Raw genomic sequence first — 57,671 nt, forward strand, 5'->3', positions numbered from 1 at the left:
AACAATAGCCAAGGATAAAACATTTTCTCCCATGTTAATTAAATCATGAATGGTTTGATCTAATATCTCACCATCATTAATTCCCGGACACAAAACAATTTGGGTATGAATTTGAATATCATTTTTAACTAAGTACTCAAGCTGCTCTATGATATTCGCCGCTCGCTTATTATTAAGCATCCGAGCTCTTAATTGTCCATTTGTTGTATGAACAGAAATAAATAATGGAGAAAGATGCAATTGTTTAATTCTTTTTAAATCCATTTCGCGAATATTAGTTAACGTAACAAAATTTCCATATAGAAAAGACATTCTATAGTCATCGTCTTTAATCGACAAACTGTCTCGCATATTAGGAGCAATTTGATCAACAAAGCAAAACCAACATTTATTTCCACAGCGTCGAATATTATCAAAAACAGCACTTTCGAATTCTACGCCCAATTCTTCATCATATTCTTTATCAAATTCAATAAGTTCTTGCTCACCATTTGCTTTTTCAATCAAAAGCTCTATTTCTTCTTCCGCAAATGCAAAACTTAAATCTATAATATCCATTAACTCCTGTCCATTTACACTAAGAATCCTATCCCCAATTTCCAAACCCAATTCTTCAGCTAAACTCTCTTTATGTATTCCGGCAATAACACCGTAATGACTCATTTTTCCACCCCATACCTACTTCATAAAACTATGCTAGGAGTAAAATAACACTCCTAGCATAGAAAATTTATATTCTGCTATTTTTCCTTATCTTTATTATATTTCTTTCCCCAAAAGTTTGCAAATTCTTTTCTGCGAAAATTACTCAGTTTACCTTTAGCTTCTCTCATACTACCAGTACTTAAAAATAAGAACACCGCCGTACCTATAACAAAAAATAAAATAATCCAACCAATAGATTTAACTGAACCCGATATTCCTGCTGCTGGTGTTCCAACGCCACTTTTCCCTTCAATATTACTATTATTAGCTGAAGTTACACCAATTACACTTGGAACAACTGCAGCAAACATAGCAATCCCACGTTCAGCTGCTTCACGATTATTGGTATGAGAGCCAACTTCAAGCAACATAGATTTAGGATGTAAATCTTGATTGTAGTCTCCACCTTTAGCAAAAAAGATTCCTTTAACTAATCCAGGATATTGTTCATCAGAGGCTGCCTTCATTTGAAGTGCATATTCTTCAATTTGCTTCCCTGTTGGTCCATATTTTCCTACAACCAATTGTATTTTTGTTATATCCTCGCCATTGATATTCGCCTGATATGCTTCCGGTGGTGTAGCATCACGATGAATGTCAAAAATCGCTGCCGGACTTTGCTTTAATAATTGAACGACTGTGCGCCTGGATCTTTCATATGCCATATCATCATGCGGTACATGATTTGTATCCACATGTATAGGCTCTAATCCTTCCTTAGCTAAAGCATCTGAAAATACATTTCCTACCTTGATAATCCCTCCATTCCCACTATCTGAACTTTCTGTCCCATCACTAGGAACATAAGCTTCATCATTATGCGTATGGTAAATCGCAATTTTTTTATTATCTTGCGCATAAACACGCTGCAATTCTAGTAAATCAGCAAAATTTGAAACAAAAAAATGACTTAATTGTGCAACATCTTTCTTTTCCAATAATTTCACATATGCAATTTGCCCTTGAATAGATGTAATTTGATATCTATTATTATCTTCGGTAATAAATTCATCACCAATACGAACTTTCCATCCAGTTGTATAAACGATTTTCCCACTATCGTCCACCATGTTATAATACATATTTTCCGCTTTTACATCTACTGTAACTAAAAGAAGCAAAACCGTTAAAAGCATAATATTTTTATATTTAATCATTTTCATTATTCCTTCTCCCTTGCTCTTTTAACTTTGAAGAAGTTTTTCGTTTTTGGTCAATAGATACAACGTCAGCCTTTTCTTTTTGCTCTAATTCAGTTAGTTCATCACTAAACTCATACATCGGTTGGATTTTATGAATCCGGTTATTAGCCCTGTGTCCACCTTGTAATTTTTCTCTTGTTTCTCCCACTAGCTCAGCAGTCATTACAGCAATTAAACCTGCAATAATTGTGACATCAAAAGCTCCTGCTCCACCTAATGCGCTTGTACCAACAATATTATTTCTTAATAACGTAATTAAGTGTACAACATCACTTAAAATCACACCTAAAACCCCACCAATAAAAGCACTTCGTCTCGATCTTCCGATTAAATACGCAATTAAACCAGCACCAACTCCATAAATAATTTTAGGGTCCATAAACATGGTTTCTGGTTCAAACGGAAAATATTTAGATCCTAAAAAAATAAATAAAGCAACCATAATTGATGCACCAATTGCACGAATCTTTTCAATCCCACGATCAGAAGTAAAAATTAACCATACCGACAATAAAAATGGCAATACTGCCCCACCTACATTTACAGAAACTTGAATTCTCCCTCCTTGAAAAAGTGGAAATTCTAAAAAACTCCCCATGATCATCAGAATGATAAAAATAACCGCTTGTCGATCATTTAATCGCATTCTATCTAAAAGCCGTTGCGCAACACCAAAATAAATTAAAACTCCAATAACTAGTAAAGCAATCATACCTATTGGAAAATTCATATTCTTATCACCTCTTAATTTAAGAATGGATTAAGAATATATTGCCCATTTTCGTCCACAAAATTCAAAAACATGACTTAGAAAGCCATGTTTTTGAATTAAATAATAATTTTTTATTAATCAGAAAAATTCTTGAAAAGATGTCCAAATTTATCTCCTAATGTATCATTTACAGCCTCTTGATGTTGAATATATTTTTTAAACTCTTCCCGCTCAGCATCTTGTTTCACTTGTAATAAACTTAATCCTATCCGCTTATTTTTTCTATCAATTTGGATTACTTTTACCTTCAAATCATCTCCAATATTAACGACTTCTTCTGCTTTATGTATACGTTTCTCAGTCAATTCATTTAAACGAACTAAACCTTCCAAAGCTCCATTAAATTTGACAAAAGCTCCAAAATCCATTAATTTAGTAACCTTTCCTTGAACAATCATACCTTCTTTAATTAAATCAACTTTATCAAGCCAAGGATCTCTAACTATATCTTTTAAACTTAAAGATATCCTTTTTGCTTCTTTGTCTATTTTTGTAACCATTACTTTTACGATATCACCAATACTCATAATTTCCGCTGGATCTTTTACCCGATGCCAAGCCATATCCGAAATATGAAGCAATCCATCAAATCCACCAATATCAATAAAAGCACCATATTTTACAAAGCGTTTTACAGAACCCTCAAGAATCTGATTTATAGCTAAAGAATCGAAAAGCTCATTTTCCTTTTTTGCTTTCTCAATTTCTAATAAAGAACGTCTAGATAAAATAACTTTTTGTTTATCTTTATCAACTTCAATTATAATAAAGCTGTATGCATTTCCTACATATTGAGTCAAATCTTCAATATAATGCAAATCAATTTGCGATGCTGGGACAAATCCTCTAAGCCCAAAAACAGATAAAACTAATCCCGCTTTCACTGCTTCTAAAACTTTCAACTCTAACACGGTTTTATTTAACATAGCATCTTTTATTTTATCCCATGCAACAACCTTATCTGCTCTAATCTTTGATAAAAGCAATCCATTTTTTCCATCAACCTCTACTACAAATACATCAATTTTATCACCTATTTTTATGATATCTTCAATATTTTCCGGTTGTGGAAATGCTAATTCATTGATTGGTATAATCCCTTCTGATTTATAGCCAATATCAACAAATACTTCATTATTGTATATACTAATTATTTTGCCTTGTACAATATCACCTTGTTGTATTTCCTTTAAATCGTCACCTAAAAAGTTTTCCATTTGATTCATTTTATGATAAACCTCCTCTATCAACCAATCTGGTGTTGATGCTCCAGCTGTTATTCCTATTGTATTTATGCCTTTATTAAACCAATTATCATTTATTTCATTTACTGTTTCTATATGATACGTATGTTTGTTTTTTTTCAAACAAAGTTCTGCTAATCTTGTAGTGTTCGCACTATTTTTTCCTCCAATAACAATCATCATATCGACTTGATTAGCTAACTCCACTGCAGCCTCTTGCCTCTTTTCAGTAGCATTACAAATTGTGCGCTCAACTTTTACATTTTCTACTCTTTCAATTAAAGAATCCACTATTTTCTGAAATTCTTCGCCTGAAAAAGTAGTTTGTGCCACAACCCCAACCTTATTAAAGAAAACTATATCATTTAACTCGGCTTCATGTTCAATAATAATAGCTCGATTTTTAGACCACTCAAAAATACTTTTCACTTCCGGATGTGATTTTTCACCAACAATAATCACCTGATAGCCTGCTTCCGACAACTCATATGCCGCCATCTGTGCCTTTTTTACATGTGGACAAGTTGCATCTACTAAAGTTAGCCCCTTCTCCTCAGCTTGTTCATAAACCTTTGGTCCTACACCATGCGAGCGAACAATAACAGTTCCTTGTCTTATATCATCAAGGGAGTGAACCATTCCTACTCCTTCATTCGCTAATTTTTCAACCATTTGAGGATTATGGATAATTGGTCCTAACGTATACGCTTTTCCTTCTAAACTAACACTATCTTGCGCTATTTTTACTGCTCTTTTTACGCCATAGCAAAAGCCATGATGTTTCGCTAATATTACTTTCATTATTAAATATCTATAATTATGAATTTAACATTTAATTAAATTCATAATTTCCTCCATAATTTCTTCTGAAAATTTTTGTAGTTGCACCTTATCAGCTTGCTCACCTTCAAAGGTAATTGCTTTCCCATATTTAACCTCAAAAGGCCCAAAAATTTTATTTGTCCCAATTACAGCAGTTGGAATAACCGGAACCCCAGCTTTAATTGCGATTAATGCAACCCCGGGCTCAGCTTTACCGATATTCCCATTTTTACTACGCGTGCCTTCTGGGAATAATCCTAAACATTCTCCATCTTTCAATAGTTGAATAGAGTTCCTAATCGCAGAACGATCTGCTGCACCTCGTTTAACAGGAAAAGCATATAATTTTTTTATTATAGTTCCCAATAAAGGAATTTTAAACAATTCTTCTTTTGCCATAAAATGTACATATCTAGGTACATAGGTTGCAGCTAAAGGAGGATCCCATAAACTCAAATGGTTTGCCGCAATAATAACTCCTCCATGAGTTGGAATATTTTCTATCCCAGATATTTTACAGCGAAAAATTACATTAAATATAAACTTAAATAAACTTTTTAAAAACTTATACATAATTATGCCCTTTCACATAATTTTATTATAGAATCTACAGCTTCATGAATGCTCATATTCGTCGTATCAATTAAAACTGCATCTTTTGCCTGAATAAGTGGAGATATTTCCCGTTCACTATCAGCTTTATCTCGCGCAGCTATTTCTAGCTGCAGCTCCTTTAATCCAATCTCATATCCCTTATTCTTCAACTCTTTCCAACGCCTCATTGCACGTTCTTCAATCGAAGCGGTTAAAAAAACTTTTATTTCAGCATTTGGTAATACATGCGTACAAATATCTCTACCATCCATGACTACGCCACCATTAAGCGCCATATTCTGTTGTAAATTTACCATTTTAGCTCTAACTTCACCTATTTGTGCCACTTTTGATACCAATCCAGTGACCTCCGGCGTGCGTATTTGTTCTGTAATATCAAATTCATCCATAAACACTAAAACTTTATCGTTCCCATATTTTAATTGTAGCTGAATATTTTTTAACACGTCTAAGATTGCAGTCTTAGACGCTCCTTTATCTTCTTTTAAAACTTTCCAAGCTACAGCTCGATACATAGAACCAGTATCGATATATGTATAATTCATCTTTTTTGCAACTAATCGTGCTACGGTACTCTTTCCTGCCCCTGCCGGCCCATCCATTGCGATTACTAATTTCTTCTTATTCATTTTTATCTCCTCATTACTTTTTTAGCTCATTTAAAACAGTATAAAAATTAGGATAAGATATATCCACACAATGCGGAGACTGAATTGTAACACCATGTGCAGCCATGCCTGCGATTGCCAATGCCATTGCAATACGATGATCATGATAAGAGTAGCACTCTGCTTCTTTTAAAGCTGCCTTTCCATGAATAATTAATCCGTCGTCAGTAGCCTGGATCTTTGCTCCCATTTTCGTGAATTCTGCCTCAATTGCTGCTAATCGATCCGTTTCCTTCACTCTCAACTCTCCAGCACCAGAAATAATTGTATCACCTTCAGCAAACATTGCCGCAACAGTAAGAATTGGAATTTCGTCAATTAGCCTTGGCATAATTTCTGCACCAAAAGTGACACCTTTTAATTCTGCTGATCTTACGATAAAATCTGCAACTGGTTCTTTTCCACTCCACTTTTCGTTTACTATCTCAATATTAGCTCCCATATCTTTTAAAACATCTAAAATACCTGTTCTTGTAGGATTAATTCCAATGTTACGAATGATCAATTTACTATTAGGTATAATTGAAGCTGCTACCAGCCAAAAAGCCGCTGAACTTATATCCCCTGGAACGACAATTTCCTCTGGAGACACAAATTTATCTACTTTTTTAATTCCTATAGACGTACCAAACTTTCTTAATTTAACTCCAAACGTTTCAAACATTCTTTCTGTATGATCTCGTGAAGTATAAGGTTCAGTAACAATCGTTTCTCCCTCAGCATACATACCAGCTAATAAAATAGCCGATTTCACTTGTGCACTTGCCATGGGCATAGCATAGTTAATTGCTTGAAGCTTATCCACAGGAATAATTGCAAGTGGCAAGTATTTAGAATCTTCGCGAGAAACAAGCTTTGCTTTCATTTCACTTAAAGGATTAATTACCCTACGCATAGGGCGTTTTCTTAACGATTGATCCCCAGTAAATGTTGAAAAGAAAGGTTGTGCGGCTAAAATTCCCATCATTAAACGTAATGTAGTCCCTGAATTTCCGGCATCTAAAACATCTGATGGCTCTGTTAATCCATGAATACCTTTCCCATAAATGACAATTTCATTTTCATTAATAAAATCAACCTTAACCCCTAACGCTTGTATACATTTCACTGTAGATAAGCAATCTTGGGAGTTCAAAAAATTTTTAATTCTTACCGGTTTATCTCCAAGTGCAGAAAACATAACACTGCGATGAGAAATAGACTTATCTCCTGGAATGAAAAAATCTCCTTTTAATCCTTGTCCCGCTATAATTTTCATTATATCTTTCATCAATTAGCCCTCTCCAGTTCTATAAAAATATATAAAATAATTTAAACATTCCACTGAAATCATCTAGCTAATTTTAAGCTTATAGTACTAGAACGTCTCTATAAATTCTTTAAACATTAGTCTTTCTAATTATCAGATAAAATTACAAATATCTGTTTCTTATTCTACCCAAACTCCTTTTCTTCCTGCTAAAACTATATTTAGTTCATCATTTAATTCTAATTCCCTCCAATTTATCTACAATCGATAAACACATAACAAAGAAATCATTACACATTAGACTTTGTACGCCTATTAGAAAAATCATCAAACATAATGTAGCACGAAATAAAAATTTTTCAATATACTTATCCATTTTTTCATCTCCGATAATTTCATAATGAAAAAGGATAGAATAACTAATTATTCTATCCTACCTTTTATTTATTATAAACAAATTTTAACAGATTAATCTAATCGGCTGCATAAAATCCCGCAACGTAGCCCGTTGAAAATGCGGCCTGTAGATTATAGCCTCCAGTTAAGCCATCAATATCAATTACTTCTCCAGCAAAATATAACCCTTGGATTATTTTAGATTCCATCGTTCGAGGATTTATTTCTTTGATATTTATCCCGCCAGCCGTTACAATCGCCTCACTTACCGGCCGAGTTCCTTTGATTGTTAAGGTCAATCCCATAATCGTTTCAATTAAACGTTGACGTTCTTCTTTTGTCACCTGATTTATCGGTTTTTCAGGATCAAGATAAGCTAAATCCATAATGACAGGAATTAATTTTGCCGGAAGCAATTCTCCTAAAGAATTCTTTATCTGCTTACGAATAAACTTATCAAAGTCTCGCTGAATCCGTTTATTTAATACTTCTTCCGTTAATGCTGGTTTTAAATTAATAACCAGCTCAATAAAATTATCTTTATTCAAATTTTCCGCAACTAACCTACTTAAAGATAAAATAATCGGACCAGATACCCCATAATGAGTGAATAACATCTCCCCAAAATCTTCTCCAGCTTTAATCCCATTCACTAATATGGTCGCCCTTATATTTTTTAACGACAAACCCTGCGCATCTTTTACCCACTCATCTTCAGTTTCTAATGGAACCAAAGAAGGATGAATTTTTATAATACTATGTCCTAATTCTTTTACTAAGGTGTACCCATCTCCAGTCGACCCTGTTCCAGGATACGAAGCTCCACCTGTAGCTAAAATAACTGCATCGACAGGATATATTCCCCCACTTATACTTTTAACCCCAGTTATTTTTCCATCCGCGCTTTGAATTTTACTCACAGCCTGATCAGTAATAATTTCAACACCTAAGCGATTTGCCTCATGCACTAGAGCATTTACAACATCTGCCGCTTTATCACTAACGGGAAACACCCTGCCGCCCCGTTCTACTTTTGTTGGGACATCCAATTGATGAAAAAAATCTACAACATCTTCATTGCTATACTGGCTAAATGCGCTATACAAAAAACTTCCATTTCCAATCATATTTTTTATATACTCTTGCTTACTTGCTGTGTTCGTAATATTGCAACGCCCTTTTCCAGTAATCAATAATTTCTTACCTACTCGCTTCATCTTCTCTAAAACTGTAACGTTTGCCCCAGATCGTGCTGCATAAATCGCGGCAATTAAACCAGCTGCACCGCCACCAATTACAATTACTTTTTTCATTTTTACTACTCCTGTTATCCATTGATAAAATTCTTTAATCGATCAATTTCCTGTTGTGATAAAGTTCTGTATTGGCCGCGTCGTAGCCCTTTTAAGTCCAAATTAGCAAACTCTATTCGTTTCAAGCTTTTCACTGGATGCTTAATTGCTTCACACATTCGCCTTATCTGCCTATTTTTTCCCTCATGAATAATAACTTCAATTTCAGCTGTATTTGTTAAAGCATCCCCATTCAGCAACCGAATTCTTGCTGGTGCAGTGATTCCATCTTCTAAACGAATACCGACTCTTAACAAATCCAACTTCTCTTCCGTTGGTATACCAAAAACTTTTGCAATATACGTTTTATAGATTTTATATTTAGGATGAATCAATTGATTTGTTAGTTCACCATCATTCGTTAATAATAAAACGCCTTCTGTATTATAGTCTAATCGTCCAACAGGATAAACGCGTTGGTCTACCTCAGTTAACAAATCAACGACTGTTTTTCTTCCCCGTTCATCTTTTGCCGTTGTTACAACACCTTTAGGCTTATTTAATAAAATATAAATAGGTTCTTCTAGCGCAATTGGTTTTCCATCTACAAGAACCTTATCTTTCTTTATATCAACTTTAGTACCTAGCTCCATAATAATTTTTCCATTAACGCTAACTCTACCCGCTAAAATCAATTTTTCAGCTTCACGTCTTGATGCAACCCCTGCTTGACTCATTACTTTTTGTAAACGTTCCAAAATTCCTACCCCTTTTAAAGCTTATTTAATTTTGCATAATTTGATTAAAATCAACTTGCATTTTACATAATTTCATCATTTGATTATCATGATTCATCTGCTGGCAACTGCCGCAAATACCTTCGCCACAGCACATTGTAGCATTATTGGTTACCGCCATTGGTATATTATACCCATAATCATTTAATCCATTTATTAAGCCTCGATGCTGACTGTCTGGGCCAGCACTAATCACTAAATCAATTTTCCGATCATTAAGCAACTCTTTTAATAGTACAAACCCAGTTTTTCTTAAACTATCTACATCATATACTAAAACACCTTGCTTGCGCAATTTTTCACCAACAAATATTTTTCCCACTTTACCAGGGGCAAGAATGGCTGTAATCATATTGTTATTTTCAACAAGCTTATGTATTACAGAAGATGCAGGTGCCTGACCAATTCCCCCAGCTACCAATAATATATTACTCTCTTTTATATTGTCAATCCATGGTTTTCCAAGCATTCCATTATAGTAAGGCCCTCTTACAAGAATATTCCCATCGTTAATAAATAAACGAGCTGATTTTGCGCCGACAATCTCAACTGCAACTGTTATTATATTTTTCTGTACGGCCATCACCCCTACAGGAAAACAGCAACATCCCTCATCTTCCGCATTACGTAAAAATACAAAAGCTCCTACTTCGTCTAATCTTTCTGCTAATTCTTGACTTACCGTAAACTCAATGATATAAGTTTTTTCATTGAGTTTTTCTTTAATAGAAAATTGAGTTTTTTCTTCAACTCTAGATATTTTATTAGTAGCAATACATTTTTTTTGCCAAAAATTTTCATACAAAATGCATACACCTTGCCAGTCACAATCACAAAATTCTTTTCCCTGCAATTGCGAACAATACACACAATGGTTTGTATCTGCTAAAAGGCAAGGACAATAAGACGAATTGATATCAATGCATCTTTTTATTAACTCTTTTAACATAGTAGCTCCCCCTTGCCTATACTAAACATTTATAATAAATATCTTTTAGTCCAGCTTTTTCAATATTTTGCTGAATAAATTCAGAATTAATTTCATAAAGACCTTCTTCTTTCATTCGATTAAAATAAACTGACCCAGAAAAAGTATAGCGGATCCTTCTACCGCTTTCATCATTCATTTTTCTTTGTACAAATTCGATAAAATCACCAATTGCGATTGTATTGGGCAAAACTAAATATTCCATATCTAAGCTGCACCGAACTGCATTATGTCCGGCAAGTAATCCAGTTACAATAGCTTCTGTATGCCCTACAATTGTACCTGATTTTTCTCCTGCACAAAATAAATTGTCAATATCATCAACTCGTAGAGTACAATCACATGGAGCTATTGCTAAATAGCGCATCGAATTCCCAACTCCGCCAGAATAAGGATCTTCATAACGCGCTTTTTCTAGTCCATGAATTTTTCTTAAATCCATTAACGGAAAATAAGATGTCATCAATTTTGCATGGCCAGTATCCAGTAATATAATATTTTCTGCAAATGCATCTAGTGCATATTGACTACAAGCTTTCTTTAATAAGCCACCTTTTTTTCTTAGTCCTTCTGGAATTTTTAATACAACAACACCTTTGCGTTCTAGTTCTGCTTTTAATTCATCGCTCAATGAATCCTTATTAATTTTACACGAACCACTCATCGCACCTACTGAACCATCTGCTTTTTCACCGAAGAACTCTTTCACCCCCGCCTTGCCACTAAGGCTAATTCTCGGGCCAAAAGATGGACAGCGAAGAATGCACATCGCACAACCATTTCCATAACGCAAACAATTTCCCATCGGGCCAGCACTACCTGTTGCATCTATAAAAGCATCCCCCTGTAATATTTCTCCATTATCAAGAGCAACTGCTTCTATATGCCGCCCTGCCTTCTTCACATTATTTACTCTAACTTGTGTTTTTATTTCAACACCATACTCTAAAAGAATTTTTTTTATCATTGGTTCCATCGTAGTTACATCATATAAAGATGCATGCTGATGCCCTGGAAAGTCAATATTTGTATGACGAGAGTTTTCGTCCATTACTTTAAAAAACTCTCCCGCGCCCATGGCAATACTTTCTTCAGCAGCTGTATATCTTCCATTATTGCGGAAGATTCCCCCCACGAGTCCAGTTCCTAATAGTAGATCGGTTCTTTCAATTAAAATAACTTTAGCACCAGCTTTGGCCGCCGAAAGTGCGGCTGCGCATCCCGACCAGCCGCCTCCACTTATCACTACATTACTCAAGGCTTTCCCTCCCTGCCTAAAATCTTAATTCCATAGTATTCAGGCAAGTTAAAAATGCCACAGATCTAAGATGAAAAAGCTAGGTAAACAATAAAGAACCTAGGTAAACAGCAGTGAAAAAAGCTACCAAATCCGCAAATAGTCCAGTAAAAATAGAGTATCCTACTTTACTAATTCCTACTGAGCCAAAATAAACTGCTAAGATGTAAAAAGTAGTATCACTACTCGCCATAATCGTCGCAGCTATTTTACCATAAAGAGAATCAACGCCATAAAAATTCATTAAATCTACGCCTAAGCCCATTGTTCCCGTACCTGATAATGGTCGCATCATCGCTAAAGGAATTAATTCACTAGGTATTCCTAAAACTCTGAAAAGAGGGGCACCAAAGGATAAAAATTCCCCCATTGCTCCTGATGATCGAAAAACTTGGATGGAAACCATCATCGCAACTAAAAAAGGTATAATTTTTACTACTGTATGGATACCCTCAGCTGCTCCTTCAACAAAGCATTCATAAACTTTTATTTTCTTAATCAAGCCAAGTACGATTATACTAGTGATAATCATTGGAACGGACCATATCGATACTGCCTGTATGAAATCGCCAAACATAGCATCACCTCAATCGCAATATTTTTCTGCATAAAAAATCCATGCCAAGACCTGCAATTGTCGCTATACAGCTTACCATAAGTACACAACCTACAATGTCTGTCGGTGTAGCAGCCCCCATAGCCGATCTTAACGCAATGATGGTCATCGGAACTAGAGTCGTTCCGGTTGTACATAAAACTAAGAAAGTACACATCGCCGGTGTTGCTTTCTTTTTTTCTTTATTTAAGGTTTGCAATTGCTGCATGGCTTTTATTCCCAAAGGTGTTGCAGCATTTCCAAGGCCTAGCATATTTGCACTTATGGTCATAACAATCGCACCAAGCGCAGGATGGTTAGCTGGAATGCTAGGAAAAATCAATCTCAATAATGGCTTTAAATTTTTTGCCAAAAAACGAATCATCCCTGCTTGCTTTGCAATGTTCATCAGGCCTAGCCACAGACACATCATACCAAGCAAATTTAAAGATAATAAAACGGCATCTTGGGCAGCTTTTATCGCACTTTCTGTTACAAATTCAATATTTCCACAAAATCCAGCATAAATAATTCCGAACACAAGAAAAAATCCCCATATATAATTTATCATTGATCGCCACACCTCCTATTCCAAGGTATGAATAAAAACAATAAAAAAAGAACGACTTTAATAGTCGCTCTAGAAAAACTTCGTCATGAATAAATTAAATACTTTATTTAATGATCTATATACAGTTTGAAAAAACGATTTTTTATCTACGCCATTGGCAGCTATCAAATCCGTTGTTGCTACTTCTTTATTATTATACATAATTTTTAAAGTTCCTAATTTAGTTCCTTCATGGAAGCCTGCTTCTATTTTTTCTGGTAAGTCAATCACCGTGACAAAATTCTTTTTGTCTTCATCGACCATTGGAACAACAATATCATTTTTAGCAACAACATCTACATCTGATTTAACACCATAGTTTACTGAAACATTTTTTATGACAGCATTGGCATTATATAATTTTACTGCTTTTATTTTTTGGAAACCATAATCTAACAGCGCAATTGAGTCATTCCACATAAATTCACTATCTAACACAACTGCAACCAATTGAATCCCATCACGCTTAGCCGCGGATACTAAACAACGACCTGCTGCATTTGTATATCCGGTCTTAACACCATTTCCACCTTCGTAAAGCCACAACATTCTATTTTCATTAAATAACTCTCTGCCATAATCATTCGTTGCCCACGGAATAATTTTAGTCTTTGTGCTTACAATCTCTTCAAATAAAGGATTTCTATAGCCATAAGCAGCAATAAGTGCTAAATCATGCGCTGTCGAATAATGATTAGTGTCAGGTAATCCACTCGAATTCGTAAAAGCTGTGTGAACTGCTCCAATTTCATGGGCCTTTTTGGTCATCATCTTTGCATATGCATCAACTGAACCCGCAATGTGTTCCGCTACTGCTACCGTTGCATCATTTCCAGATACAAGCATCACACCGTATAAAAGATCTCTCAATGTTAATTTTTCTCCATGTTCAAGCCATAAAGAAGAGCCTTCAGTTTTGGATGCATTTTCACTCGCCTCAATAACATCATTTAAATTGCCGTTTTCCAAAGCAACAATCAGCGTCATCATTTTTGTCGTACTTGCAGGATACCTTCTGCTTTCAGCATCCTTAGCATACAATACCTTTCCTGTCGTCGCGTCCATAACAATTGCAGATTTAGCTGTCAATGCGGGTTCACTACTTGCAAAACAATTCGTTCCCCCCATATTTATTAAAAATATCATACATAATATTATCTTCCATAAATTTACCATAAACCTATTATTGAGCTCCCTTCAAATCAAACGGATAATAAAACATAATAAATATTATAAACATCTTTATAACATTCGTCAAAGGATATCCATTGTTTTATCAAATCTTTACAAAATAAAACAAGACCCCCTAAATACGAAAGTCTTGTTTTATTATTTCAATTATTTTCTTTCGATTCTAAATCATCGTAATTTGTCATATTCCCATTAAGCATTTCTTGTATTTTTTCCATTGCTTGTGGCATAAAATCCAATAATTTATCATAAACATTGTGATTGTCTACACACATAAATCGAATTCCTTGATTTACGGAACAAACTAAAAAACCGACCGGTCTTACACTAACACCTCCACCACTGCCGCCTCCAAAGCCACTTTTATTTTCATTTTGTTCTATCTCACCTTTACCACCACCAGCGACAAAACCAAAAGTTACTTTCGATATTGGAATAATCACTGTCCCATCCGGTGTAGTTACTGGATCACCTACAATTGTGTTTACATCAATCATTTCTCTAATACTGTTCATAGCAGTCTGCATGAAACCTTGTATTGACGTATCGCTCATTTTTTTGCCTCCTGCTTAAAATTTCTTATCATACATATAAAATCCCCAAAAGTAAAAGTAAATATACATTCCGCATCTACAAATAGTTGTTGTACAATAAAATTAGGTTGAATCTCAATATTAAGATATTTTGCATTATGAATAAAACAAGTATAGAACAATGAATTTAAAACGCCATAGGTAATCGATGTAATCGCAGGATCATAACAGCTATAACATATCTTTATCTTGCCTTTTTTAAAGCCGAATTTATGCTTAAAATTCCCAAAGTTTTTTTCATTTTGCGTTCTATATAAAGAACTACTAAAGATATCTTTTATTTCACTCCAGTTTTTATCCTTTGATTTATCTTCTGTTTGAGATTGAAGTTGCTGTTTTTTTAGTTTTTTCAATAAAAATTTTTCATATATTTTTTTCAGATAAGGCGAAAAGATTTTTTCGTATAAACGTATATTAAAAATAAGTATTTTAATCGTTAATAAATCTTCTGTAGAATTTTTAACATATTTTATCGATAAATTTATTTTAATAAAAAACCATGCGCAAAAAAGCAGGAAAAATATAATTAAAAGATATTTCAAAATAATCTCACCCTAATATTTTAATCATTTATACTTTCCCCAAAACAAAAAAAATTATGTATAATAAACAAAATGTTATTACACATAATCTTTTATTTCTGCCTGTATTCCTTTTTCCGGCAAGGCTGGTAAATCCTCAATACAATCTAAGCCAAAGCACTTTAGAAATTCTTCTGTTGTCCCATATAAAATTGGCCGCCCAATCACCTCTTTGCGCCCAACGTCTTCGATTAGACCACGTTCTAATAAAGTCGTCAATACACGATCGACACGCACACCTCTTAGCATTTCAATTTCCTGCTTTGTAATTGGCTGGCGAAATGCAATAATTGATAAAGTTTCTAATGCCGCTACTGACAATTTAGGTTCAACCACTTGTGCTAACGCTTCAATGATTTCTGATAGCTCTGGTTTCGTACATAATTGATATCCGCCTGCAACCTTTATAATTGTCAAGCCACGCTGACTACTTTCCATATCAGTTTTCAATTTGACGATTAAATCCTCAATATTCTCCTTATCAACATTTAAAATATCTGCAAGCCGATGGACTGATAAAGGGTCTCCATTTACAAATAATAATGCTTCAATATGCCCTTTTAATTCATCATAAAACATTATCATTTTCTCCTTTTAATTTAATATAAATTGGTGCAAATGCATATTGCTGTTCAATAAATATTCGTTTCAATTTTATTAACTCTAATAGTGCTAAAAAAGTAGTAACCATCTCTGCCTTATTAGATATACAGCTAAAAGTATCTGTAAATAAAACCGTTTTTTTATTTTTCTGTAACAAAAAAATTATATCTTCCATTTTTTCTTCAATTGTAAATGGGTCGCGCTCAACAATCGCGGCTTCTTCCACCGCAGAAGATAAAACTGCTTTAAAAGCATTAACCAAACTAGACAGCGGTAATCCCTCAAGTGGTAAATAGCGAGTCGTTAAAGATTCTGGTTGCTTAAAAAAATACTTTGCTTGTTTAACTGCCAATTGATCCAAGACTTCACTTACTTCTTTAAATCGTTTATATTCTAGTAATCGTTCTACAAGCTCCTGCCGTGGATCAATCTCCTCTTCCGCTACATCATTTTCTGACTTTGGCGGTTTTGGCAAAAGAACTCGCGACTTTATCTGCAGTAAAGTTGCCGCCATAACTAAAAATCCACTGGCTATCTCGATATTAAACTCTTGAAACTGCTCTAAATATCCCATATACTGCTCTGTTATCTCAGCAATCGGAATATCGTAAATGTTAATTTTATTTTTTTCAATTAGATGCATAAGGAGGTCCAATGGACCTTCAAATGCATCTAATTTTATTTTATACGCTTCCATAGATTACAAATGCATAGCCTCTCGAACTTCTTCCATCGTTTTAGCTGCAACTTTTCTTGCCCGCTCAGCACCATATGCTAAAATTTCTTTTACTCTTGCAGGGTTTGCTTCATATTCGGCACGACGTGTATGCATATCTGTCATTACGTCTACCATTTTTTCCGCTAACCGCTTTTTACATTCTACACAGCCAATTTCAGCCTGTTTACAACATTTACAAATTTCATTGACATTCTCTTTATTAAAGATTTTGTGAAATTTATAAGCTACACAAACATCAGGATTCCCAACATCTGTCTTTTTGATACGGTTTGGATCAGTAACAATCAAGCGAACTCGTTCTCTTAGTTCCTCTGGGCTAGCAGCGAATGGAATTTCATTTCCATAGGATTTACTCATTTTCCGACCATCAATTCCAGGTAATAGCGATGATTTGCTTAACTGCGCTTGCGGTTCTGGAAATACTGGTTGATATAGATTATTAAATCGACGAACAATCTCGCGCGAAAGTTCTAAATGTGGAATTTGATCTTCCCCTACTGGAACATATTCCGCTTTATATAAGATAATATCCGCTGTCATCAATTCAGGATATCCGAGGAATCCATATGTATTAATGTCTTTACCCTGTTCACCAAGTTGTTGAAGTTTATCTTTATACGTTGGAACACGCTCTAACCAGGATAATGGAGTCATCATGGATAAAAGTAAATGTAATTCAGCGTGTTCCTTTACTTTCGATTGAACAAAAATTACATTTTTCTCTGGATCAAGCCCAGCGCTCAGCCAATCTAGCGCCATATTATGAATATTTTCGGGAATTTTACTTGTATTTTCAAAAGCAGATGTCAATGCATGCAAATCAACAATCGAAAAAAAGCATTCATATTCATTTTGTAATTTAACCCAGTTTTCTAATGCACCAAGATAATTCCCCAAATGAAATCGTCCTGATGGTTGCATCCCACTAAAAATACGTCCTTTAGTCATTAATAATTCCTCCTAAAAAATCAGCATAATAAATTGATTCATTAAAAAATTTAAAAAATATTGGACAGGACGAATAATCGCCCCAATTACACCGATATAAATTAATGCAATAAGAATAAATGATCCATATCTGCTGTAACTTTCATATTGATAAGCCAGTTTATGTGGCAGAAAGTTCATTAAAACTTTAGACCCATCAAGCGGCGGAATAGGGATCATATTAAAAATGGCAAAGATAATGTTATAGGTATAAATCATTTTCAATGTAATAATTAACCAATCTGTCAATACATTAAATTTTAATAAAATAACCATAACTATCATAGCTAAAAATGCCATAATCAAATTAGCAGCCGGACCTGCCAAAGCAACCCACATCATTCCCTGTCGCCAATTTTTAAAATTACGCGCCTCAACCTCAACGGGTTTCGCCCAACCAAATTGAACGAGCCATAACATAATCAGTCCAATCGGATCAAGATGTGGAATTGGATTTAAAGTCAACCTTCCTTGAAATCTTGGTGTAGGATCGCCTAAATGAACGGCCACTCTAGCATGTGCATATTCATGTATCGTTAAAGCAATCAACAATGCCGGAATACGAAAAATCATATCTGCATCAAACACGTATCTACCAACCTCCTAAATCATCATAAGTTATATAAAATTCGTCATAAAGATAATCAATCCCTGCAAAAGATGCAAAGATTGTACGATCCCTTCAAATCATCGCATAACTTTTTGATTATCGATTAACCAGCGCTCTTGATAAGAACATTTTGCCGCAGCGACGACTTCATTTATATACCAAACATTAATTGCTGCCCCAACACCAGAACTGATTACCGGTAATGCCTGCATTAGCTTGCGTCTTGCCATATTCATTCCTAACTGTTTAGTTAACTTCTCTACAGTCATTACCGCATACCTGCGATTTAATTGTTTTTTTGCAAATTCCCCCATCAGTCGATTTGATTCCTCTTCCAATACGATATTAATTTCATTCATCATCGTTAAAGCTACCATCTTTTCTTCTATTGTATTCGCTCCTGCAGCGGACAAAATTCCAAATACAAAATCTTGCTCCCACACTTCAATTCCTTCATATCCATAACACAAACCAATTTTATAAATCGTTCTCAGTGCTAACGTGATGACTGCAGGCACATCGATTACCAAACCCGTGAACCCAGCCCAGCCTGTCGCCGCCCCTTCGGTCGCTGCAATCCCCAATGCCCACTTTTCTATATCGTGTGCTAAAAAATCAGAAATAGCCAATCCTTTATGCCGCAAATATTTAATTTCAGCTACCGCAGCAGTATTTTTTAATTTTTCAACATCTGTCGTTTTTTTCGCAATAGAATTTGCACTATCGAGAACATACTTTATCCCTTGCAAAGGAATTATTTTTTCTAATACCCAAGACGCAGGAGCTGTTACCTTATCCAGAGCCTTTGCGATAATTCCTGGTTCTGCAGATTTCCATTGTTGAATTAAACAATACTGTGTTTCCTCATATTCTGACATTCTGGGTCTATACATCTATTACACCTCATATTAAAAGTACAAATTTGCATAATGATGATGTATTTCGCCTTTTCATTCTTATTTTCCTTTATCCGATGACGAATCTACTTTTAAACGTTTTTTTTATTAAATCCTAATTTATGCATAAACAGAAATCCTGTGAAAATCACAGGATTTCTGTTTGATAATCAATACTGTTTTTTTGCAAAATTTCTTCGATAGCCTTTCTTGTAATTGGTGCACCAATACAAATATCATCTTTTCTTTTCATTTTGCCAACATCCCCTATACCAACGACTAAAGGTATATCCAATTCATTAAGTACATCTACAGTATCTCCCTTTATGATTGGTTCACCAATCATAAGATTTCCACATTTTTTATCACCTTTTTTATCTACTGCCGTACGACTAATCGTTCCATCTTTTGCAATACATAAATCAACTTTAGCTCCTTGAATTCCTGTAGTATTAGATGCTACAGCAACCGCCCCCAGCACTTCAATATCTGGATGCTTTGCCACATACTCTAGCGCAAACTCTCCCATCCCTTTTTCTGGCTCACCTTTATCATCAAACATCACCAAAACTGGATCATGCTCAGCTTGTTTTATTAAATTTACCATTGTCTCGCCAGAAATCGGAGTCGGATTCCCTGCGGAGGCGGATATACATCTTAGATTTAAAGATTGTGCCACTGTCTCAACTGCCTCTTGTGCAACACTATCCCCATCAGTTACCAAGATAACCCGAACTCTTTTTTTCATACATTTCCCCTCAATTCAAGAATCTCGTATTGCATCATGATTCATTTGCTTGAGCATCACTTAATAACTTTTCACTTTTTACAATAATACTTTTTAAATTTTTCATACTATGACTCAATTCTTCTGACATTTCATATTGCATAGCACTTATTTTCTTTACATTTTCACTCCAATTTTCTTGCGTCTTCTTTTCCCTATCCTTTTCTGTAGAATCCTGCTGCTGCGAAATAAGTTTTTCTAAACACTCAATTTTTTGATCCATTTCCTTCATCAATGTCAATATCTCATCTTCTATCATTTGCTTTTTCATTCATTCACCTTATCCTTTTGGATTAAAAATTAGTGACATTAAAAACCCAAAAAAAATTGCTGACATCAATCCAGCAGAGGTAGCTGTCAATGCCCCTGTAAATATCCCTAAAAATCCTTGTTTATCCACCGCTTCGATTGTTCCAGCCGCTAAAGAATTCCCAAATCCGGTTAAAGGTATCGTTGCACCAGCGCCACCAATTTCTATTAAAGGTTGATACCAACCTAACCCGCCTAAAATTGTCCCTGCAACTACAAAAGAAACGAGTACATGCGCCGGTGTCAACTTCGTTAAATCCATTAACAGCTGACCAATAACGCAAATAATACCACCTATAATAAAAACCATGATATAATCCTGCATCCTTATCCCTCCTAAGCTTGTATTGCTACAGCATGAGCAATACAAGGAATAGATTCTTTCTGTTGATAAGATGTTGGACTGTGTAAACTCCCTGTTCCAACTAACAAAACTTTCTTATATTGTTTTTTTTGCAGCATTTTGTAAATATGCCCATTGAAAACTACTGCTGAACTCGCACAACCACTCGCACCTGCGTGTGCATCTTGCTCTTCTCGATAAATCATACATCCACAATCTTGATAGTTATTACTAAGATAAAAGCCATGCTCTGCACATAATTTTATGACCATTGTTTTACCAATCATCCCTAAATCACCAGTAAATATCATGTCATATTCACTTGGTTGTATACCAAAATCATTAAAATGACAAAGTAATGTATCTGCTGCCGCTGGTGCCATCGCAGCTCCTAATGAATTCGTATCTTTGATCCCCATATCTACAATTTTTCCAATGGTTGCACCAACAACTCGAGGGCCATCTCCTACAGTGGAGATTAAAGATGATCCCGCTCCAGTTACCGTCCATTGTGCAACGGGCGGTCTTTGTACGCCTAACTCTGTAGGAAAACGATACTGTCTTTCTGCAGCATCATGATGACTTGATGCTGCAGCAGCGACAAGATTTGCGAATCCCCCATCAATCATCATTGAGCTGATAAGAATACTCTCCGCCATTGTTGAACAAGCTCCATATAACCCTAAAAAAGGGCGTTGCAATGTGCGCATTGCAAAATGGGTACTCATCAATTGGTTTAATAAATCCCCTGCTAAAATACACTCTATTTCACTCACTTGTTTATTAGCTTTTTCTGCAGCCTTTGCTATTACTTGTTCCATCATATACGACTCACATTTTTCCCAACTATCAAACCCATTAATATTGTCTTCCATCAAGATATCAAAGTTTTCTCCCTGGTATCCCTCTTTCTCTTTTGGACCACCAATATTAGCGGTAGAAATAATAATAGGCGGATTTGCGAATTGGATACTTTGTTGTCCAATTTTTTTATTCATCATTATCACCTCTTAACTAGCTCACCAAAAAACTCTAAACCATCGAATCAAACCTACAATAAAGGCCATAACTAATCCATATACAATTACAGGACCAGCAATGACAAACATCTTAGCTCCAATGCCAAAAACAAATCCCTCCCGCTTAAATTCCATTGCACAAGATACAATAGAATTTGCAAATCCTGTTATAGGCACAACAGAACCTGCCCCAGCTCTTTTCCCAATTTCGTCATATATACCAATACCCGTTAAAAAAGCACCTAAAAAAACCATCACAGAAGAAGTAGCAGCAGCAGCATCCTTTTTGATTAAACCTCCATCTAAAAAATAATTTTGAACAACTTGTCCAATGCAACAAATCAATCCTCCGACACAAAATGCCCATAATATATTTTTCATCACTGGTGGTTTAGGAACAATTCCATCTACTTTATTTTGGTATTGCTTTTGCATTTCATTCTTTGATAACTTTTTCATATTAATCACTTCACTTTAAATGCCAACTTTACATTAGCGCGATATTCTACAATTTCGCCTTCATTTATGTTTGCAGTAAAATTCGTTACTTCTACACCTACAATATAATGAATCGTTTTTGCTGCTTCATGTACAGCATTGTCAACCGCTTCTGTCCAATTATTTTTGGAGCTACCAACCAATTCAATAACTTTTACTACCATTTATATCAAACCTCCAATATTAATAAACTTCATATGTATTTTCTTCTTTTAATCATTTTTTATACTCACAAAATAAAAATAGATCTCTTACGAGATCTATAAAAAGTTCTTAATTTTTTTTAATGCTTGCTTTTCAATTCTTGATATTTGAACTTGTGACAGACCAATTTGGTTGGCGATTTCCGATTGTGTTTTATCTTCATAAAAACGCATTCTTATTACATACCGCTCTTTTTCAGATAATCGGTCTATTACCTCATTTAGTGTTATTTTCTCAAGACAATCTATTTCATCATTTGTACTTGCGATTTGATCTAATAACAATAACTGATCCCCACTATTATTTGTAGTAGCTTCATATAATGAAACAATGGGCTGCATTGCGTCTAAAGCAGAAATAATTTCTTGCGTAGATAATTCCGATTTTTCTGCAATTTCTTGGATTGTCGGTTCATGCCCTAATGATCCTCTCAAAAATTCCTGAACTTTATGTACTTTATACGCAATATCTTTTATAGGTCGACTTACCTTAATTGGATTGTCATCACGTATAAATCTTCGTATTTCACCTATAATCATCGGTACTGCATAGGTAGAAAACTTTACATTAAAAGATAAATCAAATCTTTCTATAGCCTTTACCATCCCCATACACCCAATCTGAAATAAATCGTCCCATTCATAACCACGATTTGTAAACCTATGGACGATACTTCGTACTAAATTTAAATTTTCTGTCAATAAAACTTCTTTTGCTCCTATATCTCCTGATTGAGCCTGAGTAATTAAATCCATTATCTTTTCATTACTCAACATACACAGCCCACCTACTGTGCAGAAAAGCACTGAATTTTTCTAATCATCTTCACACGGGTGCCTTTACCTAACTCTGATGATACTGACAAATCATCCATAAAAGATTCCATAAAAACAAAGCCCAATCCCATTCTTTCGGGATCACTTGAATAAGACGGTTCTCGTGCCATTTCAACATCAGCAATTCCTTTTCCAAAATCCTCTATAATATATTCAATCTTATCTTCATATAAAGTCATGCAAAATTCAACGATTCCTTTTTCTTCACCATACCCATGAATAATTGCATTAGATACAGCTTCTGAAATTGCAACTTTAATTTCTTCAATATCACTTAAAGTCAACTCTGCTTGAGCGGAAAAAGTTGCTGCTGATAATCTTGCAATACTAACATTTTCACTTGAGCTATACATAGACATTTTAATTTGATTTTTAATCTCCATCATATCCTCCTCATAAGCAAGTAAATGCATCCGTTTCTGTTGGATAAGTTTTTATAATTTTAAACAGCCCAGACAATTCAAAAATCCTCATAACAACAGGTTGGATACCCACTATGCATAAACTTCCACCCATAAAATGAATTTTTTTATATCGTCCTAAAATAGCTCCAATGCCAGAACTATCGATAAACTCAACTCTTTGTAAATTCAATATAACCTCTTTAATTCCTGTATTATCCATACATTTATCTAAAGTGTTTCGAAAATCATCTGTCACGTGCATATCTAACTCTCCATCAACACGCACTACTAATACACCTTTATTTATTAACGTTGTTATTACCATATTATCCTCCTCAAACTCTTTTTCTTTTTCATAGTATTCTATCTTATTCTATAAAAGGAATAAATTACCTTCTAGATTGTAAAAAAATAACGAAAATGTTTTTACATTTCCGTTATTTTATAAATTTATCAAGTTAGCAAACAATTACTCTCATGGTAATAATAATTTTTCCACAAGATCCGTTATCGTAGAAAAGAAATTTTTTCTTTCCACGTTTTCTTGCGCCAGTAAATCTGTACTCCCTACACAAACCGTTTCATCATATAGATAAACTTCACCATATTTTTCCCCTGCAATGACCGGCGCAGTTATATTTTCCTCAACTTTAACTTCTTTTCTTAACTGATTTTTATTTTCCTTTTTTATCGTAATATTTATATCGTCTTTTGCAATTAAAATGATTTTCTTCTTTACCCCTTTACTTACGTTAGTTTCACAAATCGCTTCATTTTTTTGCATAGCTTGAATTGCTTTATAGTTAGCAAACCCCCAATCTAATAATTTCATACTTTCTTTTAAGTGTTGTCTAGGTTCAGGTGCAGCAAAAACAACCGATATCAATCGTAAACTATCACGCTTTGCCGTACCAGCAAAGCAGTATTTTGCCTCTTCAGTCCAGCCTGTCTTTAAACCATCAGCTCCTTCATACCACCATAATAATTTATTCGTATTAACTAACCAATTTTTACCATCACGTAGCCAATATTCTTTTATGCTGGATACCTCTCTATACAGATCGTGCTTAACAGCTTCCTTCACAATAAGTGCCGTATCATAAGCACTCATATAATGATTTTCTACTGGTAATCCATTCACATTTGAAAAGTGTGTATTTTTTAATCCTAATGCTAAAGCGCGTTGATTCATTGCTGAAACTGCGGATTCTTCGTCCCCATAAATATATTCCATCATTGCCATTGCAGCATCATTTGCACTGACAACAGCTGTCGCTATTAATAAATTTTTAAACGTCATTTTTTCGCCAGTTTCTAACCAAATCTGTGAACCACCCTGACGATATGCATGTTCACTTACAGAAACTAAATCATCTAAGTTTACACGTTTTTCCTCAACAGCTTCTACTGCTAATAAAATTGTCATTGTTTTTGTTACACTAGCCGGTGACAATTTTTCATTACTGTTTTTCTCAAAAAGAATATTTCCGTTCTCATCCATTAAAATTGCCGATTTTGCTTGTAATTCAACTGAAGCATCAACATTTTTTATAAAAAGATTACTTACAAAAAAACAAATTAAACTACATACCATAAAAAATGACGTATATTTTTTTATTTTTTTCACAAAACAACGCTCCTTTCCTATTTTGTAATATTAGATTATCCAACAATAAATTTTATACACTGGAAATAAATAATCAAATAAAAGAAGTCATTGATTCAACAATGACTTCTTTTATTTGATTAATAACGTTTTTCCATATGAATTTTTAAGATTGAAATTTTCAGCAATTGTTGCCGCTACATCAGAAAAACTAGTACGAGTCCCTAGATTTTTTCCTGTTAAATTTTTATTATAAACTAAAATTGGAACATATTCACGACTATGATCTGTAGAAGGTGTCGTCGGATCGCAGCCATGATCTGCCGTAACTATAAGGAGATCATCCGTATTTAATAAGGGTAAAAAGGTTTTCAATTCCTCATCAAAATCTACGAGAGCTTGTGCATAACCTTTTGCATCATTTCTATGACCATATTGGCTATCAAACTCTACTAAATTGGCCATAATTAGACCTTTAATATCTTGCTGCTTTACTAAGCTAGTTAAGAGCTCCATCCCATGTTTATTTGATTTTGTTGGATTTGACTTCGTTAAACCTCTTTGTGCAAAAATATCGCCGATTTTACCAATTCCAATCACATTATATCCTTGCTCCTTCAGTTCATCTAATACAGTGTTTTCTGGTGGTAACAAGCTATAATCATGACGATTAGGAGTACGAATGAATTTCCCATTTTCTCCAATGAAAGGTCTGGCGATAATTCGTCCCACTGCATCTTTTCCTATGCACACTTTATCACGTGTAATTTTACATATATTATATAGATTTTCCAATGGAATTACATCTTCATGTGCAGCTATTTGAAATACACTGTCTGCAGATGTATATACAATTGGATAACCCGTCTTTACATGTTCTTCCCCTAATTCTTCAATAATTTTTGTACCCGAAGCCACTTTATTACCTAAAACAGGAAATCCTGTTAGCTCCGTAAATCTTTTGATTAAATATTCTGGAAAGCCTTTTGGATATACAGGAAAAGAAATTTTCAATGGACAGCCTGCAATTTCCCAATGTCCGCTAGTTGTATCCTTTCCTTTTGAAATTTCCATCATTTTCCCAAAGTTAGCCAATGGATTTTGTACATTTTTAATCCCTTTAATATTAGAGATGCAACCCAAGCCTAAAGATTCTAAAGTTGGCAAATACAACCCATCACATACTTTAGCAATATTACCTAATGTATTTGATCCGACATCACCAAATTTATCTGCATCTGGTGCTTCTCCAATACCTACACTATCCATAATGATAACAAAAATTCTTTTAAACAATCTCATCAACTCCTATCACAACAATTACTTTCATTATGCACGCGGATGTGATTTATCATACACTTCTTTGAGCGGATTTTTTACTATTTGCGTATATAATTGAGTTGTCGATATATCAGCATGCCCCAACATTTCCTGTACAGAACGTAAATCTGCACCATTTTCTAATAAATGCGTTGCAAAAGAATGTCTTAGCGTATGTGGGGTAATATCTTTAGTAATACCGGCTTCTTGTGCATATTTTTTTATAATTTTCCAAAACCCTTGTCTTGTTAATCGACCACCATGATGATTAATAAATAATGCTGGTTCATCATATGTACGAACAACTTTCATTCTTCCTTTTATAATATAATCGTGTACTGCTTTTACTGCAATGGAACCAAGCGGAACAATCCGATTCTTTGATCCTTTTCCATAACATTTAACGTACCCCATATCTAAATTTATATCAGATATGTTTAATGCGATTAATTCCGAAACTCTAATACCGGTAGCGTAAAGTAACTCAAGCATCGCTTTATCTCTTAATCCTCCAGAAGATTTTATCTCTGGTTGTTTTAACAATTCCTCAACCTCATGAACAGAAAGAATTTTAGGCAATTTTTTTTCTACTTTAGGTGTATCTAATGATTGAGATGGGTCACTTTCTAAATAATTTTCTTTAACAAGGTACTGATAAAATGCTTTAATTGCAGCAATATTTCGTGAAATTGTTGACACAGCACGACCTTTAGTTTGTAAACTTTTTAAATATTCTTGGATCATATTCTCATTAGAATCTTTTTCAACTTCTAAATTTAAATCGTTCATATAATTTTGAAATTGCTTTAAATCACGACCATAGGATTCCAAAGTGTTTTTTGCTAATCCACGCTCAATTGCTAAATAATTTATAAAAGCATTTACGTATCCTTCCATGATTACCATCCTTCACTCTTCATACACTATACACAATAAAAATTATGCTGCAAATAAATTTTGCTGTTCTAAATTAACAAATAAAACCTTAGTTTACTAGTATAAAACAATAATTACATACATAATAAATTCCACATAAAAAACTATTCCCCTGTAGTATATATCAAATAAATAAAATAAATTTTACCAAATTAAACACGTAAAGGCTCCTGATATTTTCGATCTTGAATTTGATATTGGTCAGGCTGAAAAATTGAAGTATCGCCTATTAACTTTGATAAAACATAACAGGTAAGAATCATTAAAATAATAATAATAATAAATATTTTTCCTATTTTCATGAAAAAGTTTTTATTTATTACATACATAACCAAGATTAGACCTCCTTTATATAAGTCATTCTCCTAAAATAAATTGACAATCCATCTCATAAATACGGGGGAAACATAAACTTCTAATAAGGAGCTTAAAATTATTCCAATACACAAAATAAAGCAAATAATACTATATAAGATAGATGAATATGCCAGATTATCTTTTTTATATTGCCTTCTTTTAATTAAGTTTAGAGAGAAGTTAATTGCTGCTATACTCATTATTAAAATCATTGGAATACTTAATAAGTTATGTGGGAGAACAACAGCTAAAGCTAAAAAAATCCCTTTATAAATATATTCATTAACCAAGAACCCTACTGTAAATCCAATAACAATTCCCTTTAAACAAACAATTCCTAGAACAAACGGCAATCCTATAATCGTAAATCCTAAAATCCATATAGCAAGTATAGTTTTTGTGTTCTTAATGATGACATCACCAAGAATCATGCTATCATTTATCTTGGAAGTATCTGATAGGCTGCTTAAATATAAATTTAAATAGCCTGCTAATTCATTTCTCTGAAGTTCAGGTAAAAACTTCATTGCCATAGCACCAATTACAATTCCAACTAATAAAACCAATATAGAAAAAAAATATTTTGCAATATTTTTTTTTAAATGTTCGAGGAAAACATACCGAAATTTATTATACATAAAAATCCCCCTTGTATAATGCTATTACACCTTATGCAAAGAGGATTTAGTTTAGACCAATTTGTCCACTTTATTAACTTATACTATACGCTATCTCTGAAGTTCAGGTAAAAACTTCATTGCCATAGCACCAATTACAATTCCAACTAATAAAACCAATATAGAAAAAAAATATTTTGCAATATTTTTTTTTAAATGTTCGAGGAAAACATACCGAAATTTATTATACATAAAAATCCCCCTTGTATAATGCTATTACACCTTATGCAAAGAGGATTTAGTTTAGACCAATTTGTCCACTTTATTAACTTATACTATACGCTATACACCCGCTAATAATAGAGCCAAAATACTTTTTGCATCATTAATTTTTCCATTTTGAATCATATTTTTTATTTCTTCTTTAGTATATTTTACAACATGAATAAATTCATCTTCATCTGGACATTGTTTTCCTGTAATCAAATTCTCTGCCACATAAAGATGAATCATTTCATTTGAGAATCCAGGGGTTGTTGCAATAGATGTTAACTTACGTATTTTTTGCGCAGTATACCCTGTTTCTTCTTTTAATTCTCGAATAACACATTCATCTGGGTGCTCCCCACTATCTAGTTTTCCTGCAGGAACTTCTAACATAACCTTGCCAACTGGATATCGATATTGTCTAACCAAAGCTATCTTACCATCATTACATATAGGAACAACCGCTACCGCTCCTGGATGCTCAATCCATTCTCTTGTTGCTTTTTTCCCATTTGGTAAAGCAACAGTATCTTTTTTTACTTTTAATAATGCACCATCAAATACATTTTCAGAATGCAAAAATTTCTCCTTTAAATCTTCATCCATTTCCGTATCCTCCAATAATAAACTAAAGCTTAATTCAGATAATTTTTAATTCTACTCACATTTTTCCAAAGACTCAACCACTCTAACTCTCACTTATAAAAGCAGAAAATTTATAAGCAGATAAGCAAAATCTTTATGCTTAGATTTCGTTATGTAAGCGAATGAATCATAGGATAAGTCCTTATATAGTAATCTACTATACGTTAATAAATAAGTAAAGTTTTTTATCATGTCCACAAATATTTCTTTACTAAATAAATAAATCCCAACGATTATCGTTAGGATTTATTTATCTTAAGCCCGCATTTCCATTCTTAATTTATCAGCAATCATTGCCATAAATTCAGAATTAGTTGGCTTACCTTTATCAAGTTTAATTGTATAGCCAAAAATCTTATTAATCATATCCATATTGCCTCTGCCCCAAGCAACTTCAATTGCATGGCGGATAGCTCTTTCCACACGACTTGGTGTTGTCATGTATTTTTCAGCAATTAATGGATATAAAACCTTTGTAACTGCTCCAAGCAGTTCCACTTCATTTATAATCATCATAATTGCATCGCGTAAATACTGATATCCTTTTATATGCGCGGGAATTCCTATTTCTCGAATAATATTGGTCACTTCCATATCCATAGGTCTTGCTTTTATTGCTTGCGCAACAACTAAAGGTCTTTGCTCTGTAATTGTTCCAGCTAATTGTCTAATCCTACTAGCAATTACATCAACATTAAATGGTTTTAAGATGTAGTAATCTGCTCCTAATTCTACAACTTGCTGTGTAATACTTTCTTGACCTATCGCAGTCAACATGATAATTTTTGGGCGCTTTACCGATGAATTATTTAAAGCTTCTAAAACACCAATGCCGTCAAGGTGAGGCATGATTATGTCAAGTATAATGACATCTGGTTCCTCTGCTTCAATAATTTTCAAGATTTCTTCTCCATCATAAGCTACCCCTGCAACCTCGATATCAGGTTGTTCTGACAAATACTCCTGAATAATTCCTACAAACTCACGATTATCATCAGCTACAGCAACACGAATTTTTCCTTTTATCACCTATTATCCTCTCCTTGCACTTTATAAGAACATAATAGGTATATTCGACAGTTACCTTTTATTCCCTCTATTTTTTGTAAAAAATATACAACAATTTTTTCAACATTTTCCGACATTTTTTTTATATATTTAAAAATATCCTACATTTTTTATTAATATCTATAAATTTATCCGAATAGGGATGGAATTTTTTCATTATTTTGTTTAGGAATAATTCCGCCCTCCATTAACATCCAGTCAATAAAGCAACCATATCCACGTGTTGGATCATGAACAAATACATGTGTAACTGCACCTATTATTTTTCCTTTTTGGATTATCGGGCTACCACTCATTCCTTGCACTATTCCCCCAGTTCTTGAAAGTAAATTATTATCTACAACTTTTACGACTAGCCCTTTTCCCTTAGGATAACTCTGCATATTAATTTTTTCTATTTCTACTGCAAACTTTTCTATTTTTTGTCCCTCAACTACTGTTAAAATCTCAGCTGCCCCTGTTTCGATTTCTGCCATTGACGCAACTGACAATTCACTCTCATAATAGTCTACAATAGCATCTTTATTTATCCTACCATAAATACCAAAATCAGTATTTTTATCAATAGTGCCCATTAATTGCTCTACATCTAAAAATCTTCCTATTTTTTCCCCCGGCGAACCAGCTTTTCCATTTTGTATTCCAGCTACTGATGCTTGAACTATTTTCCCATTCTCACAATTGATGGATTGACTTGTATCACTATCAACAATCACATGTCCTAACGCTCCATAGACATTGCTTTTTGTATCATAAAAAGTCATTGTACCTACGCCAACCGCACTATCTCTCACAAACAATCCTATACGATATCGTTTTGTTTGTTGGCAAAATACAGGCTGAACTTGTATTTCTTTTATTTCAGCATCATGTTTAAATTCTATTTTTAAAGGTATATTATTTTTCCCCGCCTCTTCAACGGCCTCCGCCACATCTATATCTTTTTTCATTATCTTATTATTAATACTAATAATTATATCTCCAACATCTATCCCTGCATCTTTTGCCGGAAAATATCTTTGCCCTCCTGCATCAATAATTGGCGATGTTCCAACTACCATAATTCCTTCTGAATGCAAAATTACGCCAATTGATTGTCCACCAGCCTTCACATGAATTGGTTGAATCACCTCTACTGCAACCTCTTTTATTGGAATAACACCTAGCAATTTAAATTCTACAATATTGCTATTTAATTTAACTGAATCCAAAAATACAGGTTGCAACGAAGAATCAAGTTTGTTTGTAACTTCGGATTTGACCGCATTATTTACTGTCATTGTAAAAGGATAGTTCGTTTGAAACACTTTTAGATCCTCTTGCATTATAACGATTTGCTCTGGTAATGCGTAGATATTACGAAATTGTGGCAATAAAGAAAATGCAATAATCATTAAAGAAAAAATTATTCCAATAAGTTTCTTATAATTTTTCATTGTTCACCATCCTTAATCAATTACTTATCAAAATTATTTTTCCTGTTAAGAATCAGATTATTCTGCATTTATTCCTACATATTTCCAAAAACTTATTGAAATATAGAAAAAGAGGCGTATTTTAAATTACGCCTCTTTTTCCCATTGATTTTTTTTTAAATTGTGCATTTTTTTTCATTTCTAAGGCATTGTCCATTGCCGCTTTTGTGATATCTGCCCCGGATGCCATTCTCGCCAATTCATTCAAATGTTCAGTATCATCTAGCAACTTAATACTCGTAATCGTTTTTCCATCATAGGTTTGTTTTTCTATATATAAATGTGAATCTGCCATACAAGCAATTTGAGGCAAATGTGTAATGCAAAGAACCTGTTTATGCATTGCTACCATAGCAATTTTTTCTGCTACCATCTGCGCTGTTTTCCCACCAATTCCCGTATCTATCTCATCAAAAATCATAACACCAATATCCTCTTTATCTGCACATACAGCTTTAATCGCTAAAGCTATGCGTGACAGTTCACCACCAGAGGCTACTTTTTGTATAGCCTTTAACTGCTCACCTAAGTTAGCCGAAAATAATATTTCTATATCATTTATACCATAATAGTCTAATTTTTCATTTCGCGTTACCGCAATTTTAAAATGAACATTTGCCATTCCTAAATCCATCAAATGCTCCTGAATACTCTTTTCTAATTGTATAGCAATCGCCTGACGCCTTTGACTTATCTCGTCCGCGAGCTTTCGCATGTTGACCTCTAGCAAATCAATAGTTGATTTTAACTTTGAAACAATCTCATCAAAATTTTCAATTTCTAATAATTCCTGTTTTGCGTTATTATAATGATGCAAAACATCTGCAATTGTCGCGCCATATTTCTTTCTTAATTTATAAATTAAATCCATTCTATCTTGCAACTTATTTAACTTTTCTGGATTATAATCTAATTGATCGCCATATTCACGTACCTCATAGGTACACTCTTCTAATTGACAAATTGCTTCATTAATCATTTTCAATGCATTTAAAACTTGGCTATCATAACGACTAATTGTTTCTATATTTTTCTTTAATTCTATCAGTGATGGAACTATTGCAACATGACCTTTGTCTCCACTCTCTAACAATAGGTAAGATTTTTTTGCCAGATCTGAAATTTTTTCTGCATTTGCTAATATTTTTATTTCTGCCTCTAACTTCTCATCTTCATTTTCTTTTAATTTTGCCGCAGCAATCTCATCAATCTGCCATTTTAACATGTCAATCCGCTGTGCATACTCTCTTGATTCCGCTTCTTTTTTCTGTAAAATTGCAACCTCTTTACGCCATGCTTGATAAATTTGTCTATACTGCATTAAAAGTTCTTTAATTTTTAGGTCGTTATTATCGACTAAAGCAAACTGATTTTCATGCCGAAATAATGTTTGATTTTCATGCTGACCATGCACATCAATTAGTAATTCACCAAATTGTTTCAGCAACATTAAGGTTACCTGACAATCATTAATCATAATCGTATTTTTTGCATTTTTAGAAACTTTACGACTAATAATTAAAACCTCTTCATTATCAACTATCCCGTTTTCAATTAAAAAGGTTTTAATATCCATGCGATTTGAAATGTCAAAGACAGCTTCTACCCTAAACCAATCCATACCATTTCGAATATATTCTACAGACATTCGTTTGCCTAAAATCGCTCCAAGCGCATCAATAATAATCGACTTTCCCGCCCCAGTCTCACCAGTTAAAATATTTAAACCTTCTGAAAAATCAACCTTTATCTGCTCAATTAAAGCAAAATTCCATACCGTTAATCTTTTTAACATATGATTTACTCCTATTAATTTGTCAAGGATTCAAGTTTTTTCAGAACTTCAGCTACTGCATCTATTGGTTTTACAACAACTAATATATTATCATCACCAGCTACTGTTCCGATAATTTCTGGCCATTTCGCATAATCAAGTGTAGAGGCAACAGCATTTGCAGCTCCCGGCAATGTTTTAATCACAATAATATTTTCGCTAAAATTTAATCCAATCACAGAGTCTTGAAACATTCTAGCCATACGAGATTTAGAAAATATAACATTTTTCTCTATAGGATAGGCATATCTATACCTTCCATCGCCTGTTGGAATTTTAATTAACATCATCTCTTTAATATCTCGTGACACAGTTGCTTGCGTAACTTCAATATTCTGTTTTCGCAAAGCTTCCGCTAAATCTTCTTGTGTTTCAACAATCGTATTTTCAATGATTTCTTTTATTCGGGCATGACGTATAGCCTTCATAAAATCAACTCCTTACTTTTTCAATCAAGTATACTACTGGGGCTGTACTTGCGTGATTGATCATCGACCAACAGCTAACAGTATAATTTTTCACGGGTAAATTACTCAAAAAATCAATTAAATAATGATATTCTCTCTTGCCACTCTCATGCCCGGGATATGCCGTAATCGCAACTACACCTCCAACATTTAACAATTGAAGCATTGCTTCAATTGCAGGCATTGTAGTATCAATCGTTGTCGTAAGCTCATGATTTCCACCGGGTAAATAGCCCAAATTAAAAATTGCAACATCAACACCTCGTAATACATATTGTTTTACATTCGCATGATTATCTAAAATAAGTGTTACTTTTCGCTCTAACCCTTTTTCCTGCAATTTTTCCTTTGTGCAGCGCAATGCCAATTCTTGAATATCAAATGCATAAATTTTAGCTGTCGCTAATGAATTTTCTGCAAGATATAAAGTATCGTTTCCTTTGCCTGCTGTTGCATCAACAAGAATCTCAGCACGATATACCTGCTCTTGAATTAACTTATGCGCAACACTTACAGGATTTAAGATCTGCATACTTTTCAATCTCCCCGCCACAATTTTGTCCGAACAGTTTTATAATAATTAGAATCGTCAAATTTTACAACTCTTGCTACTAGCGCTGATTTTCTTACAATGATCTCATCTTCACTTATCAACCCATGACTTACCTGTCCATCAATCGTAAGTACAATATCATGATGTGTTGCTGTAATTTTAACATGAGCTTCCTCATCTTCTGATATAATTAGCGGTCTTGCATTTAACGTATGTGGACAGATAGGTGTGATGAGCAAAACCTTTAAACTCGGATGAACAATTGGCCCCCCTGCTGAAAGGGAGTATCCCGTTGATCCTGTAGAGGTAGAAACAATGACACCATCCGCTTGATAATTCGCTAATATAGAATGATCAATAGAAAGTCCTAAACGTATCATCCGTGAAAATCCACCTTTAGTCACAACGACATCATTAATTGCAGCACCAACATAAGTCATTGCCCCATTTCGTTTAACGATTGCATCAAGCATTAGCCGTTCTTCTATTTTATACTTACCATCAATAATTTTTTGCAGCTTACTTTCTATTTCAGCTAATTCAATATCCGCCAAAAAGCCTAATCTTCCAATATTAATTCCACAAACCGGAATATTTTTTTTTGCTAAAACACGACAAGCGTTTAATAAAGTTCCATCCCCACCCAATGTCAGTACCAAATCAACATCTTTTTGTAATAGAGATTCCACCGCTAAATGGGGATAACCTAATTCTAGAGCCGCTTTTTCTTCAATAATAATTTTCACTTCTTTATCAGAAAAAAACTCTACAACTCGCGCCAACAATATATTGACATCTTTTTTATCTATATTAGGAATAACACCTATTGTAAGCATTTTTCTCGCCTCCACACCTTATAAACCGTTGTGTGCATCCCTAACTACATTCTCTATTACCTCTGCATCAATGCTATCATTTTTATCTTCAAGCTTTATGTGAAGTAAATATTCAATATTCCCCTCTGGACCTTTAACTGGAGAAAAAGTTAAACCTACTGGAATAAGCGAGATTTCATTGCATAAATTTACAATTTTACGAATTACTTCTTTATGTATCTCTGGATCTCTTACAACACCTTTTTTCCCAACCTTTTCTCTCCCTGCTTCAAATTGTGGTTTAATTAATGCCACAACTTCAGCATTAGGTAACAATAAAGTTTTAACAACAGGTAAAACTTTATCTAACGAGATAAAAGCTACATCAATAGATGCAAAATCCAATAATTCGCCTAAATCCACTGGAGTTACATTTCTAATATTTGTTCTCTCCATATTAATTACACGTGGATCTGTACGCAATGACCATGCCAATTGACCATAGCCAACATCAATCGCAAAAACCTTTTTCGCTCCATTTTGCAAAGAACAATCCGTAAATCCACCTGTAGATGCGCCAATATCCGCCACGATTTTATTCGTTAAGTCAATTGCAAAAGTTTTTATTGCTTTTGCCAATTTAAGCCCGCCTCGACTAACAAAGCCAATGCTATCCCCTGTAACTTTAATGTCTACGGTATCTTTTACCATCGTTCCAGCTTTATCTACTTTTTGCCCATCTACATATACTAACCCAGCCATAATGGACGTTTTTGCTCTTTCACGACTTGCAACTAAATTTCTTTCAACCAATAACACATCTAACCGCTCTTTTGCCATACTCTCTCACCGCACCTCAATATTCCTGATAAACGCATATGTTCTTGCTGCTATATGTGCAGGCGTTAATTTATATAACTCAAGTAAGTTTTCGCGTTTTCCTTGCTCAATAAATTTATCCGGATACCCTAATCTTAAAACTTTTGTATCACAAAATTCTCGTTCATTTAAAGCTTCTAAGACCGCTGAACCAAAACCACCAGCTAACATATTATCTTCTATTGTCACAATGTATTTAACTGTTTTTGCTAAAACTTCTATCATTCTTTCATCTAAAGGTTTTATAAATCTTGCATTGATAACACCAGCCGAAACATTTTTTTCTTTCAGTAAATTTACTGCTTCTACACATGAATCAACCATTGCTCCAACAGCCAAAAACATAACATCTGAACCAATTGAAATTTCTTCACTCATACCAACAGGAATATGCTGATATTCTGTTTTTACTTCAACGCCCAATCCATTCCCACGCGGATAACGAATTACAACCGGTGTCCTTAATGAAAATGCTGTTGCTAACATATCTTTTAATTCATTTTCATCCTTTGGTGCCATTATCGTTAAATTAGGAATATGCCGCAAATAACTATAATCAAAAACACCATGATGCGTCGGTCCATCTTCGCCTACAATCCCTGCACGATCTAAAGCAAAAACAACCGGTAATTTTTGCAAACAAACATCGTGTAGTATTTGATCATATGCACGTTGTGCAAATGTCGAATATAATGCAATAATTGGCTGTTTTCCCTCACAAGCTAATCCTGCTGCAACTGTGACTGCATGTTGTTCCGCGATGCCAACATCCAAAAACCGATCTGGATAGATCTCACCAAATTTTTTTAATCCAGTTCCTTCTGGCATAGCTGCGGTAATTGCTACAATATTTTTATTTTCCTTAGCTAATTCAATAAGCACTTTACTAAAAACTGAAGTATAAGTAGGTTTATTCGTAGTTTTTTTTATGATCTCTCCAGTTTCAATACAGAATGGACCAACTCCATGAAATTTATCCGATTCACATTCAGCTGGCAAATAGCCTTTGCCTTTCCTTGTTAAGGTATGTATCAAAATTGGACCTTGCATCGTTTTTGCTTTTTCTAATACTTCTCGCATCAATTCAATATTATGTCCATCAATTGGTCCTACATATTTAAACCCAAGTTCTTCAAATAATTCTCCTGGAACTAATAAAAAGCGTAAACTATCCTTTAGCCGCTCTACAACCTTCGCAACACTCTCTCCAATTGTCGGTATTTTTTTCAATAAGAACTCTAAATCATGTTTTACCTTATTATAAGTAGGTGCTGTACGCATCGTTGATAAATACTCCGATAGAGCACCTACATTTTTATCAATCGACATTTCATTATCATTTAAAATAACAATAAGATGTTTTCCTAAATCACCCGCATGATTTAACGCCTCAAATGCCTGTCCCCCCGTCATCGAGCCATCGCCAATCACTGCAACTACATAATTATTTTTTTTTGATAAATCCCTAGCAATTGCCATACCAAGAGCTGCGGAAATTGAAGTGCTAGAATGTCCTGTACCAAAACTATCATAAGGACTTTCGCTTCGTTTGGGGAATCCACTTAAACCACCTTGTGTGCGAATCGTCGAAAAAGCATCCCGCCGCCCAGTTAAAATCTTATGAACATAAGACTGATGCCCAACATCCCAAATAAATTTATCTTCTGGACAATCAAATACCGTATGTAATGCCAAAGTTAATTCTACAACACCTAAACTTGGTGCTAAATGTCCACCATTTTCCGCAATTGTACGGATAATAAGCTCGCGGATTTCTCCCGCGAGCTTATTTAACTGTATTAAGGAAAGTTGCTTTAGTTGTTTTGGACTATCTACTTTATCTAATATTTTATTCAAAAATCTCACATCCTTAGGAAACTACCTACCAAAACACTTCTATTATATCATAGAACCATTTAGATAAACATCATCTTACAAAAAACATAAGCTGTGGTAAAACCTAATAATCCGCCTACCAAAACTTCTATTGGTGTATGACCAAGCAACTCTTTTAATGTAATCTGATGTACTGTATGATTTACTTTTAATTCTTTAATTATTTGATTTAACACTCTCGCGTGACTTCCTGCTGCACGTCTAATTCCAGCCGCATCATACATAACAACAGATGAAAAAACAAAAGCAATTGCGAATAACGTAGAATCAGCTCCTTCACGCATAGCAATTGCCGTCGTCATTCCAACGACCAATGCCGTATGAGAACTTGGCATTCCACCAGATCCAAACATTCGTTCCAAACTAAATTCCTTAGATGAAATAAAATCAAATAGAGTTTTTAACACTTGTGCCAAAAACCATGCAAATAAAGCTGAAAATAAAATTGTATTATTCATCAATTGGAAAATTAGTTCAGCCATTTATTTCACCTCAATGATCACGTGTTATTAGATAACGAACTACGTGCCTTAAAAATTCGGCCTCTCTTCCAAAAATCTTCAATGCATCTAATGCAGATGCAACAGCGTCATTTGCCATTTCTTTAGCCTTTTCCAAAGAATATAAAGTCACATAGGTCGACTTATTATTTTTTATATCACTTCCTACAGGCTTACCAATCTTTGCAGCCTCGCCAATAACATCTAAAATATCATCAGTAATTTGAAATGCCAAACCAAAATTTTCTGCATATTCAGTTAAAGCTATCATTTCTTCTTTATTTGCACCTGCCAGAATCGCACCACTTCTAATTGCCGCTCGAAATAATGCTCCAGTTTTCGCTTGATGCATTAATCTCAAAGTTTCTATATCTACTTTTTTATTTTCTGACAATAAATCAATTACCTGTCCACCAACCATACCATTGTAACCAGCTGCCTCACTAAATTCTTTTACAACCTTTAGCAAACGCTCCGCAGGAACATTTTCTTGACGCAATACTACCTCAAATGCATTTGTAAGTAAAGCATCTCCAGCTAAAATAGCAATTCCTTCACCAAACACTTTATGATTCGTTAAATTCCCCCGACGATAATCATCATCGTCCATCGCTGGTAAATCATCATGAATCAATGAATATGTATGAATCATCTCTAAAGCACATGCAGGTTTAATATAGGGTTTCCCGTCTTCTCCACTTACAGCTTCCGCGGCAGCCATAAGTAAAATCGGTCTTAGACGCTTTCCTCCTGCTAATAAACTATACTGCATTGCATCATATAATTTAGGTGCTATATTATGATCAGTCTTTAGTAACGTAGATAGTTCAGCTTCGATAAGAGGTATTTTGCTTTCACAATATTCTTTAAACATTCTCATCATCCGCCTTTATTTTATAATCTACTGTCACTATTTTGCCTTTGCTTTCCTTTAATAGTTTATCAATTGCAGTTTCTGCATTATCTAACTTTTCTATACATAAATTTGATAATAATACTCCTTCTTTATATTTATCCATCAGTTCGTCAAGGCTAATTTCGCCATTTTCTAATTCAGAAACAATTTCTTCTAAATTTTTTAATGCATTTTCAAAAGATAGTTTTTTATTTTTTGCAACTGCCATTTGTCAAAGTTCCCTCCCCTATACAAGTTACTTTGGTATCTATTTTCCCATCTGCTAAATATAAAGTTAAATTTTCATCTTTCTTCACTTGCTTAATTGATTTTATCAAGATGTTTTCTTGTTTAGCTATAGTATATCCACGGTTTAACGCCGCTAAAGGGTTTAAGAGTAAAAGTTTTTCCAATAACACTTCTAAGCCGTGACGTTTCTGTAATAATTGATTACATTTTCCTTGTCCCATTCGTTCTACACACTTATCTAATAACTCTCTCTTTCTATCTAATATAAATTGCGGATTTGACAATATACGCTTTTGCTTACATAAATTTATTCTATGTCGCTTTTCACTTAGGATGTGTTTTACTTTTATATCCATCTTATCGCGTAAAATTCGAATTCGATGCAAAAGCTCTTTAACATCAGGCACAATAAGCTCAGCAGCTTGCGAAGGAGTGGCCGCTCGTACATCACTAACAAAGTCAGTTAAAGTATAATCGGTTTCATGACCTACAGCCGAAACAACAGGAATAGCTGACTCAAAAACTGCACGGACAACTTTTTCATCATTAAATGCCCACAAATCTTCTATTGAACCGCCACCACGGCCAACAATGATGACATCTACCGGAAATTTTGTATTAAAAGCCGCAATTGCATGAACGATTTCGAATGGAGCTTCATCTCCTTGAACTTTTACTGGATACAAACATAATTGAATCTGTGGATTTCTCCTTTTGGAAACAGTATATATATCACGTAAAACCGCACCTGTTGCTGAAGTAATAACACCAATTGTTTTCGGAAAATACGGCAATATTTTTTTATGTACAGAATCAAATAAACCTTCCATAGTTAATTTTTCCTTTAATTGCGCAAAAGCAAGACTTAGTTCACCTATACCATCCGGAAATAGACTATCCGCATAAAGTTGATACTGTCCATCGCGCTCAAATATTGTTATATAACCACTAACAACTATTTGCATGCCATCTTGTGGCATAAATTTTAAAAACTGTGCTTTATTTTTAAACATCACACATTTTATTGATGACTGCTGGTCTTTGAGCGTGAAATAACAATGACCTGAATAATGTTTTTTAAAATTTGATAATTCACCTCGAATTAGAACGGTTTGTAAAGTCTGCTCTACATCTATTAACCTTTTTATATATTTTGTAATTTCACTTACACTATATATGTTCAAAATTATTCTCCTACACTTTATCGTATTATCTCTCATAATTATGCATAATAATCTTCTTTATTATAACATAAAAAAAAAAAGGTGCTACCGAATATCAAACTATATTCGGTAGCACCTCTTAATAAATCGATTTACTTCGAATGTAAAATACGCCAAGTAAAAGCTTCACCATTTTTAAATATCTGACCAATATAACCTTCTGAACTAGAATATAATCCACCACCACTTACAAAAGCAATCGGCTGCCCAACTTTATCGTAAACGAAATTTCCAATAAGCCAAGCAACATGTTGCCCATTTAGACTAAATACAGGTTGCATTTTCCTCACCTCTTGTTTTATCTTATGTAATCAAGACAAAAAGTGATTCAATACTATTAATATTTAGTACCCCAAAATCTCTGTAATCTTAATTTCATTTCTTTTTCCTGCCCCTGCTCTGTAGGCTTATAGTAAAAAATATTTTTTAATTCATCAGGTAAATATTGTTGATAAAAGAAATGTTTTACATGATCATGCGGATAAACATAATCCTTCCCAGCCCCAAGATTAGCTGCCCCTTTATAATGTGCATCTCTCAAATGGGGCGGAACAACTCCACAATTTTTTGTTTTGACGTCATGAATTGCTGCATCAATACCTAAATAAGCAGCATTACTTTTAGGGGCTGAAGCAATATAAGTTACAGCTTGCGCAAGTGGAATTCTCGCTTCCGGCATACCGAGAAATTGCACTGCTTGTACCGTTGCCATCGCAACTACTAGAGCTTGTGGATCCGCATTTCCAACATCTTCTGCTGCACAAATTGCAATTCTTCGTGCAATAAAATTAATATTTTCACCTGCAACTAACATTCTGGCTAAATAGTGCAATGCTGCATCTGGATCACTTCCTCGCATACTTTTTATAAATGCAGAAACCGTATCATAATGTTTATCTCCACTTTTATCATAGCTATGTAGTTTTTCACCTATAACTTCTTGCAATACTTCTATATTTATAACGCCTCCAGATTCTAGCAAAGCTGTCGCTTGCTCTAAAATGTTAAGCGCCACTCTTGCATCCCCAGATGAAATCTCTGTGATCAGCAGCAATGCTTTTTCGTCACAAATAAATTTTTCATTTCCCAAGCCACGTTCTTTATCTTGCAATGCTTGCTTTAAAATGTTTTGAATATTTTCTCTAGAAAGCAAACTCAATTTCACTACACGTACTCTCGATAATAATGCTACATTTACTTCAAAATATGGATTTTCCGTTGTCGCACCAATTAAAATTAATCTTCCATCCTCTACATAAGGTAATAATACATCTTGTTGTCCTTTATTAAAGCGATGTATTTCATCAATAAAAATTATTGTTCTTTGCGTATAGAGATGTAATCTTTCTTTCGCCGCCTCAACAATTTTGCGAATATCGCTAATTCCTGCGGCTACTGCATTGATTTTTTCAAAATGGCTATTTGTCGTTTTTGCGATCATTTGAGCCAATGTCGTTTTTCCCGTTCCTGGTGGTCCAAATAGAATCATAGATGGAATCTTATCGGCTTCAATCATCTTGCGTAAAAATTTATTTTTGCCGACTATATCTTCATGACCAATAAATTCGTTAAAGTCACGAGGTCTCATTCGTACTGCCAACGGTTGAGTTTGATTCAAATTATTTTGATTTGAATAAGAAAACAAGTCCATGCAATCACCTGCTACCTTTCTCCAGTTGAACCCATTCCACCTTTACGGATGACACCATTTGATATATCATCATCCACGGTTAAATATCGATAAAAAACACCTTGCGCAATGCGCTCACCTTTATCAATATGAACGACTTCATCATTATGATTATAAAAAGCAATCATTATATGTCCTTCATTGTCTTTATTATTATAATAATCAGCATCAATAACACCTTGACTATTAATTAAGCATATTTTTTTCTTTATTGAAAATCCAGATCTTATATGTATTCCCAAATATTCATTTTCTTTCATATATGCTTTAATTCCAGTAGGTACAATAGTAACTTTATGTGGAAATAATTCGATATCAACAGCTGATTCGATATCATAGCCTGCACTTGCTACCGTTTTACGCTGTGGTAAACGAATATTCTTTTCTTTATATTCTGTAACAATTTCAAATCCTCTACTTTTCATTCTATAACTCCTTAAAATAGCTGGGCATAAATGCCCAGCTATTTTTTACTCAAATTCTTCTTTATCGTGAGAATAACTATTATTCAACGGTTTAAATGGAGTAATTGTTGATATAGCATGTTTATATACCAATTGCTGTTTGCCATCATTTTCAATAATAACGGTAAAATTATCAAAGCCTTTTACTAAACCTCTTAATTGAAAGCCATTCATTAAATATATAATAACAGCTACATTTTCTTTACGCACTTGATTTAAAAAACTGTCCTGCAAATTAATGCCCTTAACTGCCACACCCAAACCCCCCCTATTTTATTATGGTTGCATTAACAGTATTCTACTTAATCAAAAAATATCCTGCCACATCCTTGTAAATTTCTTCCACAATTTCATTGGAAGTATATTTCTCTACATTATACCAACGAATATATGGCATCTTCCGGAACCATGTCAATTGTCTTTTTGCGAAATGTCGTGTGGATTTTTTAATATGCTCTATCGCATAGTCTAAAGATACTTCGCCTTGCAAATATTCAACAATTTCTTTGTATCCAATTCCCTTCATTGCTTGACAAGTAGGCGAAACGCCGCGATGAAGAAGTTGTTTTACCTCATCAATCAGACCTGCATCGACCATCAAATCAACTCGCTCATTAATACGTTCATATAAATGACTACGCTCCATCATTAATCCAATCACCATAGCATTATATACCAATTGATTATCCTTCACACCTTTTTCTTGAGAAATACTCTCTCCACCTAAATGATATACTTCTAATGCGCGAATCACACGACGAAAATCATTAATATGCAATCTATTCGCTGCAACTGGGTCAACTTTTTCCAGCATAGCATGCACATACTCTTTTCCTTTTTGTCTAGCAAGTTCTTCTAACTGTATTCTATACTTCTCATCGCCAGGGGTTTCATTAAATTGATAATCTTCTAATAAAGACTTTACATATAATCCGGTTCCACCCGCAATAATCGGGATTTTCCCCATTTTATTAATTTCATTGATTTGTGCTGCTGCTAATTCTTTAAATTGTGTAACATTAAATTCTGCATCAGATTCAAGTATATCAATAAAATGATGTTTAATGCCAGACTGTTCTTCCCTCGTTGGTTTTGCTGTTCCGATAGAAAACCCTTTATAGACTAGCATTGAATCACCAGAAATAATTTCCGTATCTAATTTTTTTGCCAGTTCAATACTAAGATTTGTTTTTCCAACAGCAGTTGGTCCAATAATTGTAATTACTTTTTCTATTTTCATCACCTACCTGTATAACACCATAGTTTATATTGCTATATTTTCCCCCAACAATATTTTCTATGAATAATCGTTCAAACTCTTTACTCCGACGATTTTCTTTTACAACAACGTATTTTCTAGCAACTCGCTTTGCTTCTTTTAAAGCCTGTAATTCAATAGGACGATGATCCGCAACTGCACGTAGCGGCTTTAGTGCTACACTTTCTTTTAATGGGTGCCGAAACATTGGATCAAAATAAACAACATCAAAGGTTTTATCCGGCAAACTGAGTAAATACTGATTATAATCAGCTTGTACAACTTCAATCTGTTTCAATGCTTTTTCTAACCTAACATTTTCAACGCAAAATTCTTCCAAGCCATTTTTTACGATAAATGATGTAACTTCGGAATTTTCCACACCTACAACTTTACCTTCTACACCGACAATGTAACTTGCTACAATTGCATCAGTTCCCATCCCTAATGTACAATCCAAAACCGACATTCCTTTTTTAAGGTGCATTGCCATAGCCATATGATCAACCTGTCCGCGGTCAATATTTTGAATTCTTAACTGTGCCATATTTAAATGAAAAAATAATTCACCCTCATCAGTGTATGCAACTATACGTTGTTTTGTTACAACAATTATAATATCTGCTTTAGAACTCCTCTTTATCAATTCAACAGAATCATTATTCCGGAAAACAAATTGTACGTTTAGTTTGTCAGCAATCATTTTTGCTCTTTCTATCAAAGACTCTGTAACTTTTTGCCCTGTCGTTACAATGACTTTCATTTTACACCTCATCTAAGTTCGTTTAAACATCTTTGCTAATTCATCATTTTGAAATTTAATAATCACAGGGCGTCCATGTGGACAAGTATACGGCAGCGTCGTATTCGCAAGTTCATCTAAAATAATTTGCATCTGTCTAATATTCAATAAATCCCCTGCTTTAATTGCCGCCCGACATGCAGTAACTGCAATACATGCATGGCGAATTTCTTTTGCTGAAGGATTTCGCATTTCCTGTACTTCGCCGAGAATTTCTCGAATAATTGCCTCAGCCTCACCAATAGGGATATCTGCAGGCACCTCAGTTAATCGCATCGCTGACGGACCGCTAGGCTCCATAGAAAATCCAAGTTTTGAAAACAAAGCTTGGTTATCTAATATAATTTGATATTCTTTATCATCAAAATCTAGAAATAAATGGACTAACAACTGCTGTGAAGGAATTTCTTCTGCCATTTGAGCAAACCTATCATAAAGAATTCTCTCATGCGCAGCATGTTGATCTACAATATATAAATCTTTTCCTGCACTGGCGATAATATAACAATCAGCCACTTGTCCCATCGGCTGTAATGGTTCTGTATAGTTTGAAGTTTCTTCCGCAATATAAGATTCCACCTTATTTTCTTGCGCATTTTCTATTGTTCTAAATTCACGATTTTTTTCAGTCGATAACATCTTTTGAACTGTTGAAAAATCAACATTAGGATCTTTCAATTCAAGCTCTCTTCTTAACGAATTATTATATGTTTGATTTTGTGCTAGTTTTAAATCATTATGAGGAAAACTTATAGGAACACTTGTATAGTGTCTTTCAATATTTTGTACCGGAGATGCTACTGTCTCCAAATTTTCTGGCATTTTTATTGCGTCTAATACAGCTTTATATACAGCTTTAAAAATTCTACCTTCATCAGCAAATTTCATTTCTGTTTTCTGTGGATGCACATTTACATCTATTGTATGTTGAGGAACATTAATAGTTAATACTGCTAAAGGAAACCCATTCTTCGGTAGCATAGAATGATACGCATTATCTATTGCCTTAGCAATCGAACGACTACTAATAACTCTTCCATTCACAATATAAGTTTGCCATTGTCTACTGCTACGCAGTATTGCTGGTTTTGATAAATATCCCGAAATTCCAATTCCTTCATCTTGAAAATGTACATCTAGTAACTCATTACCAACTTTTACACCATAAATACTTTGTAAGGTATCAAATAAATTTCCATTTCCCGGAGTAGTTAAAACTAATTTATTATTATTAATAAATTTAAATAATATATTGGGATTAGATATTGCTAATTTAATTAAGATATCATTAATATGTGATCCTTCTGAATTTGGTGTTTTTAAAAACTTTTTTCGCGCAGGTGTATTATAAAATAAATCTTCCACTTTAATTGTTGTTCCAATATTTCCACCGGCTTCTCTGGTGTCAGTTATCGTTCCACCCTGTATTTCAACCAATGTAGCAAATTCATCATTTACTAAACGCGTAGTTAATGAAAATTTTGATACAGATGCAATTGTTGCTAATGCTTCGCCACGAAAACCTAAAGTAACAAGCGAAGATAAATCACTTACTTGGTACAATTTACTAGTTGCATGGCGTAAAACTGCTAGCTGGGCATCTTCTTTGCTCATACCATGTCCATTATCTGTAACACGCATAAAACTAGTTCCACCAGCCATAACTTCCACTTCAATTTTAGTTGCACCAGCATCAATCGCATTTTCTACTAATTCTTTTATCACTGATGCCGGACGTTCTACAACTTCTCCTGCAGCTATTTTATTTATTGTCTGTTCATCTAGCACATGAATTAAACTACTCATATCTTACCAGCCTCTTTTTTTGCTTCCTGCTGCAATTGATATAATTTATTAATTGCTTCTAACGGTGTCATGCTCATTACATCCAATGCTAAGATTTGCTCATTTAATGGATTTGCAAATAAAGATGACATACCCTCATTTGCACTTATCGCTTTTTCTTTTACCACTTTTGTATCCATATGTTTTATTTGCTTTGTCGGTTCTGCTTCTAGATCAGCAAGAATCTTTTTCGCCCGTTCTGTGACCACTTTTGGCAAACCAGCTAATTTTGCTACATGAATACCATAACTTTTATCAGCACCGCCCTGAATAATTCTCCGTAAAAATACAACTTCACTACCGCGCTCTTTTACAGCTACGCAATAATTTTTAATTCTCTCACTGTAATTTTCTAAATCCGTCAGTTCATGATAATGCGTCGCAAATAATGTTTTTGCCCCAATTTTATCTCTAACATATTCAATTACGGCTCTAGCAATACTCATTCCATCAAAAGTGCTCGTTCCTCTACCAATTTCATCAAGCACAATTAAGCTTTTTTTTGTTGCATATTTTAATATTTGTGCAACTTCATTCATTTCTACCATGAATGTACTTTGCCCACTGACTAAGTCATCACTTGCACCAATTCGTGTAAAAATTCTATCAACAGGAGTAATTGAAGCTTCTCTAGCCGGAATAAAACTTCCAACTTGCGCCATAAGTGTCAATAACGCTACTTGCCTCATATAGGTTGATTTTCCAGCCATATTTGGCCCAGTAATCACCATAATTTCACTTTCATGATGATTTAGTTCTGTGTCATTGGGTACAAATAATTCCCGTTCGAGAATTCGCTCTACTAATGGATGTCTCCCATCTTTTATTATGATTTCTCCATTAGTGTTCATTTTAGGACATATATAATTATAACGGCTAGCCGCTTCACTTAAACTATATAATGAATCAACCTTTGCAACTTGCCGAGCCGTCTTTTGAATACGATAAATTAACTTTTTAATCTGCTCGCGAATTTCAACAAAAAGCTGATATTCTAGACTAACAATTTTTTCTTGCGCACCTAAAATTTTTGTTTCAAATTCTTTCAAATCTGGAGTAATATATCGTTCTGCATTTGCCAGCGTCTGTTTACGAATATAATATTCTGGCACAGATGCAGCATTAGAATGCGTAACTTCTATATAATAGCCAAAAACCTTATTATAACCAATTTTTAAAGATTTAATGCCTGTAGTATCCTTTTCATGTTGCTCCATGTCTTGTAACATTTGTCTGCTATCACGCGCAATTACTCTAAGCTCATCTAGCTCCTTATGATATCCTTCTTTAATAATCCCACCATCACGAAGCGAGATTCCCGGTGTATCAACAATTGCATGATTCAGCAAATTTACAACATCATCATATAATTCAATATTTTCAAATGCCTGACATAATAAGTCGCTTTTCGCATCCTTTAAGCTCTCTTTAATTTTAGGTAAACTAGCAAGTGATAACCTAAGAGATACTAAATCTCGAGCATTTGCTGTTCCAACTTCAATTCGAGTTAAAAGACGTTCAAAATCATAGACTTCCTTTAACGCTTCCATTAATTGATTTCTCATACTAAATGTATCTATTAATTCTGAAATCGCTGCCTGACGTGCATTAATCTGACCTATATTAAGTAAAGGATACTCTAACCATTTTTTTAATAATCGACTCCCCATTGCTGTCCTAGTAAAATCCAATACCCCTAATAAAGTATCTTTTTTCCCACCATCACGAAGATTTCTCGTAATCTCCAAATTTCGCAAAGTATATGTATCCATGATTAAATTTTCAGTGGAATCTAAGTAAGTTAATCGATTTAAATGCGTTAAATCCGTTTTTACCGTATCATGCAAGTATCTCAACAATGCAGCTGTCCCTTTACGAGCATAAGTACTCTGAGGTTGTTCATTGTGATCAAAATGTACATTTAATAATTCCTCATCATCTAATGACACCTCTTTCATAAAAGAAAAACTACAATGGTTTAACCTTAAATTACAAAACTCTTTTAATTCATTATTAAAGGAAAGTGCTTCTACCAAAATAATTTCTGGGGGCATCAAACGATATAATTGGTCAAATAATTCTTGACGTCTTGTATCGCTATCATAAATTCCATAAAAACATTCACCTGTCGAAATGTCCGCACCAGCTAAAGTCGTTTTCCCGTCATCTTCATAAAGTAAGGCAATATAATTATTATTTGCATCAGATAAAACCGTTTCGGATAGTACAGTTCCCGGAGTAATAATTTTTATCACTTCTCGTTTAACTAATCCTTTTGCTTTTACATCTCCAGTCTGTTCACAAATCGCAACTTTATATCCTTTATTGATTAACTTTGTAATGTATCCTTCTGAAGCGTGATAAGGTACTCCACACATTGGAATTCTCTCTGGTAATCCTGCATCACGTCCAGTTAGCGTAATCTCTAGCTCACGCGATGCTAACTGTGCATCTTCAAAAAACATTTCATAAAAATCTCCTAATCGAAAAAATAAAATTTCATCAGGATGTTTACTTTTTATTTCTTTATATTGTGCCATCATAGGCGTATATCCAGCCATAAATCCACTTCCTTTACTACAAAATTTAGATATAAAAAGAGATAGAACTATGTCTTTTATTGTAATAAAAATTCATTTACTACAATAAAAAATATTCTATCTCCATCTTTTTATTGCCAAACTCCTACTTACCCATTTTACTACAAATCAACAAATTAAACCAGATGTCTTTTATATTAATTCACCTTTCAATACCCACGTTTGTGGATGCGTAATTTTAATTTGCACAAGCTGCCCTACTGCTTCATGTCCAACTTTATCCCATAAAACAATCTTATTTGTACGAGTTCGACCAGACAATACATTTTCGTCTGTTTTACTAGATCCTTCAACCATAACTTCAAGAACTCGTCCTTCTAATTGTTGATTAATCTCTAAACTGATCTGATTCTGTACATCCATCAATTGCTGTAACCGTTTCTTTTTTAATTCAGTAGAAACTTGATTTTGCATTTCAGCAGCTGGCGTACCTGACCGTTTGGAATATAAAAATGTATATGCTGCATCATAACGAATTTCTTTTAAAAAATTCAAAGTATCTTGAAAGGTTTCCTCTGTTTCACCTGGAAAGCCAACAATTAAATCTGTCGTAATACTAGCGTGAGGAACAGCCGCACGAATTTTTCTTACTAAATTCCGGTAATCATCCGTTGTATAGCCACGATTCATAGATTTTAAAATAGTATCATTTCCGTATTGGACAGGTAAATGAAATTGCTCACATATATGACGACTATTTTTAATCGCATCAATAACTTTATCATTTAAGTCACGCGGATGAGATGTCATGTAACGAATTCGTTCAATGCCTTCTATTTTATCAACTGCAGTTAATAAATCTGCAAAATCCGCTGACGCACTATCCTTTCCATAAGAATTCACATTCTGACCAAGTAAAGTGATCTCTTTAAATCCTTGCGATGCTACATCACGAACTTCTTTTAAAATATCTTCTAAATCACGACTGCGTTCACGCCCTCGCACATAAGGTACAATACAATACGTACAAAAATTATTACACCCATACATAATTGGTATCCATGTAGATATTGAACCATTACGTATAGTAGGCAAATCTCCAGGCATTTCCTGATCTCCTTGAATAACATTAACCACTCTGCCATGCGATTGTTCAACTTCTGCGATAATATTAGATATCTCATGAATTTTATTTGTTCCCATGACAAAATCAACATGTGATGCTTTTTTTAATATAGCATCACCATCTTTTTGTGCCATACAACCTGTAATTCCTATAATTAAATTCGGATTAGCTGTCTTTAACCTCTTTAAATTACCAATTTTTCCATAAATCTTATTTTCTGCACTTTCACGCACACAACAAGTATTTACAATAATTAAATCAGCTAATGACAAGTCATCTTGCTTTTCATACCCTATATTTTTCAACTGACCTGCCAAGCGTTCAGAGTCATTCTCATTCATTTGACATCCATAAGTCAAAAAACTTACAAACTTTTGTTTAATATTTTGCATCTATAAAATTGCCTCCAAAAATCTTCATTACGTTTCTTCTATAGTATTTTCATATTCTAGCATAAAATTACGATATTTATCATAAATGATTCGAATCGCTGTAATAATCGCTTTTTTTGCACTTCCCTGATAAATGCGTTCAATCATCTGACACATTCCATCCGGTCCGTTTTTAAAGGAGCAGCCAATTAATGCTCCGGCTACATGCTGACTAGCTAAATTCGTCGCTAAAGTACAGTCCGCCTGAATAATTTCACTCGTATTTACATCTACGATAACAATCAGTCCAATTGTTTTATATAGTTCTCCAGCTGTAATTCCAGTTGGTAATTTCGCGTATCCAGAGAATAACACTAAATTTTGATTCAACATGAAAAGCCTCCATTTATTTCATAGTCAATCCTATAATATAAACATCTATCTTATATATATTCATTGCTGTCATTAGCTCAACTGCTGTTAGAATTTCTTTGCGTTTTTGTTCTGCTATTTTCGGTAAATAAATACCATAAGGTAATTTTACATCCACTGTAATAACAAGACCAACCTCATTCTCTAGATTTCTTTCTCGTTTTACCCGAACTTTATATGCTTTTCCTCTTACTTCCCCTAGTTCAATAACATGCCTTACTATAGATGCGACGGCTTCGTCACTCACTGTTAGTTTCCCATAATAACTAAACATTGGTCGAACAATAGATTTTTCACCGAGTCTACGCCGCTTTGTTTTCGTTTTTTTTAAAAAAATATCTAACGGATCAATTAAATATCCCGAGAAATGTGGTTTTAATTCAATCGTCGGTACAGGGATAATATGTTTTCCCTGCTTTAATCGATAATATTGTGCTTTATTAATTTCTTCTTTACTCGCAATATCCTCAATTCGAACAATCTTTTTTATTGCCGGTAAACCAAGAATCTCTGCTATCTTATGCACCATATTTTCTGAAGTACCTAGAATAAGAATTTTTTTAGGTACTATCTCTTTTATTGCCTCGCGAACTTCCTTAGCATGATCTTCCAAGATAAAAATTGCTCTTTTTACTGCCATAATTTTGCTAGCTTCGCGCTTCGCAGAACGACCCGCAATAATTTTATTATCTTTGATCAAAATACCATCATCTATAATTGCATCTGCTTTTTCATTATGGGCAACGACGAGAGCTCTATGACTCTTACCAGTTCCACTAGGACCTACTAGAGCAATAACTTCCATTTTGCCCCTCCCTTAAATAAACTACCAATTTTTACTCTCATAAATATCATTATTATATCAAAAATAAATGTATTTGTAATTAGCAACTTTTCTTATCTAAAATTTCTGCCCAAATATCATCAATAGTAAACATCCCTAACTTCTCTGGATATCTAGTCTTTATTGCATGATAATCTGAGCCTCCAGTAATGAATAAGTTATTTTTTTTAGCCAACTCCATATATTTTATAACCTCTTCAGGGCTATGTTTAGGATGAAAGACTTCAATTCCACTAATCCCTAAAGCAATTAAATGATGAACAATTTTATCATCACCTATCATACCAGGATGTGCTATTATAGAAACTCCTCCAGCCCGCGAAACTAATTGAATAATTTCTTCACATGTAAGTTTAGCATGAGGTTCATAGGCTGGACAATTTTTACCTAAAAGCTGATCAAATATCTCCCCAAGCCTTTTAAAATAACCTTTTTCAACTAAACATCTAGCGATATGTGCTCTGCCTATAGATGTTGTATCTCCTGCTATTTCCAAAACTTCTTCCTTTTTTATTATGTATCCTAAAGAATTAAGTTTTTTTATCATGTTATCTAGACGATTCCAGCGTGCATCTACCAGTGACTTCAACTTTTCCTTTAACGGAGGGTAGTATAAATCAATATGGTATCCAAGAATATGAACTTCATTTGAAGGCATATCTGCACTAAATTCAATTCCTCTTATAATTTTTATTGACTCTTGATAGAGTAAATTTTTTTCATCAAGTTTTAATAAACCATTCAGTGTATCATGATCGGTTATCGCTATATACTTCAAGTTATTCTTTATTGCCAACTGAACAACCTCTTGCGGTGATAATCTCCCATCAGATGCTATTGTATGAATATGTAAATCACTTGCCATAATCATTCTCCTACTTTACTAGTTATACAATAAAAAAACCTGTTCAAATGAACAGGCTCTTTATTCTATCTTGGCTCTACAATTAACTTTATTGCTGTACGTTCTTCACCATCAATCAAAATATCCGTAAAAGCTGGAATACAAATCAAGTCAACGCCGTGCGGGGCAACAAAACCCCGAGCAATTGCAACTGCTTTCACAGCCTGATTTAATGCCCCTGCTCCTATGGCTTGCATTTCGGCACCACCACGTTCTCTTAAGACCCCTGCTAAAGCTCCTGCGACAGAATTTGGATTTGACTTTGCTGATACCTTCAAAACTTCCATAATTATTAGTACCCTCCTTTAATATTAAGAAAAAGAACTTATAACAACTTACAGTATCATATATTCGCCGTTTAGTAAAAAATACCTTTAATTCATTTTACATTTTTTCAATTTTTTTCAATAAATCTTTTTCTAAAATCCTAAAAATTTTTTCAACTTTACCATTACATTCATTTATATGTATAATAATCGCAGAAAATACCTTAGAACCTTTCGCTAATTCAAATTTTACTGGTAGTCCCGTTAAAAATTTTTTCAAAATTAAATCTTTATCCACCCCTAAAATCGAATCCCACGGACCAACCATGCCTAAGTCTGTAATATATCCCGTCCCTTGTGGTAAAATGCGTTCATCTGCAGTTTGAATATGCGTATGAGTTCCAACCACACAAGATACCCTCCCATCCAAATACCACCCCATAGCCATTTTTTCAGAAGTTGTTTCTGCATGAAAATCTAAAATTATATAATCACAGTCTTTTTGAATTGCACCTATAATTTCATCAGCTTTACGAAATGGACAATCCATCGCTGGCATAAAAGTGCGGCCTAATAAATTGATAACACCAACTTTTTTTCCTTTACACTCAAAAACACAGTAACCTTTGCCTGGCGTATCTGGTGGATAATTCGCTGGACGAATAAGATAATCTTCAGAATCAATAAAGGAAAAAATTTCTTTTTTATCCCAAATATGATTTCCTGATGTAACCACATCAATCTGTATTGAAAACAATTCATCCAAAACTTTTTTTGTAATTCCTACTCCACCAGCTGAATTTTCTCCATTTGCAATAACCATATCTATATTATATTCATCATGCAATATCGGAATCCATTTTTGTGCTTCGGCTCTTCCTTCTTTTCCACAAATGTCTCCCACGATCAATATATTCATTTCTTTACCCCTTTATTTGTTAAAGATCATAACTCGTCCATCTTCACGAATGCCAATTAACTTACTCATTTCTCTACTTTTATGTACATTAAACAGCATTCTATCAATTGCTTCCTCTTGTACCAGTAATTCCTCTTCTCGTATAGCATCATTATCATCTGTAATGAGATGCTCCCAAAAACATTCTTTTATTAACGCAGTAATTAAAGCAATCTCCCCTCGCGACAAAGTTGCAACATCTCGTATAACATTGATAAATACAGTATTCTCAAAACTTTCCTTTTTGATTGAAATACTACTGTTTTTTATTCCTTCCAATGCATGATAAGAAAGAATGCTACTATATAGTCTATTCTTTAAAGTAGTATATTCATCACTGATATCTACGTCATCTAAAACAAATGTCATTTTTAAAGATTCTATTGTTGGATCAAAACTAATTGTTCCAATTTCCGGATAACAGATCAAGATAGAAACTAATAAACTAACTCCATCTGCATTACGCTTTTCATCTTGTTCAATATTCATTATACATCACACCATTCAATAAATTAGCTTCTCCATAATAAATTAGCATATACATCAAATTCTATATCGCCGTATTCGCTAAAATTCACTAAATCCCTTTATTACAAAACGACCTCGCCACATAATAGCAAGGTCGTTAATTTGCATAATTACAACAGTTATCTTATTAAAAAACGATAACTACATAAGATTGTAAACAATATTATTTCGCATAATCAACTGCTCTAGTTTCCCGAATAACAGTTACACGAATTTGTCCCGGATATTCTAATTCACTTTCAATTTTCTTAACTATATCACGCGCTAATCCAACTGATGTAATATCATCAATCTTATCCGGTTTTACCATAATACGAATTTCTCGTCCAGCTTGTATTGCAAAAGATCGATCAACACCATCAAAAGATTCTGCAATTTCTTCCAATCTAGTTAAACGTTTTAAATAGCTTTCTAAACTTTCGCGTCTAGCACCTGGGCGTGCCGCAGATACCGCATCGGCAGCAGCAACTAAAACAGCTTGTACTGTTTTTGCTTCTTCATCACCATGATGTGCAGCAATTGCATTAATAACTTCTGCAGATTCACGATATTTTTTAGCTAAATCAGCACCAATCGTAACATGTGGTCCTTCAACTTCATGATCTACAGCTTTTCCTAAATCATGCAATAGTCCAGCACGTTTCGCAAGCATAACATCTACACCCAATTCAGCTGCCATAACTCCAGCTAAATGAGATACTTCTATAGAATGATTCAATACATTTTGTCCATAACTTGTTCTGTATTTCAATCTCCCTAAAAGTTTCACTATCTCTGGATGTAATCCATGAACACCTGTTTCAAAAGTTGCCTGTTCTCCAGCTTCCTTAATGCGTTGTTCAACTTCTTTTTGCGCTTTTTCAACCATTTCTTCAATACGCGCCGGATGAATTCTTCCATCAGTAATCAACTTTTCTAAAGCGATTCTTGCGACTTCGCGCCGCACAGGGTCAAATCCAGATAGTATAACAGCTTCTGGTGTATCATCAATAATTAAGTCAATCCCCGTAAGCGTTTCTAACGTCCGAATATTACGACCTTCTCGTCCAATAATTCTTCCCTTCATTTCATCATTAGGAAGAGCAACAACAGAAACTGTTGTCTCAGCAACATGATCAGCAGCACAACGTTGAATAGCTAAAGAAATAATATTACGCGCTCTTTTATCAGCTTCTTCTTTCGCCTGTTGTTCTAAATCTTTTATCATCATTGCCGTTTCATGTTTGATTTCTTCTTCAGCATTCGCTAAAAGCATCGTTCTAGCTTCTTCAGAGGTTAAACTAGAAATACGTTCTAATTCAGCCATCTGTTTTTCATGAATTTCATGAATTTCTTCTTGACTCTTGTCCAGTTCAACTTCTTTTTTATTGATGATGTCCTCTTTTTTTTCTAGAGAATCAATTTTACGGTCAAGATTTTCTTCCTTCTGCATTAGACGACGTTCTAAGCGCTGTAATTCTACACGACGTTCTTTTGTATCTCTATCTAATTCCAAACGCAATTTATGAATATCTTCTTTTGCTTCAAGTAATGCTTCTTTCTTTTTGGCTTCGCCAACCCGTTCAGCATCAACAATAATTTTTTTTGCGGCTTCTTCTGCCGAGCCAATCTGTGACTCCGCAGTTTTTTTCCTTGTCCAATAACCTGCACCTGCACCAACCACTACCGCAAGCACAACGGACAATACAATTTCAACTACAATAATCCTCACACCTCCTTGTTATATTCGTTAATACAGATAAAAGTAGAGCCTCGACTCTACTTTTAAAACATTTGTCTACATACTACAATTGTAGTAATCGACTTTGCCTTTTTAAGCATTAAATCACAACACACATAATAATTTTAAAGGTTTTTCATAGCAGTGTCAAGCTATGAAAATCTTACTTAGAAAATCAAAATATGGCCTTACCCTATGTTTAAAATTTTCCATTTAAGATACTGTATTAACTTCATAGTATATTTTCTATTGTCTGGTGTGAAAATCCTTTATTCAATAAAAATTTTACTAAAATTTCTTTGTCATATTCGATGAAATTTGAATATTTTTTTCTTAAAATACTTTTAGCGATATCAACTTCATCTGACAACTCAACTTTATCTATATTATTTAAGATGTCATTTTCATCGAATCCTTGTGCCAAAAGCTTTTTAGCAACGTAATTTGCACTATATTTATGTGTCTGATA

General features: G+C 34.1%; 67 protein-coding genes (2 of these 67 cut by a window edge). All 67 read right to left on the minus strand.

From position 1 onward, the window contains the following. On the minus strand, nucleotides 1-663 hold the start of the coding sequence (locus P3F81_RS06745; protein WP_147668919.1) for a DUF512 domain-containing protein. Its footprint begins 723 nt before the window's first position; the window shows 663 of its 1,386 coding nt (coding positions 1-663); the start codon lies at nucleotides 661-663; its stop codon lies beyond the left edge, outside the window. Between the two features lie 77 nt (nucleotides 664-740). Further along, nucleotides 741-1,868 carry a stage II sporulation protein P gene (gene spoIIP / locus P3F81_RS06750; protein ID WP_147668924.1) on the minus strand — a complete coding sequence of 376 codons (1,128 nt, stop codon included), beginning with the start codon at nucleotides 1,866-1,868 and terminating at the stop codon, nucleotides 741-743. Further along, entirely contained in the window at nucleotides 1,855-2,637 is a 783-nt protein-coding gene (locus P3F81_RS06755) for a DUF1614 domain-containing protein (RefSeq protein ID WP_147668927.1), read from the minus strand. The genes spoIIP and P3F81_RS06755 overlap by 14 nt, the downstream gene beginning before the upstream one ends. A 116-nt stretch (nucleotides 2,638-2,753) precedes the next feature. Then, the gene (locus tag P3F81_RS06760; protein ID WP_147668930.1) at nucleotides 2,754-4,724 is read right to left on the minus strand and encodes a bifunctional 4-hydroxy-3-methylbut-2-enyl diphosphate reductase/30S ribosomal protein S1; all 1,971 of its coding nucleotides are present in this window, start codon (nucleotides 4,722-4,724) and stop codon (nucleotides 2,754-2,756) included. Between the two features lie 24 nt (nucleotides 4,725-4,748). Continuing rightward, the gene (locus tag P3F81_RS06765) at nucleotides 4,749-5,318 is read right to left on the minus strand and encodes a lysophospholipid acyltransferase family protein (RefSeq protein WP_147668933.1); all 570 of its coding nucleotides are present in this window, start codon (nucleotides 5,316-5,318) and stop codon (nucleotides 4,749-4,751) included. A gap of 2 nt (nucleotides 5,319-5,320) precedes the next feature. After that, entirely contained in the window at nucleotides 5,321-5,989 is a 669-nt protein-coding gene (gene cmk, locus P3F81_RS06770; RefSeq protein ID WP_147668936.1) for a (d)CMP kinase, read from the minus strand. A gap of 13 nt (nucleotides 5,990-6,002) precedes the next feature. Further along, on the minus strand, nucleotides 6,003-7,298 hold the full coding sequence (gene aroA, locus P3F81_RS06775) for a 3-phosphoshikimate 1-carboxyvinyltransferase (protein ID WP_147668939.1): 1,296 nt from the start codon (nucleotides 7,296-7,298) through the stop codon (nucleotides 6,003-6,005). A 208-nt stretch (nucleotides 7,299-7,506) separates the two neighbouring features. After that, nucleotides 7,507-7,653, minus strand: a complete 147-nt coding sequence (locus P3F81_RS06780) for a hypothetical protein (RefSeq protein ID WP_177504095.1) — start codon at nucleotides 7,651-7,653, stop codon at nucleotides 7,507-7,509. Between the two features lie 97 nt (nucleotides 7,654-7,750). Further along, on the minus strand, nucleotides 7,751-8,986 hold the full coding sequence (locus tag P3F81_RS06785; protein ID WP_147668942.1) for a BaiN/RdsA family NAD(P)/FAD-dependent oxidoreductase: 1,236 nt from the start codon (nucleotides 8,984-8,986) through the stop codon (nucleotides 7,751-7,753). Between the two features lie 14 nt (nucleotides 8,987-9,000). Continuing rightward, the gene (locus P3F81_RS06790; RefSeq protein WP_147668945.1) at nucleotides 9,001-9,726 is read right to left on the minus strand and encodes a pseudouridine synthase; all 726 of its coding nucleotides are present in this window, start codon (nucleotides 9,724-9,726) and stop codon (nucleotides 9,001-9,003) included. Between the two features lie 22 nt (nucleotides 9,727-9,748). Next, a complete protein-coding gene (locus tag P3F81_RS06795) occupies nucleotides 9,749-10,711 on the minus strand; it encodes a hypothetical protein (RefSeq protein ID WP_147668948.1) in 963 nt (320 codons plus the stop codon). A gap of 16 nt (nucleotides 10,712-10,727) precedes the next feature. Beyond that, on the minus strand, nucleotides 10,728-12,008 hold the full coding sequence (locus P3F81_RS06800; RefSeq protein ID WP_147668951.1) for an FAD-dependent oxidoreductase: 1,281 nt from the start codon (nucleotides 12,006-12,008) through the stop codon (nucleotides 10,728-10,730). Nucleotides 12,009-12,087: 79 nt separating this feature from the next. After that, nucleotides 12,088-12,624, minus strand: coding sequence for a spore maturation protein (locus P3F81_RS06805; RefSeq protein ID WP_147668954.1), 537 nt, complete (start codon nucleotides 12,622-12,624; stop codon nucleotides 12,088-12,090). A gap of 4 nt (nucleotides 12,625-12,628) precedes the next feature. Beyond that, nucleotides 12,629-13,213 carry a nucleoside recognition domain-containing protein gene (locus P3F81_RS06810; protein WP_147668957.1) on the minus strand — a complete coding sequence of 195 codons (585 nt, stop codon included), beginning with the start codon at nucleotides 13,211-13,213 and terminating at the stop codon, nucleotides 12,629-12,631. Between the two features lie 69 nt (nucleotides 13,214-13,282). Beyond that, entirely contained in the window at nucleotides 13,283-14,398 is a 1,116-nt protein-coding gene (locus P3F81_RS06815) for a D-alanyl-D-alanine carboxypeptidase family protein (protein WP_309320197.1), read from the minus strand. A gap of 188 nt (nucleotides 14,399-14,586) precedes the next feature. Further along, on the minus strand, nucleotides 14,587-14,997 hold the full coding sequence (gene ytfJ / locus P3F81_RS06820) for a GerW family sporulation protein (RefSeq protein ID WP_147668963.1): 411 nt from the start codon (nucleotides 14,995-14,997) through the stop codon (nucleotides 14,587-14,589). After that, on the minus strand, nucleotides 14,994-15,578 hold the full coding sequence (locus P3F81_RS06825; RefSeq protein WP_147668966.1) for a hypothetical protein: 585 nt from the start codon (nucleotides 15,576-15,578) through the stop codon (nucleotides 14,994-14,996). The genes ytfJ and P3F81_RS06825 overlap by 4 nt, the downstream gene beginning before the upstream one ends. Before the next feature lie 78 nt (nucleotides 15,579-15,656). After that, nucleotides 15,657-16,196 carry an SMC-Scp complex subunit ScpB gene (gene scpB, locus P3F81_RS06830; protein WP_147668968.1) on the minus strand — a complete coding sequence of 180 codons (540 nt, stop codon included), beginning with the start codon at nucleotides 16,194-16,196 and terminating at the stop codon, nucleotides 15,657-15,659. Further along, complete coding sequence (locus P3F81_RS06835) at nucleotides 16,186-16,917, minus strand: segregation and condensation protein A (protein ID WP_147668971.1); 732 nt, start codon at nucleotides 16,915-16,917, stop codon at nucleotides 16,186-16,188. The genes scpB and P3F81_RS06835 overlap by 11 nt, the downstream gene beginning before the upstream one ends. A 3-nt stretch (nucleotides 16,918-16,920) precedes the next feature. After that, a complete protein-coding gene (trpS, locus tag P3F81_RS06840) occupies nucleotides 16,921-17,907 on the minus strand; it encodes a tryptophan--tRNA ligase (protein ID WP_147668974.1) in 987 nt (328 codons plus the stop codon). Nucleotides 17,908-17,919: 12 nt separating this feature from the next. Further along, nucleotides 17,920-18,519: a site-2 protease family protein gene (locus tag P3F81_RS06845; RefSeq protein ID WP_147669239.1), complete on the minus strand. Its 600-nt coding sequence runs from the start codon at nucleotides 18,517-18,519 to the stop codon at nucleotides 17,920-17,922. Nucleotides 18,520-18,633: 114 nt separating this feature from the next. Then, nucleotides 18,634-19,449 carry an EcsC family protein gene (locus tag P3F81_RS06850; RefSeq protein WP_147668977.1) on the minus strand — a complete coding sequence of 272 codons (816 nt, stop codon included), beginning with the start codon at nucleotides 19,447-19,449 and terminating at the stop codon, nucleotides 18,634-18,636. Nucleotides 19,450-19,600: 151 nt separating this feature from the next. After that, nucleotides 19,601-20,200 (minus strand): stage V sporulation protein SpoVABEA, encoded by a 600-nt coding sequence (gene spoVAEA, locus P3F81_RS06855; RefSeq protein WP_147668980.1) that lies wholly within the window; start codon nucleotides 20,198-20,200, stop codon nucleotides 19,601-19,603. Between the two features lie 34 nt (nucleotides 20,201-20,234). Beyond that, complete coding sequence (locus P3F81_RS06860) at nucleotides 20,235-20,510, minus strand: hypothetical protein (protein WP_147668983.1); 276 nt, start codon at nucleotides 20,508-20,510, stop codon at nucleotides 20,235-20,237. 9 nt (nucleotides 20,511-20,519) lie between these two features. Further along, nucleotides 20,520-20,873: a stage V sporulation protein AE gene (gene spoVAE, locus P3F81_RS06865; RefSeq protein WP_147668986.1), complete on the minus strand. Its 354-nt coding sequence runs from the start codon at nucleotides 20,871-20,873 to the stop codon at nucleotides 20,520-20,522. An 11-nt stretch (nucleotides 20,874-20,884) separates the two neighbouring features. Beyond that, a complete protein-coding gene (gene spoVAD / locus P3F81_RS06870; protein ID WP_309320201.1) occupies nucleotides 20,885-21,892 on the minus strand; it encodes a stage V sporulation protein AD in 1,008 nt (335 codons plus the stop codon). Nucleotides 21,893-21,910: 18 nt separating this feature from the next. Then, nucleotides 21,911-22,369, minus strand: a complete 459-nt coding sequence (spoVAC, locus tag P3F81_RS06875) for a stage V sporulation protein AC (RefSeq protein ID WP_147668992.1) — start codon at nucleotides 22,367-22,369, stop codon at nucleotides 21,911-21,913. A 5-nt stretch (nucleotides 22,370-22,374) separates the two neighbouring features. Next, nucleotides 22,375-22,572 carry a dodecin family protein gene (locus P3F81_RS06880; RefSeq protein ID WP_147668995.1) on the minus strand — a complete coding sequence of 66 codons (198 nt, stop codon included), beginning with the start codon at nucleotides 22,570-22,572 and terminating at the stop codon, nucleotides 22,375-22,377. Between the two features lie 96 nt (nucleotides 22,573-22,668). Continuing rightward, nucleotides 22,669-23,388 (minus strand): SigF/SigG family RNA polymerase sporulation sigma factor, encoded by a 720-nt coding sequence (locus tag P3F81_RS06885; protein ID WP_147668998.1) that lies wholly within the window; start codon nucleotides 23,386-23,388, stop codon nucleotides 22,669-22,671. Between the two features lie 11 nt (nucleotides 23,389-23,399). Further along, complete coding sequence (gene spoIIAB, locus P3F81_RS06890; RefSeq protein WP_147669001.1) at nucleotides 23,400-23,831, minus strand: anti-sigma F factor; 432 nt, start codon at nucleotides 23,829-23,831, stop codon at nucleotides 23,400-23,402. Between the two features lie 10 nt (nucleotides 23,832-23,841). After that, complete coding sequence (gene spoIIAA, locus P3F81_RS06895; RefSeq protein WP_147669004.1) at nucleotides 23,842-24,177, minus strand: anti-sigma F factor antagonist; 336 nt, start codon at nucleotides 24,175-24,177, stop codon at nucleotides 23,842-23,844. 150 nt (nucleotides 24,178-24,327) lie between these two features. After that, nucleotides 24,328-25,479: a D-alanyl-D-alanine carboxypeptidase family protein gene (locus tag P3F81_RS06900; protein WP_309320203.1), complete on the minus strand. Its 1,152-nt coding sequence runs from the start codon at nucleotides 25,477-25,479 to the stop codon at nucleotides 24,328-24,330. Between the two features lie 111 nt (nucleotides 25,480-25,590). Then, nucleotides 25,591-26,760: a phosphopentomutase gene (locus tag P3F81_RS06905; RefSeq protein WP_147669006.1), complete on the minus strand. Its 1,170-nt coding sequence runs from the start codon at nucleotides 26,758-26,760 to the stop codon at nucleotides 25,591-25,593. A gap of 27 nt (nucleotides 26,761-26,787) precedes the next feature. Continuing rightward, nucleotides 26,788-27,675 (minus strand): site-specific tyrosine recombinase XerD, encoded by an 888-nt coding sequence (xerD, locus tag P3F81_RS06910; protein WP_147669009.1) that lies wholly within the window; start codon nucleotides 27,673-27,675, stop codon nucleotides 26,788-26,790. A gap of 191 nt (nucleotides 27,676-27,866) precedes the next feature. Continuing rightward, nucleotides 27,867-28,049: a hypothetical protein gene (locus P3F81_RS06915; RefSeq protein WP_147669012.1), complete on the minus strand. Its 183-nt coding sequence runs from the start codon at nucleotides 28,047-28,049 to the stop codon at nucleotides 27,867-27,869. 30 nt (nucleotides 28,050-28,079) lie between these two features. Next, complete coding sequence (gene spoIIM / locus P3F81_RS06920) at nucleotides 28,080-28,709, minus strand: stage II sporulation protein M (protein ID WP_147669015.1); 630 nt, start codon at nucleotides 28,707-28,709, stop codon at nucleotides 28,080-28,082. 90 nt (nucleotides 28,710-28,799) lie between these two features. Continuing rightward, nucleotides 28,800-28,940: a hypothetical protein gene (locus P3F81_RS06925; RefSeq protein ID WP_309320205.1), complete on the minus strand. Its 141-nt coding sequence runs from the start codon at nucleotides 28,938-28,940 to the stop codon at nucleotides 28,800-28,802. Nucleotides 28,941-29,030: 90 nt separating this feature from the next. After that, nucleotides 29,031-29,561: an NUDIX domain-containing protein gene (locus P3F81_RS06930; protein ID WP_147669018.1), complete on the minus strand. Its 531-nt coding sequence runs from the start codon at nucleotides 29,559-29,561 to the stop codon at nucleotides 29,031-29,033. Between the two features lie 294 nt (nucleotides 29,562-29,855). After that, complete coding sequence (gene spo0A / locus P3F81_RS06935; RefSeq protein ID WP_147669021.1) at nucleotides 29,856-30,629, minus strand: sporulation transcription factor Spo0A; 774 nt, start codon at nucleotides 30,627-30,629, stop codon at nucleotides 29,856-29,858. Nucleotides 30,630-30,796: 167 nt separating this feature from the next. Continuing rightward, nucleotides 30,797-32,104 (minus strand): SpoIVB peptidase, encoded by a 1,308-nt coding sequence (gene spoIVB, locus P3F81_RS06940; protein WP_147669025.1) that lies wholly within the window; start codon nucleotides 32,102-32,104, stop codon nucleotides 30,797-30,799. A gap of 121 nt (nucleotides 32,105-32,225) precedes the next feature. Further along, the gene (gene recN, locus P3F81_RS06945) at nucleotides 32,226-33,938 is read right to left on the minus strand and encodes a DNA repair protein RecN (RefSeq protein ID WP_147669028.1); all 1,713 of its coding nucleotides are present in this window, start codon (nucleotides 33,936-33,938) and stop codon (nucleotides 32,226-32,228) included. A 14-nt stretch (nucleotides 33,939-33,952) separates the two neighbouring features. Next, nucleotides 33,953-34,405, minus strand: coding sequence for an arginine repressor (argR, locus tag P3F81_RS06950; RefSeq protein ID WP_147669031.1), 453 nt, complete (start codon nucleotides 34,403-34,405; stop codon nucleotides 33,953-33,955). A 4-nt stretch (nucleotides 34,406-34,409) separates the two neighbouring features. Then, on the minus strand, nucleotides 34,410-34,976 hold the full coding sequence (mnmM, locus tag P3F81_RS06955) for a tRNA 5-(aminomethyl)-2-thiouridylate-methyltransferase MnmM (RefSeq protein ID WP_147669034.1): 567 nt from the start codon (nucleotides 34,974-34,976) through the stop codon (nucleotides 34,410-34,412). A 5-nt stretch (nucleotides 34,977-34,981) separates the two neighbouring features. Beyond that, nucleotides 34,982-35,833 (minus strand): NAD(+)/NADH kinase, encoded by an 852-nt coding sequence (locus P3F81_RS06960; RefSeq protein WP_147669037.1) that lies wholly within the window; start codon nucleotides 35,831-35,833, stop codon nucleotides 34,982-34,984. An 18-nt stretch (nucleotides 35,834-35,851) separates the two neighbouring features. Next, a complete protein-coding gene (locus P3F81_RS06965) occupies nucleotides 35,852-36,652 on the minus strand; it encodes a TlyA family RNA methyltransferase (RefSeq protein WP_147669040.1) in 801 nt (266 codons plus the stop codon). 6 nt (nucleotides 36,653-36,658) lie between these two features. Continuing rightward, entirely contained in the window at nucleotides 36,659-38,548 is a 1,890-nt protein-coding gene (gene dxs, locus P3F81_RS06970) for a 1-deoxy-D-xylulose-5-phosphate synthase (RefSeq protein WP_147669043.1), read from the minus strand. A 59-nt stretch (nucleotides 38,549-38,607) separates the two neighbouring features. Then, nucleotides 38,608-39,069 (minus strand): divergent PAP2 family protein, encoded by a 462-nt coding sequence (locus tag P3F81_RS06975; RefSeq protein ID WP_147669046.1) that lies wholly within the window; start codon nucleotides 39,067-39,069, stop codon nucleotides 38,608-38,610. A gap of 10 nt (nucleotides 39,070-39,079) precedes the next feature. Beyond that, the gene (locus P3F81_RS06980) at nucleotides 39,080-39,961 is read right to left on the minus strand and encodes a polyprenyl synthetase family protein (RefSeq protein WP_147669049.1); all 882 of its coding nucleotides are present in this window, start codon (nucleotides 39,959-39,961) and stop codon (nucleotides 39,080-39,082) included. Beyond that, entirely contained in the window at nucleotides 39,954-40,211 is a 258-nt protein-coding gene (gene xseB, locus P3F81_RS06985) for an exodeoxyribonuclease VII small subunit (RefSeq protein WP_147669052.1), read from the minus strand. The genes P3F81_RS06980 and xseB overlap by 8 nt, the downstream gene beginning before the upstream one ends. Further along, the gene (gene xseA / locus P3F81_RS06990) at nucleotides 40,192-41,415 is read right to left on the minus strand and encodes an exodeoxyribonuclease VII large subunit (RefSeq protein ID WP_147669055.1); all 1,224 of its coding nucleotides are present in this window, start codon (nucleotides 41,413-41,415) and stop codon (nucleotides 40,192-40,194) included. Before xseA ends, xseB begins: the two co-directional genes overlap by 20 nt. 131 nt (nucleotides 41,416-41,546) lie before the next feature. After that, nucleotides 41,547-41,735 (minus strand): 4-fold beta flower protein, encoded by a 189-nt coding sequence (locus P3F81_RS06995; protein WP_147669058.1) that lies wholly within the window; start codon nucleotides 41,733-41,735, stop codon nucleotides 41,547-41,549. Between the two features lie 56 nt (nucleotides 41,736-41,791). Beyond that, the gene (locus P3F81_RS07000; RefSeq protein WP_147669061.1) at nucleotides 41,792-43,105 is read right to left on the minus strand and encodes a replication-associated recombination protein A; all 1,314 of its coding nucleotides are present in this window, start codon (nucleotides 43,103-43,105) and stop codon (nucleotides 41,792-41,794) included. Between the two features lie 11 nt (nucleotides 43,106-43,116). Continuing rightward, on the minus strand, nucleotides 43,117-43,569 hold the full coding sequence (dut, locus tag P3F81_RS07005; protein ID WP_147669064.1) for a dUTP diphosphatase: 453 nt from the start codon (nucleotides 43,567-43,569) through the stop codon (nucleotides 43,117-43,119). Between the two features lie 45 nt (nucleotides 43,570-43,614). After that, nucleotides 43,615-43,863, minus strand: a complete 249-nt coding sequence (hfq, locus tag P3F81_RS07010; RefSeq protein WP_147669067.1) for an RNA chaperone Hfq — start codon at nucleotides 43,861-43,863, stop codon at nucleotides 43,615-43,617. Nucleotides 43,864-43,906: 43 nt separating this feature from the next. Further along, nucleotides 43,907-44,848 (minus strand): tRNA (adenosine(37)-N6)-dimethylallyltransferase MiaA, encoded by a 942-nt coding sequence (gene miaA, locus P3F81_RS07015; RefSeq protein WP_147669069.1) that lies wholly within the window; start codon nucleotides 44,846-44,848, stop codon nucleotides 43,907-43,909. Beyond that, entirely contained in the window at nucleotides 44,787-45,629 is an 843-nt protein-coding gene (locus P3F81_RS07020) for a class I SAM-dependent methyltransferase (RefSeq protein WP_147669090.1), read from the minus strand. Before P3F81_RS07020 ends, miaA begins: the two co-directional genes overlap by 62 nt. A 12-nt stretch (nucleotides 45,630-45,641) precedes the next feature. Further along, nucleotides 45,642-47,474, minus strand: coding sequence for a DNA mismatch repair endonuclease MutL (mutL, locus tag P3F81_RS07025; RefSeq protein ID WP_147669093.1), 1,833 nt, complete (start codon nucleotides 47,472-47,474; stop codon nucleotides 45,642-45,644). Next, a complete protein-coding gene (mutS, locus tag P3F81_RS07030) occupies nucleotides 47,471-50,074 on the minus strand; it encodes a DNA mismatch repair protein MutS (protein ID WP_147669095.1) in 2,604 nt (867 codons plus the stop codon). Before mutS ends, mutL begins: the two co-directional genes overlap by 4 nt. A gap of 171 nt (nucleotides 50,075-50,245) precedes the next feature. Next, nucleotides 50,246-51,571 carry a tRNA (N6-isopentenyl adenosine(37)-C2)-methylthiotransferase MiaB gene (gene miaB / locus P3F81_RS07035; RefSeq protein ID WP_147669098.1) on the minus strand — a complete coding sequence of 442 codons (1,326 nt, stop codon included), beginning with the start codon at nucleotides 51,569-51,571 and terminating at the stop codon, nucleotides 50,246-50,248. 27 nt (nucleotides 51,572-51,598) lie between these two features. After that, the gene (locus P3F81_RS07040) at nucleotides 51,599-51,943 is read right to left on the minus strand and encodes a DUF3870 domain-containing protein (RefSeq protein WP_147669101.1); all 345 of its coding nucleotides are present in this window, start codon (nucleotides 51,941-51,943) and stop codon (nucleotides 51,599-51,601) included. A gap of 13 nt (nucleotides 51,944-51,956) precedes the next feature. Further along, nucleotides 51,957-52,787: an Asp23/Gls24 family envelope stress response protein gene (locus P3F81_RS07045; protein WP_147669105.1), complete on the minus strand. Its 831-nt coding sequence runs from the start codon at nucleotides 52,785-52,787 to the stop codon at nucleotides 51,957-51,959. Nucleotides 52,788-52,866: 79 nt separating this feature from the next. Next, nucleotides 52,867-53,691 carry a PHP domain-containing protein gene (locus P3F81_RS07050; RefSeq protein ID WP_147669108.1) on the minus strand — a complete coding sequence of 275 codons (825 nt, stop codon included), beginning with the start codon at nucleotides 53,689-53,691 and terminating at the stop codon, nucleotides 52,867-52,869. 65 nt (nucleotides 53,692-53,756) lie between these two features. Then, nucleotides 53,757-54,017 carry a stage V sporulation protein S gene (locus P3F81_RS07055; protein ID WP_110953204.1) on the minus strand — a complete coding sequence of 87 codons (261 nt, stop codon included), beginning with the start codon at nucleotides 54,015-54,017 and terminating at the stop codon, nucleotides 53,757-53,759. Nucleotides 54,018-54,114: 97 nt separating this feature from the next. Then, complete coding sequence (locus P3F81_RS07060; RefSeq protein WP_147669112.1) at nucleotides 54,115-54,915, minus strand: TIGR00282 family metallophosphoesterase; 801 nt, start codon at nucleotides 54,913-54,915, stop codon at nucleotides 54,115-54,117. A gap of 12 nt (nucleotides 54,916-54,927) precedes the next feature. Continuing rightward, nucleotides 54,928-55,443: a hypothetical protein gene (locus P3F81_RS07065; RefSeq protein WP_147669115.1), complete on the minus strand. Its 516-nt coding sequence runs from the start codon at nucleotides 55,441-55,443 to the stop codon at nucleotides 54,928-54,930. Nucleotides 55,444-55,645: 202 nt separating this feature from the next. Continuing rightward, nucleotides 55,646-57,193, minus strand: a complete 1,548-nt coding sequence (gene rny / locus P3F81_RS07070; protein WP_309320210.1) for a ribonuclease Y — start codon at nucleotides 57,191-57,193, stop codon at nucleotides 55,646-55,648. Nucleotides 57,194-57,434: 241 nt separating this feature from the next. After that, on the minus strand, nucleotides 57,435-57,671 hold the 3' portion of the coding sequence (locus P3F81_RS07075) for a regulatory protein RecX (protein WP_309320211.1). Its footprint extends 189 nt past the window's final position; only the last 237 of its 426 coding nucleotides appear in the window; its start codon lies off the right edge, out of view; its stop codon occupies nucleotides 57,435-57,437.

The sequence above is a fragment of the Selenobaculum gibii genome (assembly GCF_030273445.1).
Taxonomy (GTDB): Bacteria; Bacillota; Negativicutes; order ICN-92133; family ICN-92133; genus Selenobaculum; species Selenobaculum gibii.

Coding starts and splice junctions, on each gene's coding strand:
- P3F81_RS07045 (WP_147669105.1), bottom strand. CDS start 52,787: ATGGAAGTTATTGCTCTAGTAGGTCCTAGTGGAACTGGTAAGAGTCAT.
- spoVAEA (WP_147668980.1), bottom strand. CDS start 20,200: ATGAAAAAAAGAGTTCGGGTTATCTTGGTAACTGATGGGGATAGTGTT.
- spoIIAA (WP_147669004.1), bottom strand. CDS start 24,177: ATGGTAATAACAACGTTAATAAATAAAGGTGTATTAGTAGTGCGTGTT.
- P3F81_RS06845 (WP_147669239.1), bottom strand. CDS start 18,519: ATGATTTTTCGTATTCCGGCATTGTTGATTGCTTTAACGATACATGAA.
- miaA (WP_147669069.1), bottom strand. CDS start 44,848: ATGAAAATAGAAAAAGTAATTACAATTATTGGACCAACTGCTGTTGGA.
- P3F81_RS06850 (WP_147668977.1), bottom strand. CDS start 19,449: ATGTATAGACCCAGAATGTCAGAATATGAGGAAACACAGTATTGTTTA.
- P3F81_RS07040 (WP_147669101.1), bottom strand. CDS start 51,943: ATGTTGAATCAAAATTTAGTGTTATTCTCTGGATACGCGAAATTACCA.
- P3F81_RS06925 (WP_309320205.1), bottom strand. CDS start 28,940: ATGTATAATAAATTTCGGTATGTTTTCCTCGAACATTTAAAAAAAAAT.
- P3F81_RS06880 (WP_147668995.1), bottom strand. CDS start 22,572: ATGGTAGTAAAAGTTATTGAATTGGTTGGTAGCTCCAAAAATAATTGG.
- spoVAD (WP_309320201.1), bottom strand. CDS start 21,892: ATGATGAATAAAAAAATTGGACAACAAAGTATCCAATTCGCAAATCCG.
- P3F81_RS06965 (WP_147669040.1), bottom strand. CDS start 36,652: ATGGCAAAAGAGCGGTTAGATGTGTTATTGGTTGAAAGAAATTTAGTT.
- P3F81_RS07020 (WP_147669090.1), bottom strand. CDS start 45,629: ATGAAAGTCATTGTAACGACAGGGCAAAAAGTTACAGAGTCTTTGATA.
- spoVAE (WP_147668986.1), bottom strand. CDS start 20,873: ATGCAGGATTATATCATGGTTTTTATTATAGGTGGTATTATTTGCGTT.
- spoIIAB (WP_147669001.1), bottom strand. CDS start 23,831: ATGGAGATTAAAAATCAAATTAAAATGTCTATGTATAGCTCAAGTGAA.
- cmk (WP_147668936.1), bottom strand. CDS start 5,989: ATGAATAAGAAGAAATTAGTAATCGCAATGGATGGGCCGGCAGGGGCA.
- P3F81_RS06810 (WP_147668957.1), bottom strand. CDS start 13,213: ATGATAAATTATATATGGGGATTTTTTCTTGTGTTCGGAATTATTTAT.
- P3F81_RS06885 (WP_147668998.1), bottom strand. CDS start 23,388: ATGTTGAGTAATGAAAAGATAATGGATTTAATTACTCAGGCTCAATCA.
- P3F81_RS06835 (WP_147668971.1), bottom strand. CDS start 16,917: ATGGAAGCGTATAAAATAAAATTAGATGCATTTGAAGGTCCATTGGAC.
- P3F81_RS06805 (WP_147668954.1), bottom strand. CDS start 12,624: ATGTTTGGCGATTTCATACAGGCAGTATCGATATGGTCCGTTCCAATG.
- argR (WP_147669031.1), bottom strand. CDS start 34,405: ATGAAGGCTATACGTCATGCCCGAATAAAAGAAATCATTGAAAATACG.
- aroA (WP_147668939.1), bottom strand. CDS start 7,298: ATGAAAGATATAATGAAAATTATAGCGGGACAAGGATTAAAAGGAGAT.
- spoIIM (WP_147669015.1), bottom strand. CDS start 28,709: ATGTATAATAAATTTCGGTATGTTTTCCTCGAACATTTAAAAAAAAAT.
- dut (WP_147669064.1), bottom strand. CDS start 43,569: ATGAAAAGTAGAGGATTTGAAATTGTTACAGAATATAAAGAAAAGAAT.
- P3F81_RS06860 (WP_147668983.1), bottom strand. CDS start 20,510: ATGAAAAAGCAAATGATAGAAGATGAGATATTGACATTGATGAAGGAA.
- P3F81_RS06995 (WP_147669058.1), bottom strand. CDS start 41,735: ATGCAACCTGTATTTAGTCTAAATGGGCAACATGTTGCTTGGCTTATT.
- P3F81_RS06905 (WP_147669006.1), bottom strand. CDS start 26,760: ATGAGATTGTTTAAAAGAATTTTTGTTATCATTATGGATAGTGTAGGT.
- ytfJ (WP_147668963.1), bottom strand. CDS start 14,997: ATGAGCGATACGTCAATACAAGGTTTCATGCAGACTGCTATGAACAGT.
- xseB (WP_147669052.1), bottom strand. CDS start 40,211: ATGGCAGTTGCAAAAAATAAAAAACTATCTTTTGAAAATGCATTAAAA.
- spoIVB (WP_147669025.1), bottom strand. CDS start 32,104: ATGAAAAATTATAAGAAACTTATTGGAATAATTTTTTCTTTAATGATT.
- P3F81_RS06930 (WP_147669018.1), bottom strand. CDS start 29,561: ATGGATGAAGATTTAAAGGAGAAATTTTTGCATTCTGAAAATGTATTT.
- recN (WP_147669028.1), bottom strand. CDS start 33,938: ATGTTAAAAAGATTAACGGTATGGAATTTTGCTTTAATTGAGCAGATA.
- P3F81_RS06765 (WP_147668933.1), bottom strand. CDS start 5,318: ATGTATAAGTTTTTAAAAAGTTTATTTAAGTTTATATTTAATGTAATT.
- P3F81_RS06815 (WP_309320197.1), bottom strand. CDS start 14,398: ATGATATTTTTAATAAATATGGGGGGAACGAATTGTTTTGCAAGTAGT.
- scpB (WP_147668968.1), bottom strand. CDS start 16,196: ATGTTTTATGATGAATTAAAAGGGCATATTGAAGCATTATTATTTGTA.
- trpS (WP_147668974.1), bottom strand. CDS start 17,907: ATGACTAAAGGACGTATTTTTAGTGGGATGCAACCATCAGGACGATTT.
- spoIIP (WP_147668924.1), bottom strand. CDS start 1,868: ATGAAAATGATTAAATATAAAAATATTATGCTTTTAACGGTTTTGCTT.
- P3F81_RS06980 (WP_147669049.1), bottom strand. CDS start 39,961: ATGTTTAAAGAATATTGTGAAAGCAAAATACCTCTTATCGAAGCTGAA.
- P3F81_RS06755 (WP_147668927.1), bottom strand. CDS start 2,637: ATGAATTTTCCAATAGGTATGATTGCTTTACTAGTTATTGGAGTTTTA.
- spoVAC (WP_147668992.1), bottom strand. CDS start 22,369: ATGAAAAAGTTATCAAAGAATGAAATGCAAAAGCAATACCAAAATAAA.
- P3F81_RS07065 (WP_147669115.1), bottom strand. CDS start 55,443: ATGAATATTGAACAAGATGAAAAGCGTAATGCAGATGGAGTTAGTTTA.
- P3F81_RS07050 (WP_147669108.1), bottom strand. CDS start 53,691: ATGGCAAGTGATTTACATATTCATACAATAGCATCTGATGGGAGATTA.
- P3F81_RS07060 (WP_147669112.1), bottom strand. CDS start 54,915: ATGAATATATTGATCGTGGGAGACATTTGTGGAAAAGAAGGAAGAGCC.
- P3F81_RS06960 (WP_147669037.1), bottom strand. CDS start 35,833: ATGCTTACAATAGGTGTTATTCCTAATATAGATAAAAAAGATGTCAAT.
- P3F81_RS06785 (WP_147668942.1), bottom strand. CDS start 8,986: ATGAAAAAAGTAATTGTAATTGGTGGCGGTGCAGCTGGTTTAATTGCC.
- P3F81_RS06795 (WP_147668948.1), bottom strand. CDS start 10,711: ATGTTAAAAGAGTTAATAAAAAGATGCATTGATATCAATTCGTCTTAT.
- P3F81_RS06780 (WP_177504095.1), bottom strand. CDS start 7,653: ATGGATAAGTATATTGAAAAATTTTTATTTCGTGCTACATTATGTTTG.
- P3F81_RS07055 (WP_110953204.1), bottom strand. CDS start 54,017: ATGGAAGTTTTGAAGGTATCAGCAAAGTCAAATCCAAATTCTGTCGCA.
- P3F81_RS07000 (WP_147669061.1), bottom strand. CDS start 43,105: ATGGACTTGTTTTCTTATTCAAATCAAAATAATTTGAATCAAACTCAA.
- mutL (WP_147669093.1), bottom strand. CDS start 47,474: ATGAGTAGTTTAATTCATGTGCTAGATGAACAGACAATAAATAAAATA.
- P3F81_RS06760 (WP_147668930.1), bottom strand. CDS start 4,724: ATGAAAGTAATATTAGCGAAACATCATGGCTTTTGCTATGGCGTAAAA.
- mnmM (WP_147669034.1), bottom strand. CDS start 34,976: ATGCAGATCTTAAATCCTGTAAGTGTTGCGCATAAGTTAATTCAAGAG.
- P3F81_RS06975 (WP_147669046.1), bottom strand. CDS start 39,069: ATGGCTGAACTAATTTTCCAATTGATGAATAATACAATTTTATTTTCA.
- xerD (WP_147669009.1), bottom strand. CDS start 27,675: ATGGAAGGATACGTAAATGCTTTTATAAATTATTTAGCAATTGAGCGT.
- miaB (WP_147669098.1), bottom strand. CDS start 51,571: ATGCAAAATATTAAACAAAAGTTTGTAAGTTTTTTGACTTATGGATGT.
- mutS (WP_147669095.1), bottom strand. CDS start 50,074: ATGGCTGGATATACGCCTATGATGGCACAATATAAAGAAATAAAAAGT.